Origin of the sequence: Alteromonas australica (genome assembly GCF_000730385.1) — a bacterium.
GTDB lineage: Bacteria > Pseudomonadota > Gammaproteobacteria > Enterobacterales > Alteromonadaceae > Alteromonas > Alteromonas australica.
Window position 1 is genome coordinate 2591842 of sequence record NZ_CP008849.1, and the last position, 57671, is coordinate 2649512.

48 protein-coding genes and 1 tRNA gene (1 of these 49 running past the window's edge) are annotated in these 57671 nt (G+C 45.2%); 21 read left to right on the plus strand and 28 right to left on the minus strand.

Annotated elements, in window-relative coordinates:
- Positions 1-63: 63 nt before the first annotated feature.
- Both EP13_RS11465 and EP13_RS11470 read right to left on the minus strand, forming a co-directional pair.
- Positions 64-1590: an aryl-sulfate sulfotransferase gene (locus EP13_RS11465; protein ID WP_052364374.1), complete on the minus strand. Its 1527-nt coding sequence runs from the start codon at positions 1588-1590 to the stop codon at positions 64-66.
- A gap of 255 nt (positions 1591-1845) precedes the next feature.
- Complete coding sequence (locus tag EP13_RS11470; RefSeq protein WP_044057404.1) at positions 1846-2298, minus strand: Spy/CpxP family protein refolding chaperone; 453 nt, start codon at positions 2296-2298, stop codon at positions 1846-1848.
- Positions 2299-2465: 167 nt separating this feature from the next.
- Here EP13_RS11470 and EP13_RS11475 point away from each other — a divergent pair, with 167 nt between their 5' ends.
- Both EP13_RS11475 and EP13_RS11480 read left to right on the plus strand, forming a co-directional pair.
- Positions 2466-3179, plus strand: a complete 714-nt coding sequence (locus tag EP13_RS11475) for a response regulator transcription factor (protein WP_044057405.1) — start codon at positions 2466-2468, stop codon at positions 3177-3179.
- An 11-nt stretch (positions 3180-3190) separates the two neighbouring features.
- A complete protein-coding gene (locus EP13_RS11480) occupies positions 3191-4558 on the plus strand; it encodes a HAMP domain-containing sensor histidine kinase (RefSeq protein ID WP_044057406.1) in 1368 nt (455 codons plus the stop codon).
- Here EP13_RS11480 and EP13_RS11485 read toward each other — a convergent pair.
- Complete coding sequence (locus EP13_RS11485) at positions 4555-5226, minus strand: nitroreductase (RefSeq protein ID WP_044057407.1); 672 nt, start codon at positions 5224-5226, stop codon at positions 4555-4557. The genes EP13_RS11480 and EP13_RS11485 overlap by 4 nt on opposite strands.
- 290 nt (positions 5227-5516) lie before the next feature.
- On the opposite strand from EP13_RS11485, the gene EP13_RS11490 reads away from it, so the two are divergent.
- From EP13_RS11490 to EP13_RS11505, 4 genes are all read left to right on the plus strand, one after another.
- Positions 5517-7046 carry a DUF3369 domain-containing protein gene (locus EP13_RS11490; RefSeq protein WP_044057408.1) on the plus strand — a complete coding sequence of 510 codons (1530 nt, stop codon included), beginning with the start codon at positions 5517-5519 and terminating at the stop codon, positions 7044-7046.
- On the plus strand, positions 7043-8431 hold the full coding sequence (locus EP13_RS11495; protein WP_044057409.1) for a sensor histidine kinase: 1389 nt from the start codon (positions 7043-7045) through the stop codon (positions 8429-8431). Before EP13_RS11490 ends, EP13_RS11495 begins: the two co-directional genes overlap by 4 nt.
- 128 nt (positions 8432-8559) lie before the next feature.
- The gene (locus EP13_RS11500; protein ID WP_044057410.1) at positions 8560-10653 is read left to right on the plus strand and encodes an amidohydrolase family protein; all 2094 of its coding nucleotides are present in this window, start codon (positions 8560-8562) and stop codon (positions 10651-10653) included.
- 30 nt (positions 10654-10683) lie between these two features.
- A complete protein-coding gene (locus EP13_RS11505; protein ID WP_052364375.1) occupies positions 10684-13428 on the plus strand; it encodes a M16 family metallopeptidase in 2745 nt (914 codons plus the stop codon).
- Between the two features lie 91 nt (positions 13429-13519).
- On the opposite strand, the gene EP13_RS11510 is transcribed toward EP13_RS11505, so the two are convergent.
- On the minus strand, positions 13520-14173 hold the full coding sequence (locus tag EP13_RS11510; protein ID WP_044057411.1) for a LiaF domain-containing protein: 654 nt from the start codon (positions 14171-14173) through the stop codon (positions 13520-13522).
- A 386-nt stretch (positions 14174-14559) separates the two neighbouring features.
- Here EP13_RS11510 and EP13_RS11515 point away from each other — a divergent pair, with 386 nt between their 5' ends.
- Positions 14560-16227, plus strand: a complete 1668-nt coding sequence (locus EP13_RS11515) for a hypothetical protein (protein ID WP_044057412.1) — start codon at positions 14560-14562, stop codon at positions 16225-16227.
- Positions 16228-16287: 60 nt separating this feature from the next.
- Here EP13_RS11515 and EP13_RS11520 read toward each other — a convergent pair whose 3' ends face one another.
- From EP13_RS11520 to apbC, 12 genes are all read right to left on the minus strand, one after another.
- The gene (locus EP13_RS11520) at positions 16288-17484 is read right to left on the minus strand and encodes a type II toxin-antitoxin system HipA family toxin (RefSeq protein ID WP_044057413.1); all 1197 of its coding nucleotides are present in this window, start codon (positions 17482-17484) and stop codon (positions 16288-16290) included.
- The gene (locus EP13_RS11525; RefSeq protein WP_044057414.1) at positions 17474-17764 is read right to left on the minus strand and encodes a helix-turn-helix transcriptional regulator; all 291 of its coding nucleotides are present in this window, start codon (positions 17762-17764) and stop codon (positions 17474-17476) included. The genes EP13_RS11520 and EP13_RS11525 overlap by 11 nt, the downstream gene beginning before the upstream one ends.
- Before the next feature lie 216 nt (positions 17765-17980).
- Complete coding sequence (locus EP13_RS11530; RefSeq protein WP_044057415.1) at positions 17981-18433, minus strand: NfeD family protein; 453 nt, start codon at positions 18431-18433, stop codon at positions 17981-17983.
- Positions 18434-18435: 2 nt separating this feature from the next.
- Positions 18436-19380, minus strand: coding sequence for a slipin family protein (locus tag EP13_RS11535; RefSeq protein WP_044057416.1), 945 nt, complete (start codon positions 19378-19380; stop codon positions 18436-18438).
- 18 nt (positions 19381-19398) lie between these two features.
- Complete coding sequence (locus tag EP13_RS19260; RefSeq protein ID WP_156026753.1) at positions 19399-19620, minus strand: hypothetical protein; 222 nt, start codon at positions 19618-19620, stop codon at positions 19399-19401.
- Between the two features lie 34 nt (positions 19621-19654).
- On the minus strand, positions 19655-20647 hold the full coding sequence (locus tag EP13_RS11540; RefSeq protein ID WP_044057417.1) for a nucleotidyl transferase AbiEii/AbiGii toxin family protein: 993 nt from the start codon (positions 20645-20647) through the stop codon (positions 19655-19657).
- Positions 20628-21032, minus strand: coding sequence for a DUF6088 family protein (locus EP13_RS11545; protein ID WP_044057418.1), 405 nt, complete (start codon positions 21030-21032; stop codon positions 20628-20630). The genes EP13_RS11540 and EP13_RS11545 overlap by 20 nt, the downstream gene beginning before the upstream one ends.
- 130 nt (positions 21033-21162) lie before the next feature.
- Positions 21163-21507 (minus strand): tyrosine-type recombinase/integrase, encoded by a 345-nt coding sequence (locus tag EP13_RS19430; protein WP_081869498.1) that lies wholly within the window; start codon positions 21505-21507, stop codon positions 21163-21165.
- Between the two features lie 491 nt (positions 21508-21998).
- Positions 21999-22075 (minus strand) — tRNA-Pro (locus EP13_RS11550).
- Between the two features lie 98 nt (positions 22076-22173).
- On the minus strand, positions 22174-23586 hold the full coding sequence (locus EP13_RS11555; protein ID WP_044057419.1) for an SLC13 family permease: 1413 nt from the start codon (positions 23584-23586) through the stop codon (positions 22174-22176).
- A gap of 99 nt (positions 23587-23685) precedes the next feature.
- Positions 23686-24279, minus strand: coding sequence for a dCTP deaminase (dcd, locus tag EP13_RS11560; RefSeq protein WP_044057420.1), 594 nt, complete (start codon positions 24277-24279; stop codon positions 23686-23688).
- Between the two features lie 93 nt (positions 24280-24372).
- Complete coding sequence (gene apbC / locus EP13_RS11565) at positions 24373-25476, minus strand: iron-sulfur cluster carrier protein ApbC (protein ID WP_044057421.1); 1104 nt, start codon at positions 25474-25476, stop codon at positions 24373-24375.
- 107 nt (positions 25477-25583) lie between these two features.
- Between apbC and metG the strand changes: the two genes are divergently transcribed.
- Positions 25584-27611: a methionine--tRNA ligase gene (metG, locus tag EP13_RS11570; RefSeq protein WP_044057422.1), complete on the plus strand. Its 2028-nt coding sequence runs from the start codon at positions 25584-25586 to the stop codon at positions 27609-27611.
- 69 nt (positions 27612-27680) lie between these two features.
- On the opposite strand, the gene EP13_RS11575 is transcribed toward metG, so the two are convergent.
- Positions 27681-28535 (minus strand): methyltransferase domain-containing protein, encoded by an 855-nt coding sequence (locus EP13_RS11575; protein WP_044057423.1) that lies wholly within the window; start codon positions 28533-28535, stop codon positions 27681-27683.
- An 86-nt stretch (positions 28536-28621) separates the two neighbouring features.
- Here EP13_RS11575 and gloB point away from each other — a divergent pair, with 86 nt between their 5' ends.
- From gloB to EP13_RS11590, 3 genes are all read left to right on the plus strand, one after another.
- Positions 28622-29413 (plus strand): hydroxyacylglutathione hydrolase, encoded by a 792-nt coding sequence (gene gloB / locus EP13_RS11580; protein WP_044057424.1) that lies wholly within the window; start codon positions 28622-28624, stop codon positions 29411-29413.
- 64 nt (positions 29414-29477) lie between these two features.
- On the plus strand, positions 29478-31139 hold the full coding sequence (locus EP13_RS11585; protein ID WP_044057425.1) for a lytic transglycosylase: 1662 nt from the start codon (positions 29478-29480) through the stop codon (positions 31137-31139).
- A gap of 5 nt (positions 31140-31144) precedes the next feature.
- Complete coding sequence (locus EP13_RS11590) at positions 31145-32203, plus strand: ion transporter (RefSeq protein ID WP_052364376.1); 1059 nt, start codon at positions 31145-31147, stop codon at positions 32201-32203.
- A 37-nt stretch (positions 32204-32240) separates the two neighbouring features.
- Here EP13_RS11590 and cysS read toward each other — a convergent pair whose 3' ends face one another.
- Positions 32241-33623, minus strand: a complete 1383-nt coding sequence (cysS, locus tag EP13_RS11595) for a cysteine--tRNA ligase (protein ID WP_044057426.1) — start codon at positions 33621-33623, stop codon at positions 32241-32243.
- Between the two features lie 161 nt (positions 33624-33784).
- Here cysS and EP13_RS11600 point away from each other — a divergent pair, with 161 nt between their 5' ends.
- The 7 genes from EP13_RS11600 (at position 33785) to EP13_RS11630 (ending at position 42309) form a co-directional block, all read left to right on the plus strand.
- Complete coding sequence (locus EP13_RS11600; RefSeq protein ID WP_044057427.1) at positions 33785-34276, plus strand: peptidylprolyl isomerase; 492 nt, start codon at positions 33785-33787, stop codon at positions 34274-34276.
- A gap of 57 nt (positions 34277-34333) precedes the next feature.
- Positions 34334-35062 carry a UDP-2,3-diacylglucosamine diphosphatase gene (gene lpxH / locus EP13_RS11605; RefSeq protein WP_044057428.1) on the plus strand — a complete coding sequence of 243 codons (729 nt, stop codon included), beginning with the start codon at positions 34334-34336 and terminating at the stop codon, positions 35060-35062.
- A gap of 301 nt (positions 35063-35363) precedes the next feature.
- Positions 35364-36947, plus strand: coding sequence for an alkaline phosphatase (locus tag EP13_RS11610; protein WP_044057429.1), 1584 nt, complete (start codon positions 35364-35366; stop codon positions 36945-36947).
- 13 nt (positions 36948-36960) lie between these two features.
- The gene (locus EP13_RS11615) at positions 36961-38958 is read left to right on the plus strand and encodes an alkaline phosphatase (protein ID WP_044057430.1); all 1998 of its coding nucleotides are present in this window, start codon (positions 36961-36963) and stop codon (positions 38956-38958) included.
- A 95-nt stretch (positions 38959-39053) separates the two neighbouring features.
- Entirely contained in the window at positions 39054-39803 is a 750-nt protein-coding gene (locus EP13_RS11620; protein ID WP_052364377.1) for a hypothetical protein, read from the plus strand.
- Positions 39804-39923: 120 nt separating this feature from the next.
- Entirely contained in the window at positions 39924-40544 is a 621-nt protein-coding gene (locus tag EP13_RS11625; RefSeq protein ID WP_044057431.1) for an OB-fold-containig protein, read from the plus strand.
- A gap of 16 nt (positions 40545-40560) precedes the next feature.
- Positions 40561-42309, plus strand: coding sequence for a flotillin family protein (locus tag EP13_RS11630; protein ID WP_044057432.1), 1749 nt, complete (start codon positions 40561-40563; stop codon positions 42307-42309).
- 77 nt (positions 42310-42386) lie between these two features.
- Here the strand turns inward: EP13_RS11630 and EP13_RS11635 are convergent, their stop codons facing one another.
- On the minus strand, positions 42387-43412 hold the full coding sequence (locus EP13_RS11635) for a zinc-binding alcohol dehydrogenase family protein (protein WP_044057433.1): 1026 nt from the start codon (positions 43410-43412) through the stop codon (positions 42387-42389).
- 112 nt (positions 43413-43524) lie between these two features.
- Between EP13_RS11635 and EP13_RS11640 the strand changes: the two genes are divergently transcribed.
- On the plus strand, positions 43525-44457 hold the full coding sequence (locus EP13_RS11640) for a LysR family transcriptional regulator (RefSeq protein WP_044057434.1): 933 nt from the start codon (positions 43525-43527) through the stop codon (positions 44455-44457).
- Here the strand turns inward: EP13_RS11640 and EP13_RS11645 are convergent.
- Positions 44454-45044, minus strand: coding sequence for an acyl carrier protein phosphodiesterase (locus EP13_RS11645; protein WP_044057435.1), 591 nt, complete (start codon positions 45042-45044; stop codon positions 44454-44456). The genes EP13_RS11640 and EP13_RS11645 overlap by 4 nt on opposite strands.
- Positions 45045-45320: 276 nt before the next feature.
- Between EP13_RS11645 and miaE the strand changes: the two genes are divergently transcribed.
- Together miaE and EP13_RS11655 are read left to right on the plus strand one after the other, a co-directional pair.
- Positions 45321-46106, plus strand: a complete 786-nt coding sequence (miaE, locus tag EP13_RS11650) for a tRNA isopentenyl-2-thiomethyl-A-37 hydroxylase MiaE (protein WP_044057436.1) — start codon at positions 45321-45323, stop codon at positions 46104-46106.
- 144 nt (positions 46107-46250) lie between these two features.
- Positions 46251-46850, plus strand: coding sequence for a Yip1 family protein (locus EP13_RS11655; protein ID WP_044057437.1), 600 nt, complete (start codon positions 46251-46253; stop codon positions 46848-46850).
- Between the two features lie 64 nt (positions 46851-46914).
- Here the strand turns inward: EP13_RS11655 and purF are convergent, their stop codons facing one another.
- The 8 genes from purF to EP13_RS11695 all read right to left on the minus strand — a co-directional run.
- The gene (purF, locus tag EP13_RS11660; protein WP_044057438.1) at positions 46915-48438 is read right to left on the minus strand and encodes an amidophosphoribosyltransferase; all 1524 of its coding nucleotides are present in this window, start codon (positions 48436-48438) and stop codon (positions 46915-46917) included.
- A gap of 14 nt (positions 48439-48452) precedes the next feature.
- Positions 48453-48941 carry a CvpA family protein gene (locus tag EP13_RS11665; RefSeq protein ID WP_044057439.1) on the minus strand — a complete coding sequence of 163 codons (489 nt, stop codon included), beginning with the start codon at positions 48939-48941 and terminating at the stop codon, positions 48453-48455.
- 131 nt (positions 48942-49072) lie between these two features.
- A complete protein-coding gene (locus EP13_RS11670) occupies positions 49073-49705 on the minus strand; it encodes an SPOR domain-containing protein (RefSeq protein WP_044057440.1) in 633 nt (210 codons plus the stop codon).
- Positions 49706-49736: 31 nt separating this feature from the next.
- Positions 49737-51035, minus strand: a complete 1299-nt coding sequence (folC, locus tag EP13_RS11675; RefSeq protein WP_052364378.1) for a bifunctional tetrahydrofolate synthase/dihydrofolate synthase — start codon at positions 51033-51035, stop codon at positions 49737-49739.
- Entirely contained in the window at positions 51035-51880 is an 846-nt protein-coding gene (gene accD / locus EP13_RS11680; protein WP_044057441.1) for an acetyl-CoA carboxylase, carboxyltransferase subunit beta, read from the minus strand. Before accD ends, folC begins: the two co-directional genes overlap by 1 nt.
- Positions 51881-52183: 303 nt before the next feature.
- Positions 52184-52975 carry a tRNA pseudouridine(38-40) synthase TruA gene (truA, locus tag EP13_RS11685; RefSeq protein WP_044057442.1) on the minus strand — a complete coding sequence of 264 codons (792 nt, stop codon included), beginning with the start codon at positions 52973-52975 and terminating at the stop codon, positions 52184-52186.
- Between the two features lie 61 nt (positions 52976-53036).
- Entirely contained in the window at positions 53037-56597 is a 3561-nt protein-coding gene (locus tag EP13_RS11690) for a FimV/HubP family polar landmark protein (protein WP_044057443.1), read from the minus strand.
- A gap of 420 nt (positions 56598-57017) precedes the next feature.
- Positions 57018-57671: the 3' portion of an aspartate-semialdehyde dehydrogenase gene (locus tag EP13_RS11695; protein ID WP_044057444.1), read on the minus strand. It continues 363 nt past the right edge of the window; only the last 654 of its 1017 coding nucleotides appear in the window; its start codon lies off the right edge, out of view; the stop codon is at positions 57018-57020.

Genomic DNA, 57671 nt, shown 5'->3' on the forward strand with positions numbered 1-57671 from the left:
CACTAAATACCCATGGGTATTTAGTGGTTGTTATTACGCCATCAGTTGCAGAAAAGTGCCGTTTTACTCGAAAAGCTCGCAAGTATAATCAGAGCCATTTTCAATCGTACCACTGGACTCCAAGCTATAGTAAGAAAGTCCAATAAAGTCAGGGGAATATTTGTTAATCCTAAACACAAAGTTATTTTGCGGGGTATCGCCCTGGGTGAGTACTCCAGTCTGATCGACGGGCGCTATGTATTTCCAAACCACTTCACCTTCAGCAGTAACCTCAAAAAATGTGCCTGTAGTGCCTTCATCAATGATGGTATTGCCATTAGATAATCGCTGCGCACCTGAGATATTAGTGGCGTAAAAGTCTGTTGGTGTATCTGCTGTGTATGTCCACGTAAAGTCACTAGGGCCATAAGTGCCATCGTCATTTATTGTGTAGTCGCCTGCATCACTTACCTCAGTATCAATAACATCGATAGTAGAATAATCAGCGTTTCCATAGAAGTTTGGCTGATTATTAAACACCATGATTTGCCCGGCGTGGGTATAGCCTTCGTCAATCCAGTAAGCATCATGTTGTAAAAAAAGTTTTTGATCGTCGTCATCACCCATGTCATACGCTTGTGGGTTACCCCAACGAAACAAAATGTCGCCTCCTTTACCTCGAGCTCCACCACTATGTGATGCCGCTTCTTCGGTTGTGGTGGAGTGATCGATTATCCAAAACTCACTAAAATTTCGGCTATTAATCACTATTTGATCGAGTTCTTCGTTGTAATCAACCGAGTTCATATGAATGGGGTCTGCTTCATACTCAATATCAATACCTTCGAAATTGATATTAATAAGTTGCGGGTTTTCTGAGATTACGCCGTAATTGTCCAAGGAGTAATCAACATCTTGTACCATGTGATCCCACGAATCCCATTGCCACACAATGGCGTCGTCGGCATTATCAGCAGTAGGGTCAAGTTCAATGATTTGTTCACTCCACAAGGCGTGTCCGCCAGTGTACCCAGCGGCCGCGGCCTCTTCTGCGGAATGTTTATTCCATACCATCACCAACACGGTTCCCGTGCTTTCAATATACTCAGCATCGTGGTGCATGAATTGGGTGTCTGAATTAACTTCGTAATACCACACAAGCTCGTTCTGCTCATCAATAATCTCGATGCGCCCCGAATCCCCTCCCGCTTGTATAAACTCTGAGTTAACGGCACTTTGGAAGCGTGCTGTATGCAGCAAGTTGCCATTTTCAAGCAAATAGGCAGACATGGTGCTGTAATCTGAATCCCAGCTTTGAACCACCTCACCACAATTGTCGATTAAATAGGTTTGATTAAAGCGCAAGCCACCAAATAAGGCATAGCCATTTTGCGCATTAGAAGAGTTTAGTATCAGACCAATAGAATTATCGGTTTCATATTCGCTAACAGTAGTATCTGATGTCGTAGTATCGTCATCGCTGGACGTGTCTGACGTTGTAACATCCGTGGTTGTTGAGGAGGAAGAATCAGAATTACATCCCATCAATGCCATAGAGCTCAATGCCGCCAGGGAGAACAATCGTAAAAAGAAAGAGGTATTATTAAACATTTGCAAACCTTTATTGCACAACAAAATAGAGAAAAACACGCATGACATTTCGGCGCGATCACGTACCACTCGCTAAAAACCTGTGTGCCAACGCTCACAAAGTGTGCGGCATAAAGCCTGCTGAACAACACCCTTTAAACAATCTTTACTAAACTGACTTGCCCACCTATAAATGTTAATGGCCGCCATAAAATGAAAAAAGCGCCTTTAAAAAGGCGCTTTTGCGATTACCGACAAGATGACGATAGGGAAACTTTAGCTATGTCTATGATGCTTTTTTCCGCGTTTACCCTGCTTTTGAGCCATTTCATCAAACTTTTCTAGCTGCTCATCAGTTAAGATGTCGCTGATTTTTTCGCGAACTTCAGCCATTTTTAAGAAACGCGCTTTAGCACGCTCTGCTTTTTGCTCTGCCAATGCGTTTAGCTTTTCTTGATAATCGGCATCATCTGGATTTAAGCCAGCTAGCTTGATCCTGCCTGAATCATCACCGCGCATTTGAGATTTTTTAACTTCTCGCTCAGCCTTTAGCTCTTCTTTTAACGCTTTAAACTGTGCTTTTTGTTCATCAGTTAACTCAAGCACTTTAACCATTTTATGAATGGGGAAAAAACCTTCGCCTCTGCGCTCATCTGAATGCTTACCACCTGCATAAGCGGTAGTTGCGATACATGCACTTAATAAAACACCGGTAATTAATTTTTTCATCTTAATCTTCCTACTTGTTTTGTCATGATGATGCATGACGTGAAAAAGAATGTTGTTTCATCAACGGAACTAAGTATGAGTGAATCAATCGATAAGTAGGGTTAAGCTAGTGTAAAGTTCGGTAAAGTTGAAAATTACCCACAATTAAAAAGGTTAAGCTTCGTTTTATGGAAAATGAAAAGTACAACATATTACTGGTTGATGACGACGTAGACCTATGCGCCTTGTTAGGTGAATTTCTGGAGGGTGACGGTTTTACCGTCGACACGCTTCATAGTGGCGATAAAGCAGTAGACACCTTGTTAAACACCAACAAGTACGACACGGTAGTACTAGATATTATGATGCCTGGCATGTCAGGGCTGGATGTACTACGAACCGTACGCGCTAAAAAGCAGACACCCATTTTGATGTTAACCGGTCGTGGTGATGACATTGACCGTATTGTCGGTTTAGAGATGGGCGCGGATGATTATTTACCTAAACCTTGCAACCCAAGAGAATTGGGTGCACGCATTCGCGCAATTATTCGTAGAACTCAGCAATTAAAGAGCGCTGCCGTGGTGCACACGGAATTACACGGCATTGTACTGGATACCGGCGCGCGAACGGCCACGGTAAACCAAGAAGTTTTAACGTTAACCGGTGCAGAATTTAATGCCCTCAGTTTACTGATGGAACGCGCAGGACAAACCATTACGAAGCAAGACATGACCCAAGAAGTACTTAATCGTCCACTAGAAGCTTACGATCGCGCCATGGATGTGCATGTTAGCCGCATTAGACAAAAACTTTCAGCGGTTGGGGTCAATGATGTGATTAAATCCGTTCGAGGCGTAGGTTATCAGATGTTAACCACACCACAACCGCAAGAACAATGAGGTAGCGTACGATGCGGGTTAACGCGGCTTGGCAAAATATAAGACAAAGTTTAGGGTTTAAGCGCCTGTTTTGGCGTATTTTTCTTACCTTTTGGGTAGCCAGCTTAGCGGTTATGGCGGCTACAGGCTACGTGCTCGTTAACGAATATGCCTCTAATGAGAACAATCAACGATTCTTGAATCTGGTTACCTCACAAGCGGAACGCATTGTCTGGCGCTACGAGCACGAAACCTTAGTCAGTGGCACTGCCAAGCGTAAAATAAAAGACTGGATACGACAAAGAGAAAACCGCAGAGGTGAACTTTTGCCTATGCTTATTCTCGATGCTAACGGCAAAACCGTATTTCATTACAGAATGAATAAGGTGCCACCGGAACAGCGTAGCGAACAACAGGTATATGGCCCTTCAAACGCGCAATACTCGGTGTTTGTGCACCGTCCTCAAGCCCCTCGTATCTTAAAGCAGGTACTGTATCGATTTCAGTCACTGCAGTTTGTTTTCATATTCATTGCCTCAGCCCTAGTGAGCGCCTTGCTTAGCTGGACAATTGTTAAGCCTATTAAATATTTAGGGGCATTTAGTCGAAAGTACGCTAACGAACAAACCATTTCATCCCTGCCTTCACCCATGCTTAATCGGGGAGATGAACTGGGTGATTTGGCCACAGACATTAACTTTATGGTAAGCAAAACCCATGAAGCGGCTAGCGCCCAGCAACGGTTGCTTCATGATGTTTCCCATGAGTTACGTGCACCGTTAGCGCGTTTACAAGCGTCAGCCGCTATTATTGAGCAAAAACAGCCAGATAATCGCCACGTAAAACAAATTCATAACGATTGTCATCGTATCGATCAACTCATACAGCAAATTTTGAATTTTTCTACCTTAGAAAACACAATGCCCGAGCCGAAACAATGCGATCTTCTGGCGCTTTGTGAACGCATTCTTGACGATATGGCGGTTAACTACCCTGGTATACCCACTACACTAACGCCACCTAAAGGCGGCGCACAGAAAAGTTTAATTATGTGTTTTCCAGAAGCTGTTCATCAAGCGTTAGATAACATCATTGGCAATGCATGTAAGTATTCTAATAAGGGGGAATCGGTAGACGTCACGATAGAACCTCTTCACGACAATGTGGTGATTCGCGTGCGAGATCATGGCCCAGGGGTAAACAAAGATGAAATTGAAAAATTGCTGCAACCTTTTTACCGCGCAGGAAACCAAATGCATACACAAGGGTTTGGCCTAGGCTTAAGCATTGCGTTAAAAGCCATTCATAAACATGGAGGGCAACTTCATATGACGAGTCCCAGCGACGGGGGGCTTAGTGTTGAAGTTACCCTACCTAAAAATGTTGCACCACGGGATTAAAACCCGTGGTAGGTTACAAACTCTTCGTTATCCGCGCGGGTTGAACGTACAGTGTTAGCTGGAAAATCTGGGTCAGGATAACCCAATGCGATACAAATCATAATGGCTTCATTATCTGGAATATTCGCATACTTGTGAACCACTTCAGATTGCATAATACCTTGGCCATTAATGACACACCCCAAACCTAAGTCCCATGCCGCTAAAACGATACCGTACGCTAACGAACCTAAACCAAATTGGGTGATGCCTGCTGGCTCAAGGCTTTTATCGTAAGTGAGTACGAGAGACACTGGCGCGTCAAACTGACGAAAGCCTCGCATCATCCATTCCATTCGCTTTTCTTTATCTTCCCGTGCTATTCCCATCACGTCAAAAAGCTGTACAGCCACGTCTATTTGTCGCTGACGATGCACTCCCTCATAATCCTCTTTATAAGGAAAATCGCGAACGTGAGGTTTTCCCGCCAATGTATTTTCAGTGTTGCCCTTACGAATATTATCCAACACCTCGCCAGATACTGCATGAATTTTCCATGTTTGCGTATTGTACGACGAAGGCGCCCATTTAGCGGCGTTTATAATGGCGTCTACCGTTTCTCTTGTAACCGGTTGTTTAGTGAACCCTCGCACACTTTTTCGTGATGCAGCAAACTCCGCAAAATTCATAGTTACCCCTTTTCATTCAGCGCGCCAGCGTTTTACTCGATACTTTGCCGCTAGCGCTGTATTGGCATAGGAAATTGTTAAAATAGAGTAAACATCGTGATTGCTCGACGCAATGCAAAAGCGGCAGTTTATGGATTGATTGTTTTTATAGTTAATTATACCCACTGATATTCACCGAGCGTATTATTCATACTTTCGAATGAATCTGGCCGCTTCCTTATACCGCACATTTGCGCAACGCCTATTTGTGTCTTACGTTTTACTGTAGGGTAATGGGAAAACACGAATCTATGCCGTTATTTAAGAAGTCATTAGCTAACTCCAACGTCACCAACCGAACGCCTTGGAAAATTGCCATAATTGATGACGAAGAAGGTGTGCACGACGTCACAAAACTGACGCTAAAGACATTTAATTTCGAGGATCGCCCGGTTGAATTTTTGTCAGCTTATAGCGGCGAAGAAGGGCTTACCCTCTTTAGAGAAACACCAGATATTGCGTTAGCCTTTGTCGACGTCGTTATGGAAACAGACGATGCGGGATTAAAGCTTGTTGATGCAATTCGCAATGAACTCAATAATCACACTACTCGATTAATTCTACGCACAGGGCAGCCCGGTCAAGCCCCCGAAGAAGACGTTATTCGTTCCTACGACATTAACGATTACAAAGCGAAAACCGAGTTGTCGTCAATAAAACTAAAATCCTGCGTGTATACCGCTATTCGTTCTTTTCGTGATATTAGAACCATCGAGCGCGGCAAACGGGGTATGGAGGAAGTGCTACAGTCGTCATCTTCAGTGTTGGCCAGCCAATCTCTTTCTCAGTTTGGCTCTGCGGTTTTAAAACAAATTCTTACCTTGCTTAATCTCAATAATTCAGTGTTGTACCTAACCACACAACACACCGATTTGTACGGTGACACCAAGATGACCGTGCTGGGTGCCAGTGGCGATCTCTTAACCCTGTGTGAGCCTGGCATATCTACTCATATTCCTCCAGATATTGAAGAGAAAGTGGCCCTTGTGTTGAAAAGTAAAAGCCATTATCAGTCGGATACGCTTTTCATAGGGTATTACCCTTCAGGGCAAGACAGCCACAACATTTTGTATGTAAAACTGGACGGCCCACTTAATGAGGTACAAAGAAAAACGTTGGAAATGTTTGCTTCTAACGTGGCGGTTATATTTCAAAATCTCACGCAAAAAGAAGACATTCAGCAAACCCAGAAAGAACTGATAATGGTGTTAAGCGACGCCATAGAAATGCGCAGTAAAGAATCCGGTGGCCACGTACGGCGGGTTATACTTATGACCGAGTTTTTGGCTGAAAAGCTCTTTATGCCCCAAGAATTCATTGACACCATCCGCTACGCATCAGCCCTTCATGACGTGGGAAAAATCAGTATTCCTGAAAGCATACTGCACAAACCTGGCAAGCTTGATCCCCAAGAGTGGGAAGTGATGAAAACCCATGCTCAAAAAGGCTATGAACTCTTAGCAGATTCCGATCGAATAGTGGCAAAAATGGGCGCAATCATCGCTAAAACACACCATGAAAGATGGGACGGTAAAGGCTACCCCGAAGGTTTAGCCGGAGATGACATTCCCATAGAAGGTCGCATTATGGCCATTGTTGATGTTGTCGACGCGCTCTTGTCTAAACGTTGCTATAAACCCGCGTGGAGCGGAAGTCAGGTAAAGGCATACCTTGAAGAAAACGCAGGCGCGCAGTTTGACCCTCTCATCACCAAAATCTTGCTTGAAAATTTCGACAAAATCCTTGAAATTCGCGCACAACAACCGGATGAAGAAGAATGAGAGAAGTCCTTGAGTTAATTTTGCTGCGGGTAAGCCAAAGTACAGATATTGACCAAGGAGAGTTAGCGTTAGCCTCACGCCTTATCATTGATTCTGTATGCGAAGGGTTAAAAATTAGCCGTGCGGGCATTTGGCTATATGACAATACGCAATCAAAAATTAACTGCAAGTTACTGATAGATAAGGGCAACGATTTAGACAGTGAAAGTTTGGCCCTTAGCCGCGATGATTTCCCAAATTACTTTAAGGCACTAAACAAAGAACGAAGCATTGCCGCCAATGATGCTAGGACAGACCCCGCCACTGCAGAGTTTGCCGACGTTTACCTGTCACCATTAAACATTGCGTCTATGTTAGATGTGCCCATTCGCCATAGAGGTAAAATGATTGGCATTATATGCTGCGAACATCAGGGTAAGCCTAGGCAATGGCACGCCGATGAAATTGTATTTGCCGGTTCATTGGCCGACCTTTATGGGCGCGCGGTAAGTGCAAATGAGCGAGCCGACTACCAAGCCCAATTGCTAGAGGCAAACCAAACCCTTGAAAACAAAGTTAAAGCCCGCACCGCAGAATTAGAAGCGACCTTGCTAACACTAGAACAAGCACAAGAAAAACTTGTTGAGTCGGAAAAAATGGCCGCATTGGGCAACTTGGTGGCAGGCATTGCGCACGAGGTAAATACACCATTGGGTATTGCGCTAACGGCAGTGAGTAATTGCAAAGAAGAATTAAAGCGCGTATATCGCGACTTTGAGGGCGACAAACTTACGGAACAAGGCTTCCGCGACTTTAATGCCAATAGCGCAGAAGGATTAAACCTTGCTGAAGTGAGCCTAATGCGTGCTGCAAAGCTAATTCAAGATTTCAAACGCACATCGGCAGACCAAACATCACTAGAAATTCAAGAAATAGCACTCGACGAGTACATACCTGCTGTGTGTAATCCTCTGGGGCCTATGCTTAAAAAAGAACGTATATCCCTGTCTATGGATATTGAGCCTCACCTTAGGCTTACCACCTGCCCAGGAATAATTGCGCAACTGCTCACGAATTTAATATCCAATGCCCAACGCCATGCTTTTAGCGCGCAGCAAGAAGACGCGCAACTCCCCCCTTCACACAACCGCAGTATTCACCTTGACTGCAAACGAAGAGGAAACCATATTTCGATTTGCGTAAGTGACAACGGAAAAGGCATTCCCGACCACCTACATAAAAAAGTATTCGAACCTTTCTACACCACCGCCCGAAATCAGGGAGGTACGGGCTTAGGGTTACCCATTCTGTTCAATCTAGTCAATCAAAAGCTTAACGGCGAAATTACACTCACGTCTGCCCCGAATAAGGGCACGAAAGTGGATGTGATGATCCCGGTCAGTTAACGCGATTAACGTCACAAAAATACGATTAATTTCATGTGCCCTTGAATTTTGCGCTATGGTTAATCATCACATCCGCTTTGCTGATGTGAAACGACAGAACAGAAAAAAGAACAGGGAATAGAATAATAATGAGATTACTTTTATCCACCATAATAGTGGCGTGCATTTCGGCTTGTAGCGGCGAAGTGCCCGGGCCTGAAGCTAAGTCACAAGCAGAAAAACTCACCCGTGAAGACCCAGCCACATTCGCCACCTATGACGTGCTGTTTGGCGGAACAAATGTAGGTGCGCTGACCGTCACCGAAAACGGCACCAAAGTGTCGATCGACTTTGGGTTCAGTAACAATGGGCGGGGCGCCAGTAGCCAGGAAACTATCCTACGTTCGGAAACTGGCATCCCCATCAGTTGGACAATCACCGGCAAAACCACCTTTGGCAATCAGGTTAACGAGAACTTCGAGATGGTTGACGGCAGAGCAAGTTGGTCGTCGGCGGCAGGAAGTAATAATGCTGAAGATGGCGAGATGCAAAACAATGAACGAAAACCCTTGTATATCGCGCAAGATCCCAGCCCATACGCGTATTATGTATACGCAAAAACCGTGTTAGACGCAGGCGGCGAACCCTACCCCGCCCTGCCCTCAGGCAAGGTGACAGTAACGGCGCTGCGCCAACTTGATTTAAACACGGATGACGAAAAAATCATTAAGGCAACCTTGTATGCGGTAGGCGGAATTGATCTCAATCCCACCTATGTACTACTTGACGGCCAACATGCCTTTTTAGGCGTGGTATCGCCACGTTTTGCTGTTTTACCTAATGATTTGTCTCAACAGGATAAGGCATTACGCGAACTGGCCGCTAACTTAAACAGTGAACGATACGAAAACATTGCAAGCAATGTGACACACCAATATGAACTCCCCGTGCGCGTGAACAATGTGCATATTTTTAACCCCCATACGCTTTCTCTATCACCACTAAGCTCTGTGGTTGTCACGGATAATACCATTACCGCCATAGAGCCTGCGGTAAAGCAACCTCTGCCAGGAGAAGTCACCATTGAGGGGAACGGCGGCACCGTGGTGGCGGGTTTGTATGATATGCATGGTCACATGGGTGATAACCAAGCTTTGCTCAATGTAATGGCGGGTGTTACCGGCGTGCGAGATATGGGGAATGAAGATGACGTACTACATGCCCTAATTGACAAAATAGACAGTGGCACGCTGATTGGACCTACCATCACAAAAAGCGGGTTTATTGAAGGGGTGAGTGATTACAGTGCGGCCACAGGTGAACTCGCCTCAACGAAAGATGACGCCCTTGCTTTGATAAGAGATTATGCAGATAAAGGCTACTGGCAAATTAAAATTTACAACTCCATGAATGGCGAATGGGTACCAGACATGGTGAAAGAAGCCCATGATTTAGGGCTTCGTGTAGCTGGCCACGTACCTGCATTTTATCGCGCTGATCAAATGATTGAGGCAGGCTACGACGAGTTAACCCACATTAACCAGATAATGCTGGGATGGGTGCTTAGCCCTGAAGAAGATACGCGCACGCTGTTTAGAATAACCGGTATGAAACGCTTTGCTGATTTAGATTTAAATAGCGAAAAAGTACGACACACCCTTAACCTAATGGTTGAAAACAACATTGCCCACGACCCCACGGCTGTTATTCATGAATACGCCATGACAGGCCGTAATGGCGTTACAAACAATGCGGTTATTGACTATATTGAACACATGCCGATTAGCGTGCAACGACAAGCGAAATCAGCCATGCTAAACGTGGCGGATGAAACTGAAGATAAAGCCTATCGTGCTGCCTTCGAAAAAATTATGGCTACCCTTTCGCTCATGCATGAAAAAGGTATTTTTCTAGTACCAGGCACAGACATGGGTGGCGCGTTCTATTTACATCGAGAACTAGAATTGTTTGAACAAATAGGCATGAGCCCTGCCGAAGTGCTTAAACGAGGCTCTTTCGATATGGCGCAATACCTTGGGCATCAAGATAGAGGCGCTATTGAAGTAGGCAAAACCGCCGACTTCTTCTTAACTCCCGGTGACCCTACCCAAGAATTAAAGGCCATAAAAACTGTCGCTATGGTAGTCACCCAAGGGAAGTTTTTCTATCCCACCGAAGTTTATCCAGAATTTGGCATCTTGCCATTTACAGAGATACCCAATATTACTGAACACAATCAATAACCTACATGTATACAGTAAGGAAGACTTATCATGAAAAGACGACACAGCGTATTTAACCATTGGCTTTGCAGCGTGCTTATATCGCTAGCCTGCGTACTCCCTGCGAAAGCCGCTAACGACATAAACATACACTACGAAAAATTCACCTTAGATAATGGCCTTACCGTTATTGTGCATGAAGATCGTAAAGCCCCGGTGGTTGCCGCGGCAGTGTGGTACAAGGTGGGGTCGAAAGATGAGCCGCTAGGGAAATCTGGCTTTGCTCACCTGTTTGAACACCTTATGTTTAACGGCACTGAAAACTACGACGACGAATGGTTTAAACCCCTTCAAGAGGTAGGTGCTACCGGGTTAAATGGCACCACCAGCTTCGACCGCACCAATTACTTTCAAACGGTTCCTACCCCTGCATTAGAACGTATTTTGTGGATGGAATCAGACAGAATGGGGCATCTTTTAGGTGCAATCACCCAAGAAAAATTAGATGAACAACGAGGGGTAGTACAAAACGAGAAGCGCCAAAGAGAAGACCAGCCTTACGGATCGCTACTTACCCATGCGGTAAAAGCATTGTTTCCTGACGAACACCCCTATTCGCACACCGTTATAGGCTCAATGGAAGATTTAAACTCAGCATCACTGGACGATGTGAAAGCATGGTTTAACGAGTATTACGGGCCCAATAATGCCATATTGGTATTAAGTGGCGATATCAACGCTGCGCAGGCCAAACCTATGGTAGAAAAATACTTTGGTGATATTGAACCTGGGCCGGCCTTGGCAAAATGGCAGTCTTGGGTGCCTGAGCGCAATGCTAATACCCGCCAAGTTGTACAAGACAAAGTACCACAAACCCGTATTTACCGGCTGTGGGTCTCGCCAGAAAATACTAGCCCTACTGCCACCGATTTGTACATTGCTGCCAGCGTGATGGGTGATGGTAAAAACTCACGAATGTATAAAGAGCTAGTGTACAACCAGCAAATTGCTACCAATGCGTCGGTGTTTAACTATGAACAGAAACTGGCCTCTATTTTTGGCATTAGTGTAGATGTAAAACAAGGCGAAGACCCAGCTGTTGTTGAACGAGAAATGGACAAAATCATCAACCAATTTTTGAAAAAAGGCCCAACGAAAGATGAAGTAAAACTTGTATCAACAAAGCGCAAAGCTGCAATTATTCGAGGCTTAGAAGAAGTAGGTGGATTTGGCGGTAAAGCAGATACCTTAGCAAGCGGCGAATTTGTCGCCAACGACCCTAACTATTTTAAAACCGAGCTAAAGGAACTGGCTAATACAACGCCGAAAAAAGTAAAAGCTGCCGCACAACAATGGCTGAGCGACGGCTGGCATCAAATTACCTATATCCCTTTTGCTGAACATGCCGCCACCAGTGACGGTGTAGATAGAAGCACAGGTTTGCCTGCTATCACCTCGGAAACACAGCTGTCTTTCCCCAACGTTGAAGTAACCACCCTATCGAACGGCATAAAACTGGTATTTGCTAATCGTAGTACAGTGCCCTTGGTTAATATTGCCATGCAATTTGATGCAGGATACGCAGCAGACGCAGGCGGTAAACTTGGTTTAGCGGAGTTTACTACCCGCATGCTAGATGAAGGCGCAGGTAAATATGATGCCCTTGAGCTCGCCGCTGAACTAGAGCAATTAGGGGTGGAGTTACGCAGCGGCTCTAACCTAGACACCACCACGGTGCGCATGTCGGTTTTAAAAGAAAACATGAGTGATGCTGTGGCACTAATGGGTGACATCATCACTGCCCCAACGTTCGCAAAAGAAGAAATTGAACGCCAGCGCACCCTCATTTTAAACAGCATTGCGCAACAGAAATCTCGCCCGGTGAGTATAGCCTTAACCCTACTTCCCCCGCTTATTTACGGTGACGGCCACGCTTATGGCATTCCATTTACCGGGACAGGCACAGAAGCGGACGTAAGCGCCATCACCCGCCAAGATTTAATCAACTTTAAGGACACGTGGCTTCGCCCCGATAACGCCACCCTCTTTGTGGTGGGTGATACTTCTCTTGATGAAGTAAAAACGGTGTTAGAAGACGAGTTTGGGAAGTGGCAAGCTAAGGGAAGTAAAGGGATAAAGCAAATTGCGCAAGCTAACCTCCCTGAACAAGGTAGAACCATAATCATCGACCGCCCTGGCTCTCAGCAATCGCTTATTCTTGCTGCACATTTAGCCCCTCCCACAGGTATAGACAACAACATTGCCATAGAAACCATGAACCAAACGCTGGGTGGCGCATTTACCGCTAGGGTGAATATGAATTTGCGTGAAGACAAAGGCTGGGCTTATGGCGCCTATACCTTTTTGCAAGATGCTCGCGGCCAACGACCATTTATGGTGTACGCCCCTGTGCAAACCGACAAAACTGGCGCGTCCTTGGTTGAACTCAAAAAAGAGCTCAATAGCTACTTAGGTGATAAACCACCTATGCCCGACGAGCTTGAACGTGCACGTTTAGACCAAGTGCGTTCACTGCCTGGCCAATATGAAACGTCAACTGCCGTGTTGGGAAGCTTACTATCGAGTAGCCGTTTTAATCGCCCCTATAACTACCCAGAAACCTTGGTAGAACAATACAATGTGCTTACCTTAGACGACCTTGAAAAAGCCGCCGCGCAAGTCGTGATGCCCGGCAAGTTAACCTGGTTAATTATTGGCGATGCTGAAAAAATTAAGAAAGAAGTAGAAGCAGCCGGTGTAGGGCCTGTATCAGTGCAAAGCATGAGCAGCTTATAAAGCTAACAGATAGACAAGGTGCAAAGTACACATGGCTCTTGGATAGCCAATGTACTTTGCACGTTTAAGTGTTATTTCTTAATGTGCACGTTTAACGCTGGTTAGAACTAAAAGCAGACTTCATTTGGTTAGCAAAAGCCACAAATTTTTCCTTAATCGTGCGTTTCAAACCCACGTCTACACCTCCCATCATTACAAACCCTTCAATGGTGATGGTTGGGGCTTGCCTGTTAGCAATGGACGGCGCCTTATTATCTAGCCCACCCATGAAGCAAAATGCCTTTGTAACCACATTGACGTTTTCAGGCACCTTAATATCAATGCCCCCCATTACGCACAACGCTTTTATCGTAACGTTAGATGACGTAAAAATAGCATCTGAAAAATCTATATCCGCGCCGCCCATTAAACACAATACTTTGATTTCTTTTGGAACTTCCCACATGCCTGTGCGGTTAGATCCTCCCAACACGTTTATCATGGTTTCGGTTTCAGGAATATTGCTGCTGGCGTAATTAATACTAAATTGCTGCTGCTTTCGGTTGTTAAATTGGTCGTCTACATTCATGGTTAAATCTGACGCCAAATCAACAATTTCTTGATGTGATAGACTGGCCATAGCGGCGTCAAGGCGACGCTCAAAAGCTTCTGCGGATATCACGCCGTGACTATAGTGATAAATGAGTTTATCGATGACTTCTTCACGTACTTGCTCTATGGGGCGATCTTCCAATTTTACAGTCATAGTAAGTTCCAAAAGAGATTGGTTTTTTGTTTAACGCTTAACAAGCAATTGCCTAGCCAATTATTAATTTTATATAAATCATAAGCTTACAAATACTATAAATTTTAACGGTTACGTTAACGCCATAATATGGTGAATTTGACGCCTTATTAGCGAAGTTTGTCATAATAAAAGTAAACGTACGCTACCGCTAATAGCCCACACGCTATCCGAAAACTACTCCTCGCTCCCAACAGCAGTCATATTAACGAATAAGTCCTTCCGGTATAACGCAACATACTCATTATTATAAAAAAAGTGTGAGTAGCGATAAATTTAAGCTACATTACGCTTGCCCTATTTAAAGTTAATAAGGCGAGGAAGAATGAAAAACACAAGGAGAACATATGCAACAGCGAGATCGTGCCGTTTTTGTTGGGGACAAATATTGTTCCTATAGCGGCAATGCACTAGAGGATGCCCCTCAGCTTAAACACCTAGATGACATTGCACCTGATGCCTTCGCAACACTAAAAACCGCCTATGAAAACGCATGGACAGTAACAGGTAGAGTCACCTCCAGCTATTTGTATAAACGAAACTACTCTTCTAGCAACGCCAATCTTACCCACAGTTTTTGGTGGATAGCGCTTTGCGATAAAAACGGTCAACTTCACCAATTCAGTTTGAATGCTGAGAGCCGTGTTTTTGAGAATATTAAGAAAGGGGATGTGCTTTCTGTTGTCTTTCCTACCAGCCTAACGCTCACACACCAAATCATGGGTCGAGAAGCCAAAGCGCGCGTTACCGACGACACCAAAGTGCCAGCTGCGATAGTGCACAGAGACGAGAATCAGCAATATAACATTGATAGCTGGTTTACCCCCTCAGACCGCCCTAAGTCGTACTGGTTTGTATTAACCTTTGTTTTGGCGATGTTTGGTTTTGGTTCGGTGCTTGGCGCTGGCCCAGAGATGTTGGGGGGCGCTCTTCTCGTTGCATTCGTTACGTTTTTGCTAGAGTACGTAGCTAATGGAAATAAACATGAAAAACAGCTGGAAAAACACGCCACCTTGACCGGTGCCATGGACGCGTTCTTAAACGTAACTAAAAAACAACTTGGGTTTCATTTAGCGGCGCGCGAGCACATGCCAAGTGATATATTTTGCCACCGGTGTGAAGAGCGCATAGCAAGTGATAGCGTGTTCTGCGCCTCTTGCGGTTCACAGCAAAATACCGATTCAAGCCGCGTTCAAACAACCAATGTTGCCGCTATTGAGAGCGACTTACTAGGCCAGTTTCATGTAGATTATAGTGAAGCCTACACCCATAAACGGGTGTTGGGAAAGGATCAGGACTGTGAGGTAAACGTATCTTGTATGCTTGCAAAGGTGGTGTCTAGGGATACTAGCTCGAATGTCAGTGATGTCACTACCACCAAAACCACCACCCGCAGTTACGATGTTTATCACGGCAACCGGTATCAACGTACAGAAACCGAAACGAGTGTAAGCAGTAACCGTCTTCGACAGTCGAAAATGACAGGGAAGCTCGTTATTAAATTAGCAAACGATGAAATACGTGAGCAAGGCTTTGCTGAAGACATTATTGGCGGCTTAGATGAAGGTGACTGGTTTATCTATGCCAGAGCCGATGCACAATTTCCCGTGTCATCGCACAACCGTGAATATGCGTATAATTTGTCGCAAAACCACCACTTCACCACCAGCACCTTTAAAAGCTACAGTGGGCCAAGCGCCATAGCCAAGTGGGTAATATTATTGGTGCTATTTCTAGGCGGCAACTGGCTATGGTCGGCCAATGCATTAGATATTCTTATACAATTTCAAGAGTACGCTTTTGCAGAAGAACTGAGCTATTACATGCCGATAGTGGAAAACATACCACTGATTGTGTTTGCGCTACTCAACGTTTACTGGTTTGTTCGAACGCTGGCGGTTAGCGCGCAAAACAGAAAAGCGAGAGAATCTATCTTGTCACGCTTAAGTGATACCTTAAAGCAGTTTGAAATCGAGTTACCGCAACTGCAAGAAAAAATAAAACGTATATCTTAAGCTTATTGAGGGCGGTGCTCACCGCCCTTTTTCCCTATTTCATGAAGCGGCACATGCACACTAAAACAGCGGAATGACGTGTTTCAGCCTCGTGATATCCCCCTCTCCTACCTTATGATTGCGAAAGTAAATTGCCCACTCTGAGACTAATTCCTTGACTTCATCTACCATTCTTCTCGCTTTAAACGGTTTTAGACCAAACCTTTTTGATTGGCTAATCAGGTTCTCTAAAGAGCCCACCCTGCCATCATCACCAATGCCGATACCATGCTGCCTTGAATGATTAATGGGCAGAACGTCATAGGCTGGGCTTAGTCGCCAATGACCATGGGTAAAGTTGTAGAGCATGGCATGATTGCGAGAGTGATCATCCGTATTGCCCATCAAAACATTAAATACCATTCGATAATACAAGTCGTAAGCGTCAGCAGGCTCAGACACATATTTCATAATAAATTCGGCTAAGTAGCCATAGGTATATTCGGTACACATACTTGCATTGCTAACTTTGTTCATACTAAAAATTGAATTAGCACTTAAAAAGTGGCTATGCGGTTTCCCTTTGTAAATGTCGAAGCGCTCTACTAACAAAACATCACCAGAAGGTGTATGAATAACCTTGGTGTTTGCCACATTGCAAGGTAACTCACCCAGCATACGCATAGTGGCATTCTCTACATTAACAACGTTATACAAATCGTCTGGACGGTTGAACTTAGCAAGATAAGAGACGTCGCCCTCTTGAATAATCGTCTTTGGCCTAGCCCCCCCCATAGACGCACCAAATTCAAACGCTTTTTTGGCTTCGTCTGGCACTTCTTTGTCTGCTAAAATTGCGTCTTTCGCCCTTAATAGCATGGGAATATCACCTAATGTATTTTTACTGTATTTAGGCTTTGACGATGCGCTAGACAAACTAAATACTAATGCCCCCACCCCCATACCTGAGCCTGCCAGTAAAAACTCCAATCGGTTTTTAGGCGTAGTGCTGTGAAGAGACAAAATTACCTTTTCTCCCCAAGAGTCAGCCCCCGCATCAGATAGCGTACCAAACACCCCCTTGTTGAATGGCGTGCTGTATTCTCTATCGCTAAGCGGTAAGTGAATAGGATCTAAAGGAAACGCGTCGAGCCTATTTAAATAGCGCTTTCCGTACCGAAAGCGCCCTATTTTAGTGTCTTCGTCTACAAGTGTGACCCCACAAGGAATTGGTTTGTCCTCTAAGCCATCAATGAATACATAAGCTTTAGAAGTCATTGTCTAATTCCTGAACGTCTTTCCTCGACTTTCGGGAAAGCGCAGTAGTTTGCTGTGTTAACCGTTGCTCTATTATCTCTTGAAAGTCTTCTATTACCCCTAAATGCTCAAGCACATTAAACAGTGTTTCTGCATTAACCGCTTTGCCATTTTCTATAGATGAGATGGTGTTACGCCCAACCCCCACCCGTTGACCCAGTTCAGTTTGGTCCATGGTAACAGAGCGTAGAGAAACAACCAGCTTACCAATGGCACTAAGAAGGATGTCGGTTTTTTGCATGATATATTAAACATAAGGCTATTAATGCATAAAATATAGCGCAATCAAACGAGAAATCAATGTTTATTAATTTGTGCATAAATAGGTTTATGCACAAAATAAAAGGCAGGCAATGTGCGTAGAGTAGAATTTGATTGAGAAAGAATGATAAGCAGGGGGAGAGCATATTACGTCAATATGTACTCTGACCCCATTATTGTGAGTTTTAGTAGGCAGTTAGTGACTTGGCTGAACGTGCAATATGCCCACTTCCACTTTCACCACTTCCACTGTGGCGCCTTTTGGCAGTGATGATGAAGATTTGATGGTCCAGGCAACGCCTGAAAAGCGCGCGGTGCCGGGTTGACCAGGCGCGACATCGCTGTCTAAGTCGAACTGAGTACCAATCCAATCAGATTTAACCTCTTTGGGCGCACGGTCTCGTTGAAGCAATTTCAACGGCCGCCAAAGCGCAAAGGTAAGTACCGCATCAAGAACAGCTATAGCAATAAGCGCATCTAACATGGCCTCGTCGATTACACCCACGTACATAAGGCCAGATGTTAATAGCAGTGAAATACCTAGCGTGAGTAACAATATGGTGGTGAAGCCCATCACCACCTCAATAATCAGCAGCAGTAGCCCAAAACCAAGTAGAAAGTGAGGTAAATTGGTAAACATATTATCCATAGTTACCCCTTCTTGCCTATTGCGTTTGCAATTGTCATGGCTTGTGCAACTACATTGCCTATTTCAGTGCCGCTGTCAGGCAGTAACACGATAGAAGACTCTTTCGCAATTTTCTCTTTTGCCTGAATAGCGCCTTTTGCTAGGTCAAGCTGCACCGCTTTTTGCCCTTCTTCAGTGGCGGCCGCTTTACCTACAGTTTCAATCGCTTCAGCATCTGCTTGTGCCACGCGAATAATAGCTTGTGCTTCACCGTCTGCTTTTAATATTTGCTCTTCTCTATCGGCTTCTGCGGCAAGTACTATGGCTTGTTTATCACCTTCAGCACGGTTAATGGCGGCTTGCCTATCCCCTTCCGACTCTAAAATTTGCGCCCGCTTCAAGCGCTCGGCCTTCATTTGCTGTTCCATTGCATCTAATACTGAATTTGGCGGGTTAATGTCTTTTAGCTCGTAACGTAATACCTGAACACCCCAGGGCGCAGCGGCTTCGTTCAATGCCGACACAATATTCGTGTTTAGTAGATCTCGCTCCTCAAAGGTTTTATCTAGCTCCATTTTACCCAATTCGGAACGCATAGTGGTTTGCGCTAATTGCGTTACCGCAAACACGTAGTCTTCTACACCATAGGTGGCTTTGTAAGGGTCGACCACTTTAAAATACAACACACCATCTACGCTTAAGGTAATGTTATCTTTAGTAATAGCTGATTGCTCAGGCACGTCACCCGCTTGCTCTTTCAAAGAGCGATTAGCCGCAACCGTATCAATAAAGGGCACGATAAAGTTTAAACCGGCTTCCAACGTGGTGTTGTACTTGCCGAACCGCTCAATAATAAACGCGCGGTTTTGAGGCACGAATTTAATTGACGATTTAAGGCCAATCACAATTAACACAAGTAAGATAACTTGATACGAAAACACGTAATCTAAAACAGTTTCTAATTCCATTTATGTACTCCTAAACAGTTAATACAACGGCGTTCTTTCACGGTTATACCACAAAAATAAAACATCTAGGGTTGTTAAATTGTCAGGAAACGTTACGGGCGTGTAGAGAATGCGGGAAAGATTGGGGGTGAGAGAGAAGTTGGTCGGTGTGAGAGGATTTGAACCTCCGCCCCCTGACACCCTGTCCACTTCCCCATTAATGAGACAGTCCATTAGTTCTTCTGTAAATCGCTGAGACATCTTTTCTCCCTAGTACACAGAATTATAAAGCAATTTAGTGTCTAGAGAAGTCTGGTCGATTCAAGCTATCTTCCCTAATACATTGAAATACTTCATTGGCCAATTTGGTGAATACCGCTAACGCATTATCCCAATTCACGGGGCTTTCTGCATAAACCATTGGGCTCACATAGCTGTTGTACCTTTCTTCAAACTTGGGATCATCAGTCAGTAGTTGTAATCCGAAACACAACTCGTCGATGGGAGATTCAACCATTTGTGGATGCTGATTACCGAAACGTTCAACATCTAATTCAATGGCGATTGTCACTACGTTGCTGAGCGCTTCTATATTTGCTGGCTGAGCCTTTTGGATATGGTACGTGTCGTAGATATGCCTGATAAGTGTTTCGTCGTCATCACGTTCATGATTTCTGGCGACGCTTGCCGTTCTGCGCATCATTGATAACAGTTTTTCAGCTTGAGTCTCTAAGATTGCAGCGCATTCCATGTTTTTTACTTCAATATCAGATTTGAGGACTTCGGCATAGATAGATTGAATGCTTTTAGATTCAGCTTCATCTAGGAGATCTGATTCGATGAATTCCAATTTAATAAAAGGTCGCAGGCAAGGTGCTTGCTGGTATGCTTGAGGATAGCGGATATCAAAACTGAAGTAGCGATATTCATCCTTTACAGTAGCTTGTTCTTCAATGGAAAAGGTGCCGCCCTCTGATATCAAAAACTCAATATGCTGCTTAACCGCTTTACGAGCCTTTCGCCTAGCGCTTCGTGATGTTAGATTATTAAATACATTGTTGGGAACCAGTTTAATATCGATATCTTCCGACATGCGATACGTTTTTATAACAGACTTGGCAAGTGCAGTGCCGCCCGTAAATACCAACTGGTGGTGTTCGAATTCGATTATCGATAAGTGCTTTAATAGTTGGACAACATAGTAGTCCTTTTCGACAATTGCCGGGTTGCCTAGCCCTATGGCGTCGGCAACATCGACAAATAGCGAGCTATCGAGCTTCGTTGACACGCTGTTTACCTACGGAAATTTTACGGGTAAAGCGTGGATCGGTTGGAACAATTTTAACACTGGCTGGAATTTGCGTACTCTGGCCTAAAAAGTTCATGTTCGACAAATCATCGAACTTGTAGCCTACATCTAATCTTTCCATAGCTTCTATTAATACACCATCAGCACCCGCAGCATTGTCAGGCATCAATTTACCTGTAATGCGATTGACTCTGGCACGTGCATAAAGCCCGTAACCTATCTTCATCAACACGCCTTCACGAGCAAGACTTCTAAGGCCTCGACCTACTTGGTCGTAGTCAGCTATATCTTTAAAATCGGAGCGCAAAAAAACAGAACGCTTAGAGCGCTTGACTCTTGTTTTTATCCTGTCTTGTATCGTCATCTGACACCCCCTATGCACATTGAATATATAATAGGCAAAAATACGACATTTTTCAACCGCAAAAATACGACACCAAGATAACGCAAAAACACGACACAAAAATAAAATAATTAGCAATTAAAATATATAGTTATGTAATTCTAAATATAGAAAAAATATCACCGCGCGGACGGATGAAACCGTATGTACGACTCATTCGACTCACTCTGCAAAATATGCGTGTATACGTGCGTAATAGAAAGGTCTGCAGGTCCTGAATCTGGCGAAGGTTAGCACCATTGCTAGGCATGTGTGTTGCTGCTGAATGACGAAACATATTACAAGCAGCGTTGACATCGAAGCCTGCGGATTTGAGATACTTTTTAATAAGCTCCGAAAGTTGCGTGGGCCTGAATGGATTACCGCTATTGCTTAGAAACAATGTGTAACCGAATAAAGGTTTCCAGTTTCGGACGACACTGGGATATACATTCATCAATGCAAGCCAATGCTCTATTGGGAGAACATTCTAGGCTTTCCATTCTTCGTTTGTACAAGGCTCAAAGAGTACAGTATATGAACTTTATCAAGATACTAGTGATGTACCTCTCACCTATTAAATTTACTAAAACCTTCAAGCAGTCAGCCTCGTGAATCCTCTCGACATACTGCCACAATTCGTCCTTGTTCTTATACTTACTATACAAGTTATACGCCAAGGATAACTGCTTGTGCCCTGCTAGTTTCGTAGCGATGTCTTTTTATCCATTGCTCAAATAAACAACAATAGAAACTAAAAGTGACCCGAACGGTGACCCTGTTGGTTATTTAGTTCGTTAATTCGTGAAATAAGAGTGATGACCCATTGTGGATGGGATGGTGTTATCAATCGTGTAAGGTGAATGCTTATCCCCCGTTTATGGGGTAGAGCCGCTCTTTTTACGAGCAATCAATGAGCGAGGTAAGTCATTGAAAAATAGGAGAAATTGGTCGGTGTGAGAGGATTTGAACCTCCGACCCCTGACACCCCATGACAGTGCGCTACCAGGCTGCGCTACACACCGACCGAAAGAGCCGACAAGTCTACTCAATTTTTTCCACATTGCAACGATATTTGCTAAAAAGCACGGCTAAGCGCTCAATTGCTAACCAACTCTTTGTTTTAAGCAGATAAACCTAACGTTACGTAGCACACAATCGTTACCACCACTGCCACTAACACATTAAGCACAATCCCTTCTCTGGCCATGGTTTTTATATCAAACTTTTCGGTGGAATAGGCAATGGCATTGGGCGCAGTGGCCACGGGTAGCATAAATGCACAACTGGCGCTAATAGCGGCAGGAATCATCAGCAATTTAGGGTCTACGCCTACGGCAAGGCCGGCAGCGGCCAAAATAGGCATAAGTAAGGTTGATGTGGCCGTGTTCGACGTTATCTCCGTTAAAAAGGTAACGAACAAGCAAATACACAACATTAATAGCAGTACCGGTAATGTGGAAAGGCCAGTAAGCCAGGTACCCATGACTACACTTAAACCCGATGCCATGAACGCTTTCGCAATACAAATGCCGCCCGCAAACAACAGTAGCATTCCCCAAGGTATGTCGTTGGCGGTTTTCCAATCGAGTAGTTTTTCATTGTTGCCTTTGGCGTCTACTTCTCCATTATCGTTGCCACTGTTTACCAAAAACATGGCAACAACACCTGCTACAGCAATAGTGCTGTCGCTAATGGTGGTAATACCTAGCCATGCCGTCCAAAAGGGTCGAAAAATCCACGCCAGGGCCACCGTGCCGAATATGGCGAGTACCCGCTTTTCGGCTTTTGTCCAGTGCCCTGGCTCGGGCAAATCTATATTGCCAACGGTTTTAATGCCGCGAGCCAACCACAGTGCCATAACAGGAATAGCCACAATCACAATAGGAATGCCGGTTTTCATCCACTCAATGAAACTGTATTCCACCCCTTGGGTTTCCTCGTAAACGCTCATAAAGATGATATTGGGCGGCGTGCCAATGGGCGTACCTACGCCGCCCAAACTGGCAGCGTAGGCTATGCCTAATATAAGTGCTACACCAAACCTGGGGTTATCCAAGGCATTAATAATGGCGATAGCCATAGGTAACATCATGAGAATTGTGGCGGTGTTGCTGATCCACATACTCAGCACGGCGGTGGTCATCATGAAGCCTAAAATCACTTTAAGGGGGCTTCCCGACCCTGTTACCCGTAACATGTAGATGGCAAAGCGTTTGTGTAAATTAGCTTTTTCTAGTGCTTTCGACAACATGAACGCTGCCATTAGCAACATGATAACGTGGCTGCCAAGCGACGAGGCCGCTTCAGTGTGGCTAATTACACCAAACAACGGAAAAGCGGCGAACGGAATAACCGAGGTGGCGGGGATGGGTAACGCTTCGGTAACCCAAAGCACCGCAACGAACAAGGTAATTGCTGCGGTAAAGATAATATCTTTGGGTTGATTCATCACGTAAAGCACGCCACCGAGTACCAACGATGACAAAAACGCGAAGAATATTATAGTATTTTTCTTGGTCGCGGGCTTTTGCATTGCGCTTCCCTTATGCTGAACGAAAATATAATTGTTATTGTTTTATATTTTCTACCAGCAAATAGCGAGAAACGCACGCCATGATATTGAATTTACATTTTATTTTTCTTGGTCGTCGGAAGAAATGCGGCTAGCCACTGCGCCGTCTTGCCCTTTGTATTTGGCATCTACACGTGCGTTATAGGGCTTTTCAGCCGGGTTCGACAACACCTCAAAACTCAACGCCCCTATTTTCATTTTAGGTTTTAGCGCCAAGGGTAATTTACCGCTGTTATAAAACTCTAAAACAATATTCCCCGCCCAACCGGGGTCAATTCTATGTGCAGTTACGTGCACCATTAGCCCTAGCCTTGCCAATGAAGAGCGCCCATCTAACCAGCCAACTATATTGTCTGGCAAGGTCACCGACTCATGGGTTATCGCTAGGGCAAGCTCTCCAGGGTGTAAGAAGAATGCTTTGCCTTCAGGCAGCGCTATTTCATCGCTCATTACATGATCAAGCGCTTCTTGTACTTGCGCTTTAGGGCCACTTAAATCGATATAGGGCGCTTGGTGATCTTCAAATACGCGAAACTTGTTACCAAGACGAATATCTACAGTTACGCCACTGATTTGGTCGTAATCTGGCATGGGGTCAATGGTAATTTTCCCCTCTTGAAGATGTTGGTAAATGTCGCGATCGCACAAACGCATGGTGGTGTTCCTTATGTCAATAGGCCGCTATTATGCGGATGTAGCGCTAGCCAATCAACCGATTGTCTTAGGCTTTTGAGTATTTTGATAATTTTAGGGTTTTCCCACTATGCCGATAGGGTCACCACGCAAGTGCTTTTTACCGTCGGAACGTACTTCAACGCTAAGCGCCAGTTGCATCGACATTGCCCGAGCCGCCTCTCTATAGCTAACCGAAAGCGGGCTTTCAGGTTCGCTAAGTAATAGCGGCGTGCCTGCATCTGCATGTTCGCGAATGCCTACATCGAGGGGCAGTTGCCCTAACAGTGGCAATCCATGACGCTGTGCCAATGCTTCGCCGCCATCTTTGGCAAAAATATAATCTTTGGTGCCACAAGCTCGGCACTGGTAATAACTCATATTTTCGATAAGCCCCAGCACAGGCACGTTCACCTTTTCGAACATACTAATGCCTTTTTGCGCGTCAGCGAGCGCTAAGTCTTGCGGCGTGGTTACCACAACCGCGGCGCTTAAGGGCACTTGCTGCGCCATGGTTAACTGAATATCGCCGGTGCCCGGCGGCATATCCACAATAAGATAATCCAAAACGGGCCACAGGGTTTCATCAAGCAGCTGCTTTAAAGCGCGGCTTGCCATAGGCCCACGCCATACAGCTGCATCTTCTTGCGGCACTAAATAGCCAATGGAATTAGCCACCATGCCATGAGCGCGCAAAGGCTGCATGTGTTTGTTGTCGCTACTTTCTGGGTGCTCACCGTCGTTACCCAACATAATAGGAATAGAAGGGCCATAAATGTCAGCATCTAGAATGCCCACTCTTGCGCCTTCTTGCATAAGGGCAAAGGCTAGGTTAACACTGGTGGTCGACTTCCCTACTCCTCCTTTCCCACTCGCCACGGCAATCACATTCTTAATATTGGTCACGGGCTCTACGTGGGTAACATGGCTGTCTATATATTGGCGAATATGTAATTGCCCTTGCTTAAGCTTACCCTTTAGGGCGGCAATGAGGTGTTGTTCAATATTCGAAAACTGGCTTTTTGCACAAAACGGCAACGTAATGGTTATTTGTACACCCTTATCGTTTTTTTCTTCGCTACACCAAGGTTGGGTATCTTTAGCGGTTAAACTGAAATAGGCGGCTAAAACTTCAGCAACTTTACCCGCTAATCCTGCCCCTTTTTTCGAAAAGAACATACAACTTCCTATCTTGTGTGTATTAAAGTGAATTACGTAATGCAAAAAATGCGGATTTCCGCTAGTATTTGCAGCCATTTTGAAACGCAAAGAATCAATACGTCATTATGTCAGAAAAACGCCGCATTCTGGTGACCAGTGCGTTGCCATATGCCAATGGCTCTATTCATTTAGGTCATTTGCTTGAACATATTCAAACCGACATCTGGACACGTTTTCAGCGTCTTCGTGGAAACGAATGTTACAGTGTTTGTGCCGACGATGCACACGGTACTCCTGTTATGCTTAAAGCGCAGGAGCTGGGCATTACACCAGAAGAAATGGTGGCAAGAACCCGCGCCGAGCATCACCAAGACTTACTCGACTTCCATGTTGAGTACGACAACTACTATGTGACGCATTCGCCAGAAAACAAAGCGTTGTGTGAAGATATTTACACACGTTTAGATAATGCTGGTTATATTAGCAAGCGCACCATCAACCAACTGTTCGATCCCGAAAAAGAAATGTTCTTACCCGACCGTTTTGTAAAGGGTACCTGCCCTAGCTGCGGTGCGGAAGATCAAAACGGCGACAGCTGCGATGTGTGTGGCGCTACCTACAGCCCCACCGAAGTGAAAGATCCTCGCAGTGTGGTATCAGGCGCCACGCCAGTACTTAAAGAATCGGAACACTTCTTCTTCGACTTACCGAAGTTTGAAGACATGCTAAAAGGCTGGATCCGTTCTGGTGCGTTACAAGAAGAAATGGCCAATAAGTTGCAGGAATGGTTTGAAGAAGGTCTTCAGCAATGGGACATTAGCCGAGACGCACCTTATTTTGGCTTTGAAATTCCTGGCGCACCCAACAAGTTCTTCTACGTTTGGGTAGATGCACCTGTAGGTTACATGGCCAGCTTTAAGCATTTCTGTGACCAAAACAACTTAGAATTTGATGATTTCTGGAAAGCAGGTGCCGATACCGAGCTTTACCACTTTATTGGTAAAGACATCACCTATTTTCACTGCCTATTTTGGCCTGCCATGCTAGAAGGCGCGGGATACCGCAAGCCTACTGGCGTGAATATACACGGTTTCGTTACCGTTAATGGTAAGAAAATGTCTAAGTCCCGCGGCACCTTCATTAAAGGCCGCACTTACTTAGATCACCTGAACCCGGAATACCTACGCTATTACTTTGCCTCTAAGCTAAGTGACAGTGTTACTGACATCGATTTAAACTTTACCGATTTTGCACAAAAGGTAAATTCAGACCTTGTGGGTAAGGTCGTTAATATTGCTAGCCGTTGTGCCAGCTTTATTACAAAGCGTTTTGACGGCAAACTTTCAGACAACATTGTTGAACCTGAGTTAATGGCTGAATTTCAAACGGCGGCAGACAGCATTGCCGCCTTATATGAAAAGCGCAAGTATCACCAAGCGGTTCGTGAAATTATGGCGCTAGCTGATAAAGCCAACCAATTTATCGACAACAATGCGCCTTGGGTTACTATTAAAGATGAATCCAAACAGCAGTTCACCCACGATGTATGTTCATTGGGTATTAACATGTTCCGCATGTTGGTTATTTACTTGAAGCCAGTATTACCGATACTTGCTGAAAAAGCAGAAGCCTTCTTAAACGACGAGTTTAACTGGGCATCGCTACAAACCGTTCTTACCGGCCACAGCATCAATAAATTCAAGCCAATGATGCAACGGGTGGAAATGGAGAAAATAGACACCATGGTTGAAGATTCTAAAGAAAGCCTTGAACCCCAAGCACCAGCAATCGACCCTAATAGCCCACTAGGCAAAGACCCTATTAGCGATACTATTAGCTTTGATGAATTTGCCAAAGTTGATTTACGTATTGCGCGGATTGCCAAGGCAGAACATGTAGAGAAAGCAGATAAGTTGCTGCGCTTAGAACTTGATTTAGGCGGTGAGACTAAACAGGTTTTCGCGGGAATTAAATCGGCGTATTCACCAGAAGCACTGATTGGTAAGCATACTGTGATGGTAGCAAACCTTGCGCCTCGTAAAATGCGTTTCGGGTTATCCGAGGGCATGGTGCTAGCCGCAGGCCCTGGTGGTGACGAACTCTACATTCTAGAGCCACACGAAGGTGCAAAACCGGGGATGCGCGTTAAGTAGCCCACCCCGTTTGTTCTACACAAAGCCACTGACAGCTACCTGTTAGTGGCTTTTTTATTTCCTAATGTGTTATTTGCTCAATTTGGCTGAGCGGTAAGACGGTGTTCTGGCGCTTGCAGCACCTACCGCAGAGAAGCGGGGCTTTAATTTTAATTTAGGGCGAATAGCCGTCATAGGAAATACCCGTTTGCGTGCCAAAATAACGTAAGCGGCACTGCACCAAGGCAGATAGCGAGACAAATACTGCTGAATGCGTTCAGAATACTGCCAACGAGGCTGAAAGAATAGCGTTGAAAACATGATTTGCCGTTGCTCTACAATTTCAAACCCCAGCAATTGTAACCAATCTCGAATTCTAAACGAGGTAAAAAAACGTGCATCGTGCAGCAAATTATCACGTTTCACTGGCAATATTTTCGCCATACCGGCCAAGCTTAACGGGTTAAAGCCACTAATAATCACATAGCCACTTTGGGTAATGGTTCTATCCACTTCACGTAAAATTTCATGGGGGTCTTGTGCGAAGTCTAATTCATTGGCCAGAAGAAACCCGTCTATGCTGTTTTCGGCGAACGGTAATATGTGTGACTGTCCAATCACGTACGATGAAGAAAAAGGTGACTGTCCATTTTCATAGGCGGTGCTGGTGGTGTCTTCATCTTGTTCGCTGGCACGTTGGTTAAACGCGAGGCTGCTTGTAACATGGGTTTCGCTGGGCACTTGATTGACCACATGCCGAATAGGGCTTTGGTTTAAAGGAATTTGCGCACTCAGCGCGCCTAACTTAACGAAGTGATAGCCAAAAATGCGCTGAGTGTAGTCGTCACACACTTGGGTGACGGCTTGCTGTATTTGCGGGCCAGCAGGAAAGTCTGTCCAACTGCTTGGATACCGTGGTGCCTCGTGACGAAATGCAGATTTCATATTAAACTTAGCGTGCCCTAAGGTTGCTCTACGTACTACAAGTTCTTATAGTATCGCATAATTATACCTACACAAGCAGGTGCGCCATGACAACTGACGTTCTTCCCAGCGGTATTTCACTCGTTCCTATTGAAGCCTTCACCGATAACTACATTTGGTGTCTTCACAATACTCACGATGCCATTGTGGTAGACCCCGGCGATGCCGAGCCCGTTTTGGCGTTTTTGAAAAAGCACCAACTGGCGTTAAAAGCGATTTTGATCACCCACCATCATCACGACCACACAGGCGGCATTGCTAAACTTGTATCAGCCAACCCAGGTATGCCCGTGATAGGCCCAAGGGGTAACCACATTCGTGGCATCACTAAATCGGTATCTCAGGGCGATACTGTGCAACTGCCTGTACTCTCGCTTAACTTTCAAGTAATGGAAGTGCCGGGGCATACATTAGACCACATCGCCTTTTTTGGCCATGGCATTGTGTTTTGTGGTGACACCTTATTTTCGGCAGGTTGCGGGCGTTTGTTTGAGGGCTCTCCAGAACAAATGCTCCATTCACTAAATAAGCTAAAGCGCTTACCCGACGATACCTTGGTGTGCTGCGCCCATGAATATACGTTAGCTAACATTAGCTTTGCACAAGCGGTAGAAAAAGAGAATCAAGCACTCAACAATTACCAACATTGGGCAAAGCAACAAAGAGAGGCTAACTTACCCACTCTTCCCTCAACATTAAAAGAACAGAAAAATATTAACCCTTTTTTACGCGCACATGAACTTTCAGTAAAAACCGCTGCCGAAGCCTATTGCGAAAAAACATTACGGGACGATGTTGCCGTGTTTACTGCGGTAAGACGTTGGAAAGATGAGTTTTAATGCAAATTGCTTCGTTTATAAGTAGAATACGCGGTTTGCTCAAACGCTGAGAGGTTTCTTCATAATGCAGTTGAAGTTTGTTTTGTCTCCCCTGGTTTTAGCCGTGGGGCTAAGCGGGTGTCAGATCACGGATGAACAAACCCTAGAATCCAGCACGAACGACCAGGCCTTGGCGTCGTGCAATGAATTACATACCACAGAAGAAGCCATAAACGATTGTGAAATAGCCCGCGATGGTGTGATTGAAGTTGTGCACCCAAACGATGCCTTGCTCGATGAAGCCCAAGAAATCGTGGACACACAAAATATTGAAACCCAAGCGGTGATCACCGACGTTTGGCAACGGGTAAGTGATGGCTTACGTTTTCATATTCCTGACGATAAGCGCGTAGAAGCGCAAAAGGCATGGTATCTAAAGCACCCCGAGTACATGAAGCGGGTCGTCACGCGTGCGCAGCCGTTTCTTTATTACATTGTAGATGAAATAGAAAAGCGGGATATGCCTATGGAGCTGGTACTTCTGCCCATAGTAGAAAGCGCATTCGACCCCTTTGCTTATTCACATGGCCGTGCGGCGGGTATGTGGCAATTTATCCCCGGTACAGGCAAACGTTTTGGTATGGAGCAAACCTGGTGGTACGACGGCCGTCGAGATGTGGTTGCTTCAACCCAAGGCGCGCTAGATTACCTCACCTACCTTGCCAACATGTTTGATGGTAACTGGTTACATGCTCTAGCGGCATATAATAGTGGTGAAGGCCGTGTTTCTAAAGCCATTCGCGCAAACAAAAAAGCGGGTAAACCTACCGACTTTTGGAACCTGCGCTTACCCCGAGAAACCCGCGCCTATGTACCCAAATTACTGGCGCTAGCCGATATTCTCAAAAATCGCGATACCTACGCTTATGCATGGCCAGAAGTAGAAAATGTGGCCGTTATTGATATTGTCGACATAGGCTCCCAGGTTGATTTGGCATTTGCAGCCGACCTTGCAGGCATGTCGCTTAAAGAGCTTCACGCCTTGAACCCAGGTTTTAATCGCTGGGCAACGTCGCCTGAGGGGCCTCACAGGCTTGTACTCCCATTAGATAAAGCCAGTACTTTTGCTGATGCATTGGCCAAGATTGACCGTAACGACCGCCTAAACTGGGTGCGCTATACCGTAAAATCGGGCGACAGCTTAAGCGAAATTGCCAGTAAGTATCATACTACCGTTAACGTGGTTAAGCAGGTAAACGAGCTTAAATCTAATACCATACGTGTAGGGCAAGCTATTATGGTGCCCGTGGCGCTTAAAGCGCTTGATGCATATTCACTAAGCCAAGGTGAACGGCTAGCAGCTACCCAAAATACGAAGCGCAGCGCACATAAAATTACCCATACCGTAAAATCGGGTGATACCTTGTGGGACATTGCGCGTAAGTATAAAGTATCGACAAAGAAGCTTGCTAGCTGGAATGGCATGGCGCCCAACGACATGCTTAAACTGGGCAAAAAATTAGTGGTTTGGCAAGACACTCCAGTAAATAAGAACAGTGATGCCATTATTAAGCAGCTAACCTATACCGTAAGAAACGGTGATTCGTTATCGCGCATTGCATCAAAGTTCAATGTTCGTATAAATGACATTAGTAAATGGAATAACATCAATAGCAAACGCTACTTACAACCGGGGCAAAAGCTCAAGTTATTTGTAGACGTCACTAGGCTAGACAGTACAGGGTAACAAGTATGCTAAAAATTAACCGGGAAAATTTACGCAATAGCCATGAAACTCCCTGGTTAATTTTAGATTTAGTCATGCTAGGGGTTTTGTTTGTGAACCTAGCATGGCTCATTTTCGATGCCCTTTACGCTACTGACTTCATTTACGCCCAAATTAATGCCTACTTCCCTGCGCTGGTTAACGCATACGATCCCATTCACCATAACTTTTTGCTGGTAGATTTAGTCTTTATAGGCATTTTTCTTACCGAGTTTTGCTTTCGATGGGCTGTGGCTATTGCGCGTAAAGAGCACCTTCGCTGGTACTTTTTTCCTTTCTTACATTGGTACGACTTAGTGGGCCTTATTCCCCTTGGCGCAACGCGGCTATTTCGTTTTTTACGCATATTTTCAATTTTGCATCGGTTGCACAAATTCCAAATTATCGACTTAAACCAAACGGCGATATTTCGGTTTTTTGCGTTTTACTACGACGTTTTCGTAGAAGAGCTTAGCGATCGAATTGTTGTTAAGGTACTCAGTGATGCCCAAAAAGACATTGCAGCGGGTTCACCCTTAGTTGACGATATTACCCACAATGTATTGGCGCCTCGTCGCCCTGTTATTACGCAATGGTTGGCGGGGGTGGTGAATCACTTAGGACAGTCTATTAGTAGTCAGGAACATGGGCAGGTGATTCGAGAACATGTTCGAAAAAGCGTGGGTAAGGCTGTGCGTAGCAATGCGCAAGTGTCCACACTTAACTATTTACCGGTGATAGGTAAAACCATAGAAAACACGTTAGAAGAATCGGTAACAGACATTGTGACGATGTCGCTGGTGAATTTACTCAGCGATTTAGATGCTCAGCGTATTGATCACTTTATGTCGGTGGGTATGCACGATTACACCCCCACCGCCGACGCATTAGATAAAGAAGTGCTGGATGTTATTAATGAATGTTTAGAGCTAGTGAAATCTCACGTTGCACAGCAGCGTTGGAAGTCGCAACTCATGGAAAAAGAATCGGCAGTCCCCTCGTCTACGCCACCCCGAGCGCCAAAACCAACACCGCCAGCTAAATAGCTGGCGGCTGGTTGATTGTGCGGGGAATAGGCGGTGGCTACGCTTTACGCCATGTTGTGCCACCTGCACCATCTTCAAGAACAATCCCTTTCGCAGTGAGTGCATCGCGAGCGGCATCCGCCGCCGCCCAATCTTTTGCAGCACGGGCATCGTTGCGCTGTTTAATTAAGGCTTCAATTTCTGCGCTTTCATCATCGTCACCTTGCCCACCTTTTAAGTAAGTATCAGGGTCACTTTGCAACATGCCTAAAATACCGCCAAGCCCTTTAAGCACAGAGGCTAGCTTGCTGGCTTCCGCGGCGTTGTCTTTTTGGCGATTAATTTCACGGGCCACATCAAACAACACGGAAAAGGCCTCTGGCACATTTAGGTCATCGTTCATTGCCCCTTCAAACCTTTGCAGGTAACCGCCGTAACTTAGTTCGGTAGTCTCATCTATCACAACCCCACGTAATGCCGTGTATAAGCGCTCTAGTGCCGCTTTAGCCTGAACAATGTTATCTTGAGAATAACTTAGCTGGCTGCGGTAATGTGCCGACATTAAAAAGAAGCGTAGCGTTTCTGCATCATGCTCTTTTAGCACATCTCTTAGGGTAAAAAAGTTACCTAACGACTTCGACATTTTTTCGTCGTTCACCTGCACCATACCTGCGTGCATCCACACGTTCACGTAAGGTGTGTCGTACGCGCAGCATGACTGTGCCACTTCGTTCTCATGGTGTGGAAATATCAAATCTGAGCCGCCACCGTGAATATCAAAATGCGCACCTAGGTGCTTGTGATTCATGGCAGAACACTCAATGTGCCAGCCAGGACGCCCTTCGCCCCACGGTGACGCCCATGCAGGTTCACCCGGTTTAGCGGTTTTCCATAAAACGAAATCTAATGGGTCATCTTTGCCTGAAGCAACTTCAACTCTCGCCCCTGAGTTTAATTGATCTAAGTCTTGTTTACTTAGTTTTCCGTACTCAGGGAATTTGCTCACGTCGAACAGCACGTCGCCGCTGCTGGCTTGATAGGCAAAACCTTTCTCAACCAAACGCTCAATGATGGCAATAATTTCGTCCATGTGGCCGCTAACGGTAGGCTCTACGTCCGGTTCTGTTAAGTTTATGGCGGCAAAGTCTTCATGCATCATCGCAATAGTGCGAGCAGTGAGTGCTTCAAACGACTCGCCGTTGTCATTCGCTCGGGCAATGATTTTGTCGTCGATATCAGTAATGTTACGCACGTATTTTACGTCGTAACCTAAATGGCGCAGATAACGAACCAACACGTCGAAGCTTAAATACGTGCGCGCGTGCCCCATATGAGAAAGGTCATAAACGGTAATTCCACACACATACAAGCCCACTTTCCCTTCTTCAAGCGGAACAAACTTCGCTTTTTCTCGGGTTCGGGTATTGTATAAATGCAGCATAATTATCGTTTCCTTAGTAAAATTTGGCCGCAAAGTTTATCACTGTACGCATTGAAATGGTAAGACTTTGCATGGCTTTTTAACATCACGCTTTCCCGAATTACGTGTTTTGCGTTACCATGTGTCAATGAAGACTTTTTCGTTAATCAGGACAAACAAACATGGTTACTTTTAAAACAAACTTTGGTGACATCACCTTAGAACTTTTTGAAGATAAAGCCCCTAAAACAGTAGAAAACTTTTTATCGTACGTAAAAGACGGCTTTTACGACAACACCATTTTCCACCGTGTTATTGAAGGTTTTATGATTCAAGGCGGTGGTTTCACTGTAGATATGGATCAAAAAGACACTAAAGACACTATCGAAAATGAAGCGAACAACGGCGTAGCAAATGAAAAAGGCACCATTGCCATGGCGCGTACTAACGACCCTCATTCAGCTACCGCGCAGTTTTTCATTAACGTTAATAACAATGATTTTCTCAATCACACCAGTGAAAGCGTTAACGGCTGGGGATACTGCGCATTCGGTAAAGTTACCGAAGGCATGGACGTAGTAGAGAAAATTAAAAGCGTAAAAACCGGTTCACACGGCTATCACCAAGACGTACCTGTTGAACCCGTTATCATCGAAAAAGCCATCATCGCTTAATTTTCTTTCTTGGCTGCTTTTCTTCAAAGCAGCCAATTTCTACGCTAGCAGTGTTATATGTCATTTACTTACTTTATTGCCGATTTACACCTTAGTGCCGACCGCCCCGACATCACAGAGTGTTTACTTAACTTTCTGTCCCGTGACGCCAAACAAGCAGACGCCCTTTATGTTCTTGGTGATCTATTTGAAGTATGGATAGGCGATGATGACATTACACCTTTTAATACCGCCATTGCTGCCGCCTTTCATGAGGTAAGCCAGCACTGCCCTGTTTATTTCATGCACGGAAACCGCGACTTTGCTATTCGCGAGGCTTGGTTGAAGAAAGCCGGCATGTCGCTACTTAAAGAGCAGACAGTGGTCGATCTCTACGGCACCCCTACGCTTTTGACCCACGGAGATGAGTTGTGCACACGCGACGTGGCCTATCAAAAATTTAGAAAGAAATCCCGCGGTTGGTGGTGGCCAAGGCTGATGCTGGCACTACCGCTTTGGTACCGACGTAGAGTCGCTGAAAATGGCCGAAAAGAAAGCAAGGAGAAACAAAAAGGTCTTAAGCCTGAAATTATGGACGTCACTCCCCTAGAGGTTGAAAAGGCCATGCAGCGTCATGGTGTGCAAAGACTCATTCACGGGCATACCCATCGCCCGAACATTCATTCACTCACGGTGAATGGAAAACCTGCCACTAGAATCGTATTGGGTGATTGGTATGACCAAGGTAGTATTCTGAAGGTATCCCCAAAAGAAGTTATGTTACAACATAACAAATTTAACCAGTAATATCTGATACTTAGTCCATCATTTACTGTCACGAAAAATTAACAAATGTATTTTATTTCCCTTGTCAGTTCCCCAACTCAATGATGTTTAACTACAAATTTTTCTAATTTCAGTTAATTCACTCCGCAATTTCGAAACATAAATTTGAGTTAATATAACTGTCAAATAATCGTCACTTTCCCTCCCTATTGTAAAGAAAGAGCCAATTTTTTGATAATAATTATCATTATCAATGGCTTGTTATGTCTTAAAAAAAGTAACAGAAACCTTCTACCAACTTAATAACAAGTAGGAAAAAACGATGACTCGTACTTGGAAAGCGACACTGGGTGCAATAGCACTTGCGGTATCGTCTGGTTTGCACGCCGACGTGCTACCTGCGAATCAAACAGACAGCGCATGGTATACAGACGCACAAGCACAACTATTAGAAAAGCTTGCTACTAACAACCAGTTTAAAGCGAAGAATGTGATTCTTTTTGTTGGCGATGGAATGGGTGTGTCTACCCTTACCTCTGCACGCATACACAAAGGGCAACTTGAAGGAAACATGGGCGAGGAAGGCTATCTCTCTTTTGAAACCTTTCCTCATACCGCGCTTGTTAAAACATATAACGTTGACGCGCAAACCCCTGATTCAGCGGGTACCATGACCGCTATGATGTCGGGCCTTAAAACTGATGTGGGTGTTATCGGTGTAGATGAAGACATTGAGCGCGGAGAATGCGCAACTGTAGAGGGGAACGAAGTTATCACCGCATTAGAATTAGCGGAAATTCGTGGCCTTTCTACAGGTATCGTATCAACGGCACGTATTACCCACGCGACGCCCGCTGCGACGTATGCAAAATCGGCTGACAGAAACTGGGAAGACATTTCAGATATGCCTGAAGACGCAGTGTCTGAAGGTTGTGTGGATATTGCCGACCAACTTGTTAACTTCGAGCGTTTTGTTGAAGCACGTTACACCGGCGTTGATATTGATGGCATCGACGTAGCCATGGGTGGAGGCAGACGCCACTTTTTACCCAATGACGCTTCAGCCAACAGCCCAGATGCTTCAAGCGATGTAGAGGGCGATCGTACCGACGGTAGAAACCTTGTGACTGAATGGCAAGACACCTATAGCAACGGCGTATACGTGTACGATGAAACAGGTTTCGATGCTATTGACACCGAAAATACCGAGCGCTTGTTTGGCTTGTTTAACGAGTCGCACATGCAGTACGAAGCCGACAGAGAAAATGACATTGCTGGCGAGCCTTCTATTGCAGAAATGACCGAAACCGCTATCAATATTCTAGATAACAACGACAGCGGCTTTTTCCTAATGGTTGAATCCGGGCGAATTGACCATGCTCACCACGCTGGCAATGCGGCCGGCGCACTCACAGACACGCTTGCGTTTGAAGCTGCGGTAACCGCGGCGGTAGAAAATACCGACCCATCAGAAACCCTTATCTTAGTTACTGCCGACCATGGCCATGTATTTACGATTGCTGGCTACCCTAAGCGCGGTAACCCAATACTAGGAAAAGTGGTTAACGTAGGTGAAGAAGAGCCAGCAACAGCGTCTGATGGCACACCGTACACAACACTAGGCTACACCAACGGTAGAGGCTTCCAAAACCTGGGAGACGAAACAGATTCAGATGTGGCTTACGGCTTGGATATTGCCGCAGGTCGTGTTGATTTAACCGATGTTGATACCACCACAGCAGGGTATCACCAAGAAGCGCTTATTCCTTTGTCTTCTGAAACCCATTCTGGTGAAGATATCGCACTTCACGCAACTGGGCCAGGCAGCCAACTAGCACAAGGCGTGGTAGAACAAAACGTTGTTTTCCACCTCATTAACCAAGCCCTTGGCCTGATCAACGAATAAGTGGAGAAGAACAATGAACCTTTTTAAATTAAGTATTATTGCAATTGCTGTAGCTGGCCTATCAGGATGTTTTTTGGAAGGCGACGATGGCTCTGACGGTGTCGATGGTGTAAACGGTGTTGATGGCGCAGACGGCTCAGATGGCGCAGACGGCTCTGATGGCAACGACGGTGCAGATGGCAGTGATGGGCAAGACGGCTCAAACGGTGCTAACAGTTTAACGGTGCAAACCAGTTTAGAGGTGGGCAACGAAAACTGCCCCAATAGCGGTGTACGTTTTGACTCAGGCTTAGACACCAATGGCGATGGAGTTTTAGGTGATGATGAAATTACCGATACTAACTACGTGTGCGCGCCGGGCGTGTCACAAGTTGCCACCGGCGAGTTACTGACGAGCCTAAACAACGATTGGTTTGTTAGTGCGCAGGCAGAAGTAGAAAATAACAAGCAGGTATGGATGCAAGCCACTGGCACCAGTACGGTGAGTACCACCAGCGTGAACAATGTGAGCGTACAGGCCGTGGCCACTGACGACGTTCAAGCGCTTGCGGAAAGCCTTCGTGGTACCGCGAAGAACGTCATTCTCTTTGTGGGTGACGGCATGGGTATTTCTACCGTTACCGCAGCGCGTATTTTAGAAGGTCAGATGAACGGCCTAGACGGTGAAGAGTATCAATTAAGCTTCGACAAATTCCCCTTTTCTGGTTTATCTAAAACCTACAACGTAGATGCGCAAACGCCGGACTCTGCAGGCACCATGACTGCAATGATGAGCGGAATTAAAACCGACGTGGGCGTTATTGGTGTAGATGAAGATATTGAGCGCGGCGAATGTTCTACTGTAAGCGGTAACGAGTTAGTCACTGCGTTAGAGTTAGCGGAAATTGCAGGTAAGTCTACGGGCATTGTTTCTACCGCCCGCATTACCCACGCAACACCAGCAGCAACCTATGCAAAATCGGCTGACAGAAACTGGGAAGACATTTCTGATATGCCAGAAGATGCGGTAACCGCCGGCTGTGAAGACATTGCTGATCAACTGGTTAATTTTGAATCTAATCTTGAAGCGAGTTATACCGGTTTAGATATAGACGGCATTGAAGTTGTCATGGGTGGCGGACGTCGCCATTTCTTACCGAATGATGCGTCAGCAAACAGCCCAGATGCTGCAAGTTCTACCGAAGGTGATAGAACCGATGGTCGTAACCTTGTCACTGAATGGCAAAGCATGTACACCAATGGTGTATACGTTTATGACCAAAGCGGCTTTGACGGGGTAGATACTGAAACCACTGAACGCTTGTTTGGTTTATTCAACGAGTCGCACATGCAATATGAAGCTGATCGCGGTAACGACATCGCGGGTGAACCTTCTATTGCAGAAATGACCGAAACCGCCATCAACATTCTGGATAACAACGACGAAGGGTTCTTCCTTATGGTTGAGTCTGGCCGCATAGACCACGCTCACCATGCGGGTAACGCCTATGGCGCATTGCACGATACCATGGCGTTTGCTGAAGCTGTTGCCAAAGCCGACGAACTTACTGACGATTCAGACACCTTGATTATCGTTACGGCTGACCACGGTCACGTGTTCACCATAGCCGGCTACCCTAAACGTGGTAACCCCATCTTAGGTAAAGTGGTTAATGTAGGTGAAGAAGATGCTGCAACGGCATCAGACGGTACACCTTACACTACGTTAGGTTACACCAATGGTTTGGGCTACAGAAACCTCGGCGACGAAACCAACTCTGATGCGTCTTATCTTGAAGCCGCTGATACGGGCCGAAAAGACATTACAGATGTTGATACTACAACGCCAGGGTATCACCAAGAAGCGCTTATTCCGCTAGGTTCAGAAACTCACTCTGGTGAAGATGTGGGCATATATGCAAAAGGACCTGGTGCATTTTTGGTTAACGGTACTAACGAACAAAGCGTCATTTTCCATGTTATGGATTTTGCAGCAGACTTCGTGAGCGATGCCGATAGCGTAGTGGAATAACACTCACTGTACCAACAACAATAAATGTAACACGAGTTCATCGAAAGAAGAACGACAGTGGGGGCCTACGGCTCCCACTATTTTTGGAGTTTACAATGCAACGTTTTTCTCTATTACTTATTGCTATATTTAGCGTGACAGCAATGAAAACCGCCAAGGCCGATACTGGCTGCACACTAAGTTCACAATCGTTAAAAGCCACTTACCAGGTGACAACCACCAGAGGCAACAGCGAATCACCAGCCACCACCCTAATGCTTTGGCGCGATGGGAACAAAGTGGCGCATCAGTACCCACAAACTAAGATTACTGAAACTTGGCAGCTTATAAGAGACACCCACATTAAAGCCGTGCGCTATTTTGATGGCCACAAACGCGCCATTGAGTACCAACCAAACGAGCGCATCCACGGTAAGGTAGAGAAAGATTTCTCTTATCGCTACCAGTTAATCAGTGACGGGGTGCTGGCTAAGATGGTTGAACAAGAAACCGTGGGTGAAGGCTGCAACACGGAAGTAAAAATGACGCTTAACGACCAAGTTCAGCATATTACGCTAACTTGGCTACCGGCTTTTCGGTTGATTAAAGACTTTCAGGTTGAAGCTAAGGGTATGAAGCGAGAATGGCGCCTCACCTCACTAGCACACCCAGACAAAGAAAAACTAGACACCCACGGATTTTTCGCAGAGCGCGAGGCATATCAGTCCACTGATTATGCTGATATTGGTGACGATCATACCGACCCCTTTCTCACGAAAATGGTTAACCAAGGTTTCATTGAGGCAGGCGCGTCAGGCTTTTACCATCAAGATGGACATGCGATTGAAGGGCAACACAAGCATTAGACGAAAGTATAAATAACAAATAAAACTGTCCTTTTGCCTAGCGTTTTTTATACGCAATTGTCTAATATATGTTATACATTATTTAGACATTTAAAATGATCATCAGGGACGGTGTAGCGTATGTTGGAAATTTTGCTAAGCGATGCTAATTATTGGTTTAGCGTCGCTTTATTTATTGTGGTGATTCTGTTTACGCTTGAGCTTACCTTTCTATTATTTGGTATAAGTGCGTTAGGCTTACTAGATGACTCCTCTGTTGCTAATGTAGAAATAGATGGCTCCTCCCTGCTTGCTATAGGCAACTGGCTAAATATCGATAAAGTGCCATTACTGGTGTGGCTAGTCTGCTTTCTATCTCTTTTCGGTTTACTCGGGTTCTTACTTAACGCGGCTACCCATTCACTTTTGCAATTTACCCTCCCCTCGTGGATTTCTATCATATTTGCCACTGTTTGTAGTCTTTTCGCTACGTCAAAATTGAGCATAGGTGTGGCGAAGTTGCTGCCAAAAATGCAGTCTTCTGCACTCAACAATGATGACTTTGTGGGCGCTGTAGCACATATCACGATAGGATGCGCATCGCGGGGAAACCCAGCCGAGGCGAAATTCACCGATAATTACGCACAGCCTCACTATGTGCTTGTCGAACCCTTTGAAGAAAAAGAGCTATTTGACCGCGGTGAACGGGTCATTTTAGTGAAAAAGACGCCACACAGCTGGCTAGCCACTCGATATCAATAATTAAAAGAGAAAACGTATGGATACTATTCAAACATCAAACTTATCATCGATACTATTTATTGCCGGCATTGTTGTCGTTACCCTGATCACCATTGGCTTAATTTTCGCCAAGCTCTACACTCGCGCCACCAAAGAAACAGCCTTTGTACGTACGGGGCTAGGCGGAGAAAAAGTGATTAAAGATGGCGGTGCACTTGTGCTTCCTGTTGTGCATGAAATTATTCCTGTAAACATGAATACCCTGCGTATTGAAGTAGAAAAAATACAAAAAGACGCCCTAATTACAAAGGATCGCATGCGTGTAGATGTTAAAGCTGACTTTTATTTAAGGGTAGCGCCAAACGCCGCAGGTATTTCAATGGCGGCGCAAACATTAGGAACACGCACCACCCGCGCTGAAGAAGTGAAAAAGTTGATGGAATCTAAGTTTGTTGACGTGCTTCGCGCCGTGGCAGCAGAGATGACCATGACTGAAATGCACGAACAGCGTGCCGATTTTGTGCAAAAAGTACAGCAAAGTGTGGCGAATGACCTGGAAAAGAATGGATTAGAACTAGAGTCTGTAAGCTTAACGGGCTTTGACCAAACCGACTTAGATTTCTTTAATGAAAATAACGCATTCGACGCAGAAGGTCGCGCACGCTTAGCGAAGATCATTGAAGAAAAGCGCAAAGAAACCAATGACATTCAGCAAGAAAATCGTATTTTAATTGAACAGCGAAATTTAGCAGCAGAAAAACAATCCCTAGAAGTAAAACGGGATGAAGAAGAAGCGCGTTTAACCCAAGAACAAATACTGGCATTTAAGCGCCAAGAGCAAAAAGCGGAAATTGCAAAACAGCGGGAAAACAAAGAACGTGAAGAGCGCGAAGCAGAAATTGCGAAAGACCGCGCTATTGAAGCGGCAGAAATAGAAAAATCACGGGAAATTGAAACTCAAGAGATTGCTAAACGCCAAGCTTTAGAGCAAGCGCGTATTCGTCAGCAGCAAGAAGTGGAAGTTGCCGAACAAGTTAAACAAATAGCGGTTGCCAATAAGTCTGAAGAAGAATCAGCTGCGCGGGCAAAAGCGGCGGAAGCTGAAAAAGGTAAAGTTGAGAAAGTAGAAGCGGTAACCACAGCTAAAATGGTGGCCGAAGCTGAGCGTAAAAAGCAAATTGAAGTAATAGACGCCCGCAAGGAAGCTGAGCGTGAGGCGGTAGGCATTACTGTTGAAGCTGAGGCGAAAAAAGAAGCCGCAGAAAACAGTGCTGAAGCCATACTGACAGAAGCCAAAGCCGCTGCCGATGCCAAGATGCTGCAGGCTGAAGCCGATGAGAAAGTTCTTGCGGTGGAAGCTGCCGGTAAACAAGCTCTTTACGAAGCTGAAAACACCCTTAAAGACGAACAAATAGAATTACAAAAAGCACTAGCCATGTTGAAAGTGTTACCAGAACTCGTGGAACATGCAGTTAAACCACTTCAGAATATTGAAGGGATTAAAATACTGCAAGGCTATGGGCAAAACGCAAGTACAACCAATGGGCAAACGGTGGCAAGTGGCAGCCAAGGTGGGTTAGCTGAACAAGTCACTCAGGCTGCGCTAAGTTATCGTGCTAATGCCCCCGTGGTAGATGCCATGCTACGTGAAGTGGGACTCGTGGACAGTGAAAAAGGAACACTCGATGACCTTATCACCGGTAATAGCTCGGTAATGCCTAAGGTTACAGGGGCTAACTCCTCCACTGGCGAGACAAAATCCAATGGCGCAGCAAAGCCCAGTTAAACGGCTTATGTATTTACACGGGCCATTGAACTAGGTGGTTTGCGCATTTATTAGCGCAAGCCGCCACGCTATTAAGCTTAAAAACCTTCTAACACTATTTTCCCAATCGCCGTACCAGACTCTAATTCCCGATGGGCGGCCATTAAGTTTTCCGCGTTAATTTTTCCTAGATGCTTACCCACTGTGGTGTTAATGCATCCCTTATCAATAAGCGATGCCATTTCTGTTAATAGACGCCCTTGTTCTTGCATATCAGCAGTAGCAAACATGGCACGGGTAAACATAAACTCCCAATGCAGCGATATGCTCTTTTGTTTTAGCTTTTTAACATCTAACGATTCAGGGTCGTCAATAAGAGCAATTTTGCCCATAGGCTTCATTAGATCTACGTAAGTGTCTATGTAACTGTCGGTGTTGTTTAAGCTTGCCACATGGGTGACTTCACCAAGCCCTAGCCCTTTAATTTGGGCGCTAAGTGGTTGGCTGTGATCCACCACGTAATCTGCACCTAAGCGTTCTACCCACGCTTTAGAGCTATCGCGAGAAGCCGTAGCAATAACGGTTGCCCCCGTAAGTTGCTTTAGCAATTGCAACATAACTGAACCTACACCACCGGCTGCTCCAACAACCAATACGAGATCGTCGGTTTTTTCAACCTTACCCACCGGCTGCTTTTTAATTGCCAAGTGCTCAAAGACCAATTCCCATGCGGTGATTGTGGTTAGCGGTAATGCTGCTGCGTCACTATCTGACAAGCTACTTGGCGCATTACCTACAATGCGTTCATCCACAAGCTGATATTCAGCGTTCGAGCCCTGACGGGTTAAATCACCCGCATAGAATACCCGATCGCCTACATTAAACTGTTGAACCTCGCTACCCACTGCCACAATTTCGCCAACCGCGTCCCAGCCTAGTACTTTACTTGTCCCTTTCTCGGGCGACACCCGTTGACGAATTTTGTAATCCACAGGGTTTACGGCGATTGCACTTATTTTAACAAGCACATCTCGACCCGAAGGCGCTGGCTTATCGAGTTCTATATCTTTTAGCGCATCGCAATGGCTAATAGGAAGTGACGATGTATATCCAACCGCTTTCATAATGAGCATCCTTTTAAAGTAAGTAGAAGAAATCTAGCTTAATAATAACATTGACACTTTATTCTTAAACCGCACAATGAAAGAAACATTTTCAAAAACTTTTAGATAATAAATGCTATTAGAAGATTTACAGGTAGTGATAAAAGTGGCTGAGTTTCGCAGTATTACTGCTGCTGCGGCTAGCTTAGATATGCGCACAGCAACGGCAAGTGCTGCAATTAAGCGGGTGGAAAGCCAATTAGGTTTCGACCTATTTATACGTACCACCCGCTCACTTCGATTATCGACTGCGGGAGAGCGTTACCTTCCTGTTTGTGAGCAAGCCGTAGACATGCTCGAAGGGGCTAAAATGAATTTGCAGGAAGACGCAGACAATATTGAAGGTGAGCTGCGCCTTGGGCTATCTTCAGATTTAGGACGTAATGTTATTGCACCCTGGCTGGATGAATTTATTCAACAGCACTCCAATGTAAAGGTAAAACTCCACCTTTCTGATAGTAATGTCGATTTTTATCGGGATCCCGTAGACATAGCATTGCGCTATGGCTCACCAAACGACACAAATTTATATGGCTTTAAAGTGTGTGAAGTTCCGCGCACGCTAATTGCCTCCCCCATGTATTTACAACAACATCCCAAGCCGACCACGTTGAATGATTTGCAAGGGCATAACGGATTGTTTTATCAGTTACACGATATTGTCTATAACGATTGGGCATTTGAGCACGACAATCAGCCAGTGAAAATAAAAATGTCAGGCAATCGAGCCTCTAATGACGGCGATATGGTTCGGCGCTGGTGCGTGGCGGGCAAAGGTGTTGCCGTGAAATCAAGCTTGGATGTTTGCGACGATTTACTGGAGAAGAGATTAGTTTCCTTACTCCCAGATTATATCCCAAAGCCCACTCAACTATGGTTGATTTGCCCCAGCAGACAAAGCATTACGCCAGCGGTGAGATTGTTAAGAGACACCTTAAGGGAGAAATGCCAGGCAAAATTACACGCACTGGTTCAGGCCAACATTATAGAAAAAGCGCGGCTTTAAATGCCTTCCTCAATCGCATGCGCATTGACATGGTCAATTAACGCGGGAAAAAAGTGATGAAATTGCGCTTCTAACAAGGAGTATTGCGCACCTAGCGTATCCACACTACGGGCAAACTGATTGGCAAAACGAATGCTGTTTGCTACCCGTGTGATAGCATAAGTAATGCCATCAAAACTGGCATAACTATTAAACCAGTGATGCTCTATCATATGGCTAACTGTTCGCTGCATGGGGACAGGCATAGCCGGCATACCTTCACGCAAAAGATTAAAGCTTCGGTAGCAAAAATCATCAAACGTGATGCTGCTATAGGTTGACCAGTTTTTTATTAAAAAATGATCGAAAATCATGTCTAATGCCACGGGAGCAAACCGTCGCTGACCTTTCGGAAACACTTGCTTCGCGGCCATTACCTCAGGGTGGCTATCGGTAAATCTGTCTACCAAATAATGGTTTTGAAGCCCTTGCTGCACACTAAACGGTAACGCAGCCACATTAACACCCTTTCTGAAATCACCAAGCAAATTACCGTAATGAGAATCTACTGTCGGCTGAGATAAATATAAATGTGCTAAATAATTCATCCCCTTAGTATGAGCAAAACAAGCTAGAAAGCAATCCCCACGCTACCCCATACCCTCTATAAAGACACCCACACTTTTCCTCTAACAAGACACCCACAGACCTCCCCTATAAAGACACCCACTTCAACTGGTTTTGCAGTATTTATTATGGGTGTCTATGAATTTGGTGGGTGTCCATGAATTTATTTTTAGTGGGTGTCTCTGTATTAGCTAGCTGTGGTAAAATTCGGGTGCGTTAACCTTATATAGATTTGTCTTTTTTATAGAGAGCCTGCTTTGAAAGAATTACTTGCCCCCATCAACGCTTTTTTACACTGTGAAACCCCTGATGCTTGGGTAGCAGAAGCCACTAAAAAAGAAAATCTATCGATTGTGCTGCTTGATCACCTTGTTTGTGAATTAAAAGCCGCTCAATCTGCGATGTACCTTATTCGTAAATATGCGGTTGATAAAGAAAGCGGTGATGCACTGCTGGCCTGGTTAAAGCCCTTTGAAGATTTCACTTACCGAAAAGTAGGTAGCTGGCAGGCGCTTGCAAATCATCAGAAACTGAATAAATCGATGTTCCCTAAGTCAGGTACGCCATATGGCCAGGATTTAATCGATAAAATGGTGCTGCTGATAAAAGAAGAGTTACATCACTTCTATCAGGTTTTAGAGATTATGGCCGACTACAATATTGAGTATGAATCTGTCGGTTCAAGCCGTTATGCTCGCGGTATGCTCCGTGAGGTTCGTACTTACGAGCCGCAAGCCTTAATTGATAAACTCATTTGCGGTGCATACATTGAAGCACGTTCCTGTGAACGCTTCGCCAAGCTAGCACCGCATGTAGATAAGAGATTAAGTGACTTCTATGTTTCTTTACTTCGTTCTGAAGCGCGGCATTTTATGGATTATTTAACCTTAGCTGAAGATATTGCCGGCGCAGATATTAGTGAGCGAGTCGCATTTTTTGGTGAAGTAGAAGCCCAACTAATTTTGTCTGATGATAGCGATTTCAAATTTCATAGTGGCGTTCCTGCTTTTTCTACCGCGACTGCCTTAGAAGCACAGGGCTAAAGGTACAGTTTTCACACAATTAGATTGATTAAATATTAACCTTGTAGCACACTGAGTTGTAAATCATTTGTTAAATTCAACAAATGAGCACGGGCGTCAGCCTGTAAATAATAACAACAATGTAGATGAACAGGGTTAAATATTATGATACTCAATCACTTAATTGGTATTTATACACATCCAAAAGAAGAGTGGCAAAGCATAGACACCCGCCACGAAACGTCTATGTATGCGCTTACCCATATCGCCATAATTGCGCTTATCCCCAGTATTGTCGCCTATTATTCATCGGCGCATACGGGTTGGAGTATAGGCGCTGGCGACTTAATTAAATTAGATCAGCAAAGTGCGTTAATGATGGCAATCGGTATGTATGCCGGTTTAGTCACGGGCGTATTGGCATTAGCCATATTAATTCACGAACTTGCAAAAGCCTTTGAAGCCACCCCTACATACACTCAATCGTTAGAACTTGCCGCTTACACAGCTACGCCGTTATTTATGGTGGGTTTTGCTGGCCTGTATCCTGAACTTTGGGTAGTTATGGCGGCACTTTTGGTTGGTATTAGTTATTCGGTATATCTGCTTTATTCCGGCGTACCTATTTTAATGCATATGCCAGAGGATAAAGGGTTCATCTATTCCAGTTCAGTGGTGACGTGCGGTCTTGTGCTGTTGGTTATTTTAATGACTGGTTCAGTGCTCATTTGGGGTTTATCTGGTGGCCCTGTTTTTGTCCATTAACTTATACTAAAACGCCCGCAATGGCGGGCGTTTCGTTTATAACGTGGTTTTGGTGCAAGCCTACTTAGTCGCTAGCATCAATGTTATGCACATCTAAATTACTTAACTCGGCCTGTACCACTGGCGCTTCTCGTGATTTTTCACCACGAGACATATCAATACGCTCTAAATACTCTTGATCGATATCAGCAGTAATATAGTTGCCATCGAACACGGATGTTTCGAAGCGGCCAATAGCCTCATTTTCTTCTCGAACCGCAGCCACTAAGTCTGAGATATCCTGGAATATTAGGCCATCGGCTTGAATAAGCTCTGCAATTTGGTCTATTTCGCGGCCATAGGCAATAAGCTCATTGGCAGAGGGCATGTCGATGCCATACACATTCGGGAAGCGAATTTCTGGCGCCGCCGAGGCAAAATAGACTTTTTTCGCACCAGACTCTCTCGCCATTTCAATGATTTGACCCGACGTCGTTCCACGTACAATGGAATCATCTACCAGCAATACGCTCTTTCCTTTGAACTCAGAGGAAATCGCGTTCAGTTTGCGACGTACTGATTTTTTACGCATGGTTTGACCCGGCATAATAAAGGTACGGCCAATATAGCGGTTTTTCACAAAGCCCTGACGGTAAGGTAGCTCTAAGGTATTGGCTATTTGTAGTGCAACATCCATAGATGTTTCTGGGATAGGTATAACCACATCGATATCGAGGTCGCTCCACTCCCTTTTGATTTTTTCGCCCAGCTTACGCCCCATGTTCACCCGTGATGCATAAACCGAAATACCATCGATAAAGCTGTCTGGGCGTGCAAAATAAACAAACTCAAAAATACACGGCGAGGTTACTGGATTTTCAGCACACTGCTGCGTATGTAATTCGCCAGCTTCGGTAATAAATACAGCTTCACCTGGCGCGACGTCGCGAATAAATTGAAAGCCAACAGCATCAAGCGCAACACTTTCTGAGGCTACCATCCACTCTTCGCCTAACTCACTCATACGCTTACCAAGTGCCAAGGGACGAATACCATGGGGGTCTCTAAATGCCACAATACCTTGGCCAATAATGGCTGCTACCACTGCATACGCACCACGAATTTTCTTGTGTACTTTGGTGACAACTTCAAAAATATGAGAAGCAGATACGCTCAACCCCGCCACTTGTTGAAGCTCGTGAGCAAGAATATTAAGCAACAATTCTGAGTCTGACGTGGTATTTATGTGTCTGCGAGCAATGCGGAACACTTCTTCTTGAAGGTCATGCGCATTGGTTAGGTTTCCATTGTGCGCAAAAGCGATACCGAAGGGAGAGTTAACATAGAAAGGCTGGGCTTCTGCAGAGCTTGATGTACCTGCTGTGGGATAGCGAACATGCCCTATGCCCATATTGCCCGATAGCCTTTTCATATGGCGCGTATGAAACACGTCTCGAACCAAGCCATTTGCCTTACGCAAATTAAACATATTTTGGTCGATAGTCATGATCCCTGCCGCATCTTGGCCACGGTGTTGTATTACCGTTAATCCATCATACAGTGACTGCGCCACTGGCGTTTTACCAACTATTCCGACAATACCACACATGTGCGTTACCTATATCAAGCGGGATTTAAAAAACTGGAGGAGCCTTTCATATAAGTGAAAAACCACTCAATAATGACACTGAACTCTGGAATAAGCACAGAGGTTTGCCACCACTGCGATTGCGCAGAGGCGGTAAAGGTGTCTAAGAAAAAAAGCAGTGCGCTTACAACAAGTACGCCGCGTAGCGCACCAAATACAATACCTAATAGTCTGTCTGTTCCCGACAAGCCACTCACTTGTATAAGCTGAGCAAGGGTAAAGTTAAGTAGGCTACCGAGCACAAGTGTAGCCACAAATAGCGCCGCAATTGCAGCACCATTTCGTGCATAAGGGTCTTCGAACGCCGTGAAGTAAACAGCAAGATCGGCATAAAAATTACTGGCAATAAAGAGTGCAGTAAACCATACCACTAAAGAAATGGCTTCTTTAACAAAGCCTCGAATAAGGCTTATTAAGGTAGATACCGCAACGATACCCAAAATGGAAAAGTCTACCCAGTTCATCGTCTCTAAATTGCGTTATTGTCACTTTTGATTGATAAGCAACGTGCCGTTGGCGAGATGGCGCGCATTCTAACAGAAGCCGATAAGATTACCAATGTGTAATATTCGTTACCGGCCAAGCTTGTTCGGCTTTAGTTTACTTTAAATGTGGTTACCTTGCCCTTCAGGTCGGTTAATTCCTTGAGGTGGGGCAACGCTGCTTCTAATTTTTGTTTTTCTAAATCTGGCCCTACAAATACTTTGGTAAGTGGACCTGAACTGGTCTGAATACGGCGACTAAACGCACGATACCCTGCTTTTTCAAGTTTATTGAGCAGCCCCTTTACATTTTTTTCATGACGGAAGCTACCTAGCTGAATAACCCAACCAGCATCTTCTGTGGCTTGCGGTTTGTCGATAACGGTTTGACTGGCAAGGTCATTTTTTGCTTCGATTGTCGCTTCGACAGGCTGAGGTAGCGAAGTGCTTTCATCTGTTACGTTTTTGCCCTCGCCCATCTCATCAGCGCTTTTTTCTGCCGTAAGCATGTCGTCCACAGGCACGTCGTCTTCTAATTCAACGGGTCGCTGAGCGGCATTAGCCACTCTGTTGGTGGGAAAGGCTTCGGGCTCAACAATGGGCTTTTTAGGTGGGTTTGCAGGAATAGAAACAAAAGGCTCACGGTTTGTTTGCTTTTTGCCGTCTAGAAAGTCTGGTAAAAAAATTACAGCAAGTGCCACTATGATGATGGTACCTACCAGTCTATTCTTTAAAGCCGACGACACTGTGTTCTCCCGATAATTTCTTATTTATTTTCTATGAGTGCTGGTGTTCGTGTGTCATCACTGCCGCAACAGTAATAAACGAACCAAAAACGAGTACAAGTTCGTTGTTTTCGCAATGTTTAAGTGCGGATTCATAAGCTGGGGCAACCCCATTAAAACGGCTTATGGCTGACGCCGGCACCGCTGCACTTTCAAGCGCCGATGTTAACACATCTGCCTCGCAGCCTCTTGCCCCCTCGGTACTCGCTACATACCATTGTGCATTTAGTTGTGATAGTGGCGCAAGTGTTTCTGCAATAGACTTATCTTTAAGCATACCCACAACGGCGTGTATCTTATTTGCTTGAAAACCTTGTAGCCATGACAGCATCGCTTTCGTGGCTTGTGGGTTGTGCGCTACATCAACCACAACCTTGGGTGTATTTCGCAAAAGCTGCTGCCTGCCGGGCAATCGGGTATTGGCAATAACGTTTTGAATAATAGCGTTAGACGGCAACATTTCAATCGCTTCTAATGCGGCTAACGCCGTGCATACATTCTGAAAAGGAATATGTGGGGCAGGTAAACTGTTCAGTATTGAGTGCTTTCCTTGCCAGTCCCATTGCCCCTGTTGATTGAGCGGTGCGCTGCCATTGGAATAAAAATCTTTTTGAGCCCACACAGCATCAACATTCCGTTCATTGACTGACGCAAATAGTGTGTCAGGTGGGCGTAGCTCACCTATTACCGCTTTACCGTTTTCACGCATAATGCCGGCTTTTTCTGTGGCAATTTTCTCTCTTGTATCACCCAAATAGTCTTGGTGATCTAAATCGATGGTAGTGATAACGGCTAAATTTGCGTCAAGAATATTGGTCGCATCCAATCTTCCCCCTAGCCCAACTTCCAAAATAACCACATCGGCCTGCCAGTCTTGCATCATTTTTATGGCCGCAAGGGTACCAAACTCAAAGTACGTGAGGGTAATCTCTTCCCTTGCCGCTTCTATCGCTTGAAAAGCTTGGCAAAAAGCATGGCTGTCGGCCCACTCTCCGTTAAAGCGAACACGTTCACGGTAGCTCACTAAATGCGGCGACCCATAAACAGCCACGCGCTTCCCTTGCGCAAGCAAGGCTTGCTCTAAGAATCGACAGGTGGTGCCTTTACCGTTTGTGCCCGCCACGGTAATAAGTAACGTATTATCAAATTGAAGTTTGAGCCTTTCAGCCACCTGTTTAACACGGGTGAGGCCCATATCAATGGCTGAAGGATGGATAGATTCTAAATAAGAAAGCCACTGCTCTAACGCAGAATCGTCAGTAGCAGTGGGCAATTTTTTTGGTGTATTCACTAATGTTGATGATGCAGCTTAAGTAACAAGCCGTGTAATTTATCACGCATTTCTCTGCGGTCAACAATCATATCGATTGCGCCCTTCTCAACAAGGAATTCACTGCGCTGAAAACCCTCAGGCAGCTTTTCGCGGACGGTTTGTTCAATTACCCGTGGGCCAGCAAAACCAATCAGTGCTTTAGGCTCTGCAACGTTAACGTCGCCAAGCATGGCTAAACTTGCAGACACACCGCCCATAGTAGGGTCGGTTAGCACAGAAATGTATGGCAAACCTTTTTTACTTAACTTGGCCAAAGCTGCTGATGTTTTCGCCATTTGCATTAGCGACATAAGCGCTTCTTGCATTCGCGCGCCGCCACTGGTCGAAAAACAAATAAGGGGGGTGTTGTTCTCAATACATGCATTAACGGCGGCCACGAAACGTGCACCAACAACCGAGGCCATAGAGCCGCCCATAAAGGCAAACTCAAAACACGCAACCACCACAGGCATACCTTTCAGTTTACCTTTTACCACCACCAGGGCGTCTTTTTCGTTGGTGGCTTTTTGCGCCGCCACAATGCGATCTTTATAGCGTTTCGAGTCTTTGAACTTAAGTATGTCTTGTGGCTCGTGTTCAGAGCCTAGCTCTACCCTATCACCCTCATCTAAAAAGGCGTCGATACGGCGACGAGCAGTAATGCGCATATGATGATCGCATTTAGGGCAAACTTCTTGAAGCTTCTCTAATTCGGTTTTGTACAATACAGCCTGACAAGAGCCGCATTTAGTCCAAATCCCCTCAGGTACATTACCTTTTGTGGATGTTTGCGTACGCGGAAGAATTTTTTGAATCCAGCTCATCGAAAATGAATCCTTTGTATTTTGTAGTGCACAGGTAGCATTCGCGTTTTACTTTTCGGGGCTACCCGTGCTGCATGAATATTTCGGCTACTCGACGCTTTGCGATATCAATATACGCGCCACGTTAGTACAACCACCTAATATAACGCGCTATTAGACCACAATACAGGAAAATGGAAAAAACAAAACTGGTCTAAGAAGTTGAGCCCCTCTTAAACGAGGTAGGGTTTACGGCTAAATCTAAGCTGCTAAGGCGAGCGAGGTGGTGAACTCAGCCGCCCTATAACCGCATAATCGTGGCTCCTAGTTTTCTGCAAGAAACAGCGGGCCTAGAGGAAGTTTAGGTATGTTATGAATGTCTGGATAAGTCACATCAACCAAATAGAGGCCATTGGGTTTTGCTGTCGCTGCCGCGAGGCTGCGATCTTTACCGGCTAAAAGCTCTGCTATCCAGTCTTCGGGTTTATCACCAGCACCAATTTCAACTAACGAACCTGTGATATTTCTTACCATATGATGCAAAAATGCATTAGCACGAATATCAATGACAACATATCGGCCTTGGCGGTAAACACTGACATTGGTGACATTGCGAAATGGCGTTTTACTTTGGCAAAGTGCGGCACGAAAAGAGGTAAAATCCTGTTCGCCAAGCAGTGCCTGCGCTGCTCGGTGCATCTTTTGTTCATCAAGCTCACGGTGCACATGCGTCACACCATGATGCAAAATAGCCGGGCGTAACTTTGCATTGAAGATGACATAGCGATAACGTCGATGCGTTGCAGAAAAGCGAGCATGAAAATCGTCGCTCACTTCTTTCGCCCAGGTAACCGCGATAGCGTTTGGTAAATTAGCGTTAACACCCAAAGTCCATGCCTTTAAGGGGCGCTGAACGTGTGTTTCAAAATGCACCACTTGAGCCGTGGCATGAACACCGGCATCGGTGCGACCAGCGCACTGCACTTCTATTGTGGTATCCGCCACGGTAGATAAGGCGCGCTCCAAATGCTCTTGTACACTTGGCACTTCTCGTTGACGTTGCCAACCATATACGGCAGCCCCATCGTATTCAATGCCTAAGGCAATTCGCCCCATTGTTTTGAAACCTCTAAATTGAAAAGCCGCTAAGTTTAGTCATACCGCTTGCAACATGCAATTAGCTGATGGACTTCAATATAGATTCAGCTTCTTGTTTTTGTTCTTCACTGCCCTGCGACACCACTTCGTCTAGCAATTCTTTCGCGGCGGGGACGTCGTCCATTTCAATGTAAACACGGGCTAAATCGAGGTTTGCATTTTGGCCGGCGTCTTTGTCAATATCGATAACCGCATCATTGTCGTTTACACCGGTAAAGTCAGACAAACTCACATCTAAATCTAATTCAGCGGTATCAGGGTCGATATCGCCGTCGTCTTCGCCTTCGTCCATTAACGCATCTACGTCGAGAAATTCTTCAGGGGGCGTTCGTGGTGTTGCCTCGTCGCCTACTGGTTCCACGTCGTTGAGTAACGCGGCTAGGTCTAAATCGGGGTTATCAAGTTGCAGTGATGCCTCTTCTTCGGGGCTTTTGTCCGTTTCACTTTGCGCAACAGGCGCTTGATTATTCTCGTCTTCAGACACTGTCTTAATGTCTAAATTGCCGTCTTGCTCAGCACCTAATTCAGGTTCTACACTAGGTGTGTCTGCTTCTAAACTTTCAAGTAACTCATCAAAGTCTTCACTGTCTAGTTCGTCATAAATGTTTTCTGTGCGCGGTGCTTCGTCGCCGGTGTTATCTGCGTCATCACTGTCTTCGGTGGATAGCCAATCATCCAACCCAGGCACATCTGCCAACTCGCTGTCTTGTGCATTATTTGTGGTGTCGAGAGACTCTGGCTCAGGAATATCAGCCTCTGATAACACACCGTCTTGTTCCTGCTCTAGCTCGAACTCATCAATGTCATCAAATGCACTGTCTAAGATGCTGTCATCAAAGTCAGACTCTGGCTCTGGCTCTGGCTCTGGCTCTGGCTCTGGCTCTGGCTCTGGCTCTGGCTCTGGCTCTGGCTCTGCAAGTGTATCGTCTGCTTCACCAAATGTAGGTATATCATCCATCATTTGCTGATCGAATTCAGCCAACGCGTCTTCCAACGGATCGGGAGAGGGGGAATCTGCTTCTGCTTCTGCTTCTGCTTCTGCTTCTGCTTCTGCTTCTGCTTCTGCTTCTGCTTCTGCTTCTGCTTCTGCTTCTGCTTCTGCTTCTGCTTCTGCTTCTGCTTCTGCTTCTGCTTCTGCTTCTGCAGGAGGCTCTTCTAACTGGCTGTCGCTGTCAAGTAATTCTTCATTAAAATCAGCATCTTCCGCCAATGTCTCCGGCGCATCCCCAAGCTCTTCCAGCTCAGTATCACCCTGTTCTTCGGTCTCTAATTCATTAAGCAGTTCATCCGACAATTCGTCTATTTGTGCTTCACTGTCGTTTTCTTGGGCTTCTAATTCAGCGAGTAATTCATCAGTAAGGGGGTCACTTAAATCTTCTTCTTCCCCTAACGGTGTGTCGCTATCATCAGCCTCTTGTTCTTGCTTGGGTGAAATGTCAGGTTCTGCTTCAATTTCAGACTCTAATTCAGCTAACAACTCATCGGTTAACGCATCATCTAGGTCTTCGCTTTCACCTTGGGCGCTCTCGCCCTCTGAAGCATCTGCCGTCGTGCCTGAGTCATTTTCTGGCGTGTCATCACTGGGTTCATCGAAATCAGCATCGTCACTTTCCGCTTGTAGCTCTGCAATGAGATCGTCTGAAAGCGGGTCGGTAAACTCATCTGCATTTTCCATGTTCTCAACATCGATTTCATCGACATCAACATCATCTAAGTCATCAGTAATCGCATCTAAGCTTTGAATAGATTGCGGTGAAGGCGGTGTTTGCTCTATTTCAATTTCGTCATCTTCAGACGTTTCTTCATCTTCGTCGTCTAAGCCGCCCATCATCTCAATTTGCTCAATCTCATTAAGCAAATCGTCAGTGATTTTATCCAGTTCATTATTCTGCTGGTTAATTTCATCATCCAGCTTATCAATCATTTCCTCATTAATGAGGTCGTCTTTGCTGTCTAATTCGTCAGTTAAGCTGGGCTCTGGTGCATGCTCGTCTAAAAGATCATCAATGCTGATTTCAGGCTTGTCGTCTTCATCATCTACATCGGGTAATGCAGACTCTGCCGCAAGAATATCGTCAATGTCATCAATATCGAAATTACTATCAATGTCATTATCGCTTGCTGGGGTTTCTTCTGGTGGGTTCTGGGCATCATTAAGTATATCGTCAATATCAAAGTCGTCTAAATCGCCATCAGTACTATCATCCCCATCTAAGTCGCCACTAACATCATCCATGTCGGCATCTGAGTCATCAGTGAAGCCGTCATTAAGGTCGTCGTCAAGGTCAGCGTCAAGATCTATTCCTTCTACGTCATCATCGTCGCCAGATAAATCGAAACCATCAATATCACTACCTGCATCATCCTCACTTAGCACTTTGTCAGACAAATCATCGTCGTCAAACAAACTGTCTAGTTCATTTTGATCCAGTTCGTCAGCGCCTGCCTCAAACAGCTCGTCTGAATCATCGTCAGGCACTAACATGTCATCTTCTAAGTCAGCAAAGGTTTCTAATTCACTGTCTAAGCTATCTTCTAGCTCTGATGTTAGAACGTCGTCTAGAAGGTCGTCGTCATTAAATAGCTCGTCGTCGCTAAGTTCGGCTTTATCATCTAAATCAGGGGCAATTGCGGTGGCAAGATCGTCTAATTCGTTATCAGGAACTGGTACAGAGTCACTTACAGTTGCGTCTGTTACCGGAGCCGATTGAGCATCCCTAGGTTTACGTTTAAGTAGCCATACAATGAGACCCACGACTAATAAAAGGGTAATTAAGCCCGTGGCAATAATTAACGTGATGGGGCTCATTAACGCGTTAAGGAACGAAGCATTCTTCTCTGCTTCTCGCTGCGCCTGTTCGGCTCGCATCATTGCCAGAAGTTCTTCTTGCAATGCCACTTGTGTGTCAAGTTGCTGCTTGACGTCACCTTCCACCTGGCCGCGTAACGACTCAAGTTCACCGTTAACCTGATCAACCCTATCGTACAACTTACGATTTTCGTTCAGCAGCGCCTCTACATTTTCGAGTGAGGCGGCGAACTGCATACGCAACTCATCAAACTGACGAGTTTGCTCTGCATCTAAGCGAGTAATTTTACGTTCTATATCTGACTGGGTTTGGGTTAAGTCGTTTTGATTCACCAACGGCGATGGCGGCTTAATATTTCGCACGCTGCTACCAGGCTGGTTCAGTAGTTCGGCAAATTCTCTATCGTCTCGTTCAGCACGAATGCGTGCTTGCTGGGGGCTGATTCTGGCAATATAGCGTTCAGAAGGCAGTTTTAATGTGGCGCCTTCTACCAGTAAATTCAGATTTTGCTGTTCAAATGCGTTGGGATTTAATTCGTAAATCGCCGCCATCACTTGATAAACCGTGAGGTTATTATTTTGGCGATAACGTTCGGCAATTCTCCACAAGGTGTCTTGTGCGTCTATGGGCCCATATTCTAAACCTGAATATTGATCCGTCGCATCTTTCGGCCCTTTTAATTGCGTGGCGCGTTCCTGTGCATAAACATTGATATGTGGGGCTGTGAAAAACAGTGTAAATAAAAGTAAGCCCGTTAAATGCAGTTTCATAGCAATCCTATATGCCCTCAAGCGTCAACACGTGCTGAATACGAAGCCGTGCTTTTGTCTTCATTGTTACTGGGTTGTTTATCAGCGCAGTTAACAATTAACGACTTTTATTCTTATTGTTTAATAGCACTCGCGCATGAATATTTGAGGCTATCAACCTTGTTACGCCCCTACTTCACCCGTTTTTGCGTTCCACAAAATGGGGGTGATAACCCTTAGAAGTAGCAACATAAATGTATTATGTGTTTACAAAACTATAAACCAGTTATCCAGACCAATCTAGTTAGCCCTCATCTTTTCGCTATCTATTTGTTGAATATCGATATATTTGTTATCGGCAAGGCCGGCAAAATGTTTACCCACCGAGGTTAAAAATTGGGGTGCCCTGTCTGTACCTACCTTCGGGCACCTCACCTTATATTACAGATAATCTTGAATGAGTGTTTCAGCAATTTGGATACTATTGGTCGCGGCCCCTTTTCTAATGTTGTCAGACACAACCCAAAGGTTTAGCCCGCAAGGGTGAGTAATATCGTTTCTTACTCGCCCAACATGCACGCTGTCGTTTCCGCTGGCGCTGCTCACTTGGGTGGGAAATTGTTCAGCGCCTTCGTACAGCGTAACCCCAGGCGCATCGGCCAACAACTGCTTAACTTGCTCGGCGTCTACAGGTGCACGAGTTTCTAAATGAATGGCTTCAGCATGACCATAAAAAACAGGCACTCGTACCGCTGTAGCGTTCACTAAAATACTATCATCGCCCATGATTTTTTGCGTTTCCCACACCATTTTCATTTCTTCTTTGGTGTAATCGTTATCTTGAAACGCATCAATTTGCGGAATAGCATTAAACGCAATTTGTCGGCTGAAGGCTTCAGTTTTGACTTCGCGGGCGTTAAGCAAACTGGCGGTTTGCTTGGCAAGTTCTTCCATCGCTGATTTTCCAGCACCAGAAACAGATTGGTAAGTACATACGTTGATACGTTCAATACCCACTGCATCTTGAATAGGTTTTAACGCCACCATCATTTGAATGGTTGAACAATTTGGGTTCGCAATAATATTGCGGTTTCT

Coding starts and splice junctions, on each gene's coding strand:
- EP13_RS11465 (WP_052364374.1), bottom strand. CDS start 1,590: ATGTTTAATAATACCTCTTTCTTTTTACGATTGTTCTCCCTGGCGGCA.
- EP13_RS11470 (WP_044057404.1), bottom strand. CDS start 2,298: ATGAAAAAATTAATTACCGGTGTTTTATTAAGTGCATGTATCGCAACT.
- EP13_RS11475 (WP_044057405.1), top strand. CDS start 2,466: ATGGAAAATGAAAAGTACAACATATTACTGGTTGATGACGACGTAGAC.
- EP13_RS11480 (WP_044057406.1), top strand. CDS start 3,191: ATGCGGGTTAACGCGGCTTGGCAAAATATAAGACAAAGTTTAGGGTTT.
- EP13_RS11485 (WP_044057407.1), bottom strand. CDS start 5,226: ATGAATTTTGCGGAGTTTGCTGCATCACGAAAAAGTGTGCGAGGGTTC.
- EP13_RS11490 (WP_044057408.1), top strand. CDS start 5,517: ATGCCGTTATTTAAGAAGTCATTAGCTAACTCCAACGTCACCAACCGA.
- EP13_RS11495 (WP_044057409.1), top strand. CDS start 7,043: ATGAGAGAAGTCCTTGAGTTAATTTTGCTGCGGGTAAGCCAAAGTACA.
- EP13_RS11500 (WP_044057410.1), top strand. CDS start 8,560: ATGAGATTACTTTTATCCACCATAATAGTGGCGTGCATTTCGGCTTGT.
- EP13_RS11505 (WP_052364375.1), top strand. CDS start 10,684: ATGAAAAGACGACACAGCGTATTTAACCATTGGCTTTGCAGCGTGCTT.
- EP13_RS11510 (WP_044057411.1), bottom strand. CDS start 14,173: ATGACTGTAAAATTGGAAGATCGCCCCATAGAGCAAGTACGTGAAGAA.
- EP13_RS11515 (WP_044057412.1), top strand. CDS start 14,560: ATGCAACAGCGAGATCGTGCCGTTTTTGTTGGGGACAAATATTGTTCC.
- EP13_RS11520 (WP_044057413.1), bottom strand. CDS start 17,484: ATGACTTCTAAAGCTTATGTATTCATTGATGGCTTAGAGGACAAACCA.
- EP13_RS11525 (WP_044057414.1), bottom strand. CDS start 17,764: ATGCAAAAAACCGACATCCTTCTTAGTGCCATTGGTAAGCTGGTTGTT.
- EP13_RS11530 (WP_044057415.1), bottom strand. CDS start 18,433: ATGGATAATATGTTTACCAATTTACCTCACTTTCTACTTGGTTTTGGG.
- EP13_RS11535 (WP_044057416.1), bottom strand. CDS start 19,380: ATGGAATTAGAAACTGTTTTAGATTACGTGTTTTCGTATCAAGTTATC.
- EP13_RS19260 (WP_156026753.1), bottom strand. CDS start 19,620: ATGTCTCAGCGATTTACAGAAGAACTAATGGACTGTCTCATTAATGGG.
- EP13_RS11545 (WP_044057418.1), bottom strand. CDS start 21,032: ATGACGATACAAGACAGGATAAAAACAAGAGTCAAGCGCTCTAAGCGT.
- EP13_RS19430 (WP_081869498.1), bottom strand. CDS start 21,507: ATGAATGTATATCCCAGTGTCGTCCGAAACTGGAAACCTTTATTCGGT.
- EP13_RS11555 (WP_044057419.1), bottom strand. CDS start 23,586: ATGCAAAAGCCCGCGACCAAGAAAAATACTATAATATTCTTCGCGTTT.
- dcd (WP_044057420.1), bottom strand. CDS start 24,279: ATGCGTTTGTGCGATCGCGACATTTACCAACATCTTCAAGAGGGGAAA.
- apbC (WP_044057421.1), bottom strand. CDS start 25,476: ATGTTCTTTTCGAAAAAAGGGGCAGGATTAGCGGGTAAAGTTGCTGAA.
- metG (WP_044057422.1), top strand. CDS start 25,584: ATGTCAGAAAAACGCCGCATTCTGGTGACCAGTGCGTTGCCATATGCC.
- EP13_RS11575 (WP_044057423.1), bottom strand. CDS start 28,535: ATGAAATCTGCATTTCGTCACGAGGCACCACGGTATCCAAGCAGTTGG.
- gloB (WP_044057424.1), top strand. CDS start 28,622: ATGACAACTGACGTTCTTCCCAGCGGTATTTCACTCGTTCCTATTGAA.
- EP13_RS11585 (WP_044057425.1), top strand. CDS start 29,478: ATGCAGTTGAAGTTTGTTTTGTCTCCCCTGGTTTTAGCCGTGGGGCTA.
- EP13_RS11590 (WP_052364376.1), top strand. CDS start 31,145: ATGCTAAAAATTAACCGGGAAAATTTACGCAATAGCCATGAAACTCCC.
- cysS (WP_044057426.1), bottom strand. CDS start 33,623: ATGCTGCATTTATACAATACCCGAACCCGAGAAAAAGCGAAGTTTGTT.
- EP13_RS11600 (WP_044057427.1), top strand. CDS start 33,785: ATGGTTACTTTTAAAACAAACTTTGGTGACATCACCTTAGAACTTTTT.
- lpxH (WP_044057428.1), top strand. CDS start 34,334: ATGTCATTTACTTACTTTATTGCCGATTTACACCTTAGTGCCGACCGC.
- EP13_RS11610 (WP_044057429.1), top strand. CDS start 35,364: ATGACTCGTACTTGGAAAGCGACACTGGGTGCAATAGCACTTGCGGTA.
- EP13_RS11615 (WP_044057430.1), top strand. CDS start 36,961: ATGAACCTTTTTAAATTAAGTATTATTGCAATTGCTGTAGCTGGCCTA.
- EP13_RS11620 (WP_052364377.1), top strand. CDS start 39,054: ATGCAACGTTTTTCTCTATTACTTATTGCTATATTTAGCGTGACAGCA.
- EP13_RS11625 (WP_044057431.1), top strand. CDS start 39,924: ATGTTGGAAATTTTGCTAAGCGATGCTAATTATTGGTTTAGCGTCGCT.
- EP13_RS11630 (WP_044057432.1), top strand. CDS start 40,561: ATGGATACTATTCAAACATCAAACTTATCATCGATACTATTTATTGCC.
- EP13_RS11635 (WP_044057433.1), bottom strand. CDS start 43,412: ATGAAAGCGGTTGGATATACATCGTCACTTCCTATTAGCCATTGCGAT.
- EP13_RS11640 (WP_044057434.1), top strand. CDS start 43,525: ATGCTATTAGAAGATTTACAGGTAGTGATAAAAGTGGCTGAGTTTCGC.
- EP13_RS11645 (WP_044057435.1), bottom strand. CDS start 45,044: ATGAATTATTTAGCACATTTATATTTATCTCAGCCGACAGTAGATTCT.
- EP13_RS11655 (WP_044057437.1), top strand. CDS start 46,251: ATGATACTCAATCACTTAATTGGTATTTATACACATCCAAAAGAAGAG.
- purF (WP_044057438.1), bottom strand. CDS start 48,438: ATGTGTGGTATTGTCGGAATAGTTGGTAAAACGCCAGTGGCGCAGTCA.
- EP13_RS11665 (WP_044057439.1), bottom strand. CDS start 48,941: ATGAACTGGGTAGACTTTTCCATTTTGGGTATCGTTGCGGTATCTACC.
- accD (WP_044057441.1), bottom strand. CDS start 51,880: ATGAGCTGGATTCAAAAAATTCTTCCGCGTACGCAAACATCCACAAAA.
- truA (WP_044057442.1), bottom strand. CDS start 52,975: ATGGGGCGAATTGCCTTAGGCATTGAATACGATGGGGCTGCCGTATAT.
- EP13_RS11690 (WP_044057443.1), bottom strand. CDS start 56,597: ATGAAACTGCATTTAACGGGCTTACTTTTATTTACACTGTTTTTCACA.